This is a genomic window from Stagnihabitans lacustris (assembly GCF_025950525.1).
Taxonomy (GTDB): Bacteria; Pseudomonadota; Alphaproteobacteria; order Rhodobacterales; family Rhodobacteraceae; genus Stagnihabitans.
Genome location: NZ_JAPDGS010000002.1, coordinates 1 through 57,211, shown reverse-complemented (window position 1 = coordinate 57,211; position 57,211 = coordinate 1). Strand labels below are relative to the sequence as shown.

Below are 57,211 nucleotides of genomic sequence, written 5' to 3'. Positions count from 1 at the left end.
TTGTAGAAGACCTCGTTGTGGATATAGGCCTCGGCCTCGGCACGGTCTGCCACGTTCAGGATGAACAGGCTGCCATGGGCGGTCGCCGCATCATCGGACTGCAGGGGGCCCGAGAAAAAGATCTTGTCCGCGAACAGGTCCAGATAGGCGCGGTGTTCCACCAGATGCTGGGCGCGCAGGTCATGGGTGTTCTCGGCATCTTCGCAATAGATCGAATACAGCATCGGGGGTTCCTTACATGCGGTCCGAACGGCCGCCATCGACGTGAAGCGTGTGACCGGTGACATAGCTGGCATCGTCGCTGGCAAAGAAGAGGATCGTGCTGGCGAGTTCGTCCAGCGTGCCGATCCGGCCAAGGACGACGGTTTTCTTGCGGTAATCCAGATGCTCTTGCACCTGTTCCGGGGTGCGGGTCGAACTGCTGATCCCGGTCAGGAATGTCCCCGGCGCCACGCAATTCACCGTCACGCCATCGGGGCCCAATTCGCGGGCCAAAGTCTTGGTCAGCATCCCCACCCCCGCCTTGGCCGAGGCATAGGCCGCCGATCCCCCCGGGGACCCCGCCGTGCCATGCGGTGCCGCCCCGGTGCCCAAAGCCGAAGAGATATTGACGATCCGCCCGTATTTCTGTGCCCGCATCTGGGGCGCAACCGCCTGGGCGCAAAAGAACACGCCCTTCAGGTCGACATTCAACACGGCGTCCCAATCCTCACCGGTTGCCGTGGCAAAGGGGCGATAGCGTGAGATGCCTGCGTTGTTCACCAGAATGTCGATGCGGCCGAATTGCCGGACGACCTCGGCCGCCATGACCTGCGTTTGCGCCTGATCCGACACATCGCAGACCTGCCCCACGGCGCGGATGCCGCGACCGTGCAGATCGGCCAAAGCCGTCGCGATATTGGCCGGGCTCAGGTCGGCTATGACCAGAATCGCGCCCTCGGCCCCGAAGAGGTCCGCGGCCGCCTTGCCGATGCCCGAGGCGCCTCCGGTGATGATCGCAACCTTGTCCTTCAGTCTCATGTCCCGCTCCTATGCTTTGGGGCCGTGGCGCAGGGCCATCAAGGTGTCGTAAACCGCCTGATCGACCTCGATCATGCCCCGGGCCTGTGCCTTGGCCCGCTTGGCCAGACTGCCGCGCCCCGGGACGCGGACGGCTGCGCCACCCGGCATGGGGCGAGAGGCCTCGATATGGGCGACCAGCGCGCCGACCTGCGCGCGGAAGTCATCGGCAGCCCCCAGCAAGGCCGGGTCGATGACGAGGAAGAAAAAGCCGCTGTCCGTGACCTCTTCGGCCACCATCTTGCCGCCCGCCATGATGGCCAGAACCTGCACCACCAAGGCCAGCCCATAGCCGCGATGCCCGCCCCAGGGCATGAAGGCTCCGGTCAGGGCGGCGCCAGGGTCCAGCGTCGGGTTGCCCGTGGCATCCACCGCCATGCCAGGCTCCAAAGCCTCGCCCAGCTTTTGGCGGAGCAAAACATTGCCCCAGGTCGTCTGCGCGGTGCCAAAGTCGATGACGAGCGGTTCGGGGTCGCAGGGGAAGGCAAAGGCCACTGGATTGGTGCCAAAGACCCGGTCGATCCCGCCCGAGGGCGCCACCCGCGCCTGAGTGCTGGCGGTGTGCAGCGCCATGAAGCCCGCCCTTGCGGCGCGTTCGACGTAATAGGCCAGCCGCCCGCTGAACCAGGTGTCGCGGATGCCCACGACGCCGACCCCGGTCTTGCGGGCCAGGTCGATCGCCTTGTCGATCCCGATCAGCGAGGTGACATAGCCATTGTTCCCCGCCCCGTCGATCACCGCCGAACTGGCGGATTTGTCGGTCACGGTGATGGGCCTGCCCGGCGGATGATCGGCCATGTGGTTGACCAAAGCCATGACGCGCGGCAGGCCCGCAAAGGCATGGCCTGCCCCTGCCGCATCCACCAGATGATCGGCCACGATGCCGGCATGATCCTTGGGCATCCCATGAGAGGTCAGCACATCGACCGCCAGTTGGCGCGCCTGATCCAGCGATAGTTGCATGGGGTCTCCTTTGACTGTTCCCCTGTCCTGCCACACATCGCGGCCCGGCGGGTAGCGCCATGGTATGGCGGTTATCTTTGCATCAGCCGTTCAAATCGCGCCGACATCCACGGGCAAGGTAAAGACCGCAGCCTTGCGCTGTCCGGCCACCAGATCGGCCACCGGGCCGCAATAGACGGTCATATAAAGGGTATGGTCGGCAATCACACAGGACACCCCGCAGCCGTCAAAGGCCACGCGGTCGGTGATACCCTCCCGCGTCACGCGCAGGAATTCGCCGGTGTTGAAACAGCCGGTCCAGATCGCGCCCTGGGCATCGGCGCAGATGCCATCGGGCTGGCGATGCCCAAGGTCGGCAAAGACCCGACGGTTCGACAGCACGCCGTCCTCCAGGTCAAAGGCGGTCAAGCGGCTCTCCCAGGTCTCGGCCACGATCAGGGTCTTGCCCTGGTCGATGATGACCATCCCGTTGGGGAAATCGACCTCACTGGCCGCCACGGTTACGCTGCCATCAAGATCGACCCGGTGGATATGCGTCGTCCGCCGCGGATCGCCCGCGTCATAATCATAGCCGAAATTGCCAACATAGATCCGCCCCTGCGCATCCACGGCAAAGTCGTTCACATCGCCCGTCGCATGGCCCGTCAGGTCGGCATGTTCGACCAAGGCGCCCCCGATGATCCGGTAAATCCGGTGATCCTTGGACGAGGCCACAACTGGCGTCCCATCGGGCAGGAACCCCAAGCCCGAGGGCCGGTGCGGCACTTGGCACATCACCTCCCGGGAGCCATCAGGCGCGATGCGATAGACCTTGTGGTCGAACACATCCGACACCCAAAGCTTCCCGTCGTGCCACTTCGGACCCTCCAGGAAAATAAAGCCATCGGCCAGGCGGGTCGCTTGATGGTCACGCATTCACATGCCGCCGTCGATCTGGATGTTCTGCCCGGTGATCAGGTCGGATTGCGCCGTCGACAGGAACACCGCGAGGTTGGCGATATCCACCGTCTCGATCCGGCGCTTGACGCTTTGGTTGGACAGGACCCACTGGTGGTATTCTTCGCGCTTGTCGCCGCGGTCGCGGAACTCGGCCTCGGACACCACAGCCCCCGGAGAGATGCCGTTGACGTTGATCAGCCATTCGCCCAATTCCCGCGCCAGACCCTTGATCAGCCCATACATGGCCCCCTTGGAGGCGATATAGGGCACATAGCCCGCCCAGCGTCCGGTCAGCGTCAAGGAGGTGATGTTGACGATCTTGCCGTATTTCTTGGCCTTCATGTGCTTGGAACAGATCCGCGACAGAACAAAGACAGCGGTCGAGTTGACCCGCATCTGATCCTCGTATTCCTGAAGCGTGAATTCGTCGTGCTGCTTGAAGATCACCAGCGCCGCGTTGTTCACGAGGACGTCGACACCGCCGATCTCTTCGGTCAGGGCGGTGGCCGTGGCCTCAAGCTCGGCCAGGTTGCCAAGGTCACAGCCGACAAACCTTATCCCCGGCGCAATCGCGTCCAGCGTCTTTTGCGCATCGGCAATCGACGGCAGGTCCAGCGCGATTACGGTGGCGCCCTCGATGGCATAGCGGGCGACCAAGGCCCGGCCGATCGACCCCAAAGCCCCGGTGATCAGGACATTCTTTCCCACAAGCTGCGCCATCGTCTCTCCCTTTCCCTTTTTTCAAAGGGTGTTCTCCTCGCGCCAAGTCCGGCGCGCCCGGCCTGACTATAGGCGCAGGGCTGCCGGGCGGATATGCGCCAGAAAGGACAAAGACCTTCACTTTTGCTGCAAAGCGCGATGCGGCATAGAAGGCCATTCATGCGGGGGGACGATAGGTGCAAACGGGCGGCGAGGGGTAACGGCGGGCTTTCAGGGCTGCTATGGGACGCGCAAGGAGACCCCTATGTCGCAATCTTCCGCCTCCAATTTCTCTGGCACCCGTGCCATCGCCTTTTGCGCCGCCGTCCTGGTGGGGACCGAGTTCCTGCCGGTCAGCCTTCTGACCCCCATGGCACAGGATTTCGGCGTGACCGAGGGGCAGGCGGGCCAGGCCGTTGCGATCTCGGGCCTGTTTGCGGTGATCACCAGCCTGACGATCTCGAAGGCGACGGCGGGTTGGGATCGCAAACATGTCGTCGCGGGGCTGATGGCGGCCTTGGTTCTGTCCTGTCTGATGGTGGCGCTGGCGCCCAGCTTTGCGATGCTGATGGCGGGCCGCGCGGTCTTGGGCGTGGCGGTCGGGGGCTTCTGGTCGTTTTCGACCGCCGTCACCATGCGTCTGGTGGCCCCTGCCGATGTGCCGCGCAGCCTTGCGATGATCGGCGCCGCCGTGGCGGTATCGACCACGGTGGCGGCCCCGGTCGCCAGCACTTTGGGCGACTGGATCGGCTGGCGTGGCACCTTCCTTGTGGCCGCGCCCCTGGGCGGGCTGGCCCTGGGCTGGCTGTGGTGGACCCTGCCCGCCCTGCCCTCGGGTCCGCATCGCGGGACAGGGTCGCTGGGGCTTTTGGCCCGGCCTCAGGTGGCCTTGGCCAATCTGGCGGCGCTTTTGGCCTTTATGGGGCAGTTCGTGGTCTTTACCTATGTCCGCCCCTTGCTGGAGGGCGTTTCGGGGTTTTCCGTGCCTGCCCTGTCCGGCGTCCTTTTGGTGATGGGCCTGTCGGGCGTCGTGGGGTCTTGGTGGGTCGGAGGCGCCCTGAAGCGCAGCCTGTTCCGTCCGCTGGTCGTGCTGCCGGGGCTCATGGCCGTGGTCGCGCTGGGGTTGGTCTTTGCGGCCACGTCGCAGCCTGCCGTGGTCGGGCTTTTCCTGGCCTGGGGGTTTCTGGCGGCCTCGGCTCCCATTGGCTGGGGCCTGTGGCTCTCGCGCGCCTTGCCGCAGGAGACCGAGGCCGGTGGCGGGCTTCAGGTGGCCGCGATCCAGACCGCGATTGCGCTGGGGTCGCTGACCGGAGGCCTGGTGCTGGATGCGGCGGGCTGGCAGGCCTCGATTGCCATGGGGGCCGGGGTCCTGATGCTGGCGTCCGGGGCGGCGGCGGTTACGGCTTTGCAGTTCCGGCGGGCAAAGTGACACCGGAAATCCGGGCACAGAGGCCCAGAAGCTGATCTTGAAACCCGGGATGGCGCGTGGCGGGATCGGGCTCGCAAGCCTTGCCATGGTGGACATAGCCGCCCGTCATGGGCGCATCCAGCGCCAGATCGGCCTGTGTCGCAGCCCCCAGCGCCAGATCATCCGGAGCCTGCGCACCGCCCATCCGGGTCGGCACCCAGCCCGGATCAACGGCATTCGCCGCCACATCCGGCCAAAGCCGCGCCACACCGAAGGCCAAAGTGGTCAGCAGGAACTTGGACGCGCCGTAATCCAGCGGCAGCCGCCATTCATCCTGCACCCAGGCCTTGGCCAGATCTAGCCGCCCCGGGCCGAAATGCATCGAGGAACTGAGGTAGACCAGCCGGTCCGGCCGATGCATCAACGCGGTCAAAAGGTAAGGCGCCAGCACGTTGACGGCAAAGACCAAAGGCAGGCCATCGGTCGTCAGCCAGCCCGTGCCGCGATCCCCGACGCCCGCATTGTGGATCACCGCATCAAAGCGGCCCGTGGCATTGCAGGCCAAGGCGACATCCGCCGCGCCGTCCATGGTCTCCAGGTCTCCGGTCACGATTTGCGCCCCGGGCAGGGTCTGGCCCAAATCGGCCTCTCGCGTCGGGTTGCGGGCGTGAAAGACCACCTCATGCCCAAGGTCGCGCAAGCGCAGCCCGGCCAGATAGCCCAAGCCCTGCCCCGAACCCGTGACGAATATCCGTGCCATGGGTCAGACCTGACGCCGGGGCGTGGCATCTTCGCGGATCATGGCGCCGCCCTTGACCCCGATCATGATGGTGGGCGCATTGGTATTGCCCGAAGTCAGGTTCGGCATCACCGAGGCATCGACCACCCGCAGCCTTTCGACCCCGCGCACCCGAAGGCGTTCATCGACCACGGCCAAGGCATCGCGCCCCATCCGGCAGGTGCCGCCCTGATGATGAGCCGAATTGCCGGTTTCGACCATGAAACGCAAGATATCCTCGTCGGTCCGCACCCCCGGCCCCGGCACCTCTTCGGCCACCACACGGGCGGCGATGGGAGGGGCGCCCATGATCTGACGGATCTGCTTGATGCCGCTGATCATCGCGCCAATGTCGTAAGGATCGGTCAGGAAATGCGGCGCGCAGACGGCCTTGTCGGTGGCGCGGCCCGATCGCAGCGTCACCGTCCCCATGGTGCGCGGCCGCAGCTGATAGACCGAAACCCCCATCCCCGGCTGACGCTCCACCGCCACCGTGCCATCGGGGAAATAGGCGAAGGTCATCGGGCGAAAGCTGATCTGCAGATCGGCGCGCGGCGCGTCGGGGTGGCTTTTGACGAAGGCCGCAACTTGCGATGACCCCAAGGCCAGATAACCGCGCCGGGTCATCAGATAGCGAAAGCCCTCCCAGTATTTCCTTAGGCCAGCGAGGTTGGCGTTATAAGAGCTGTCTGCCGTCGCCCGCCAACCGGTGTGGATATAGAAGTGGTCCTGCAGATTTTGCCCCACGCCGGGGCTTTCGTGGATCAGGGCTATGCCGTGACGCTGCAATTCCGCCCCCGGGCCCACGCCCGACAGCATCAGGGTCTGCGCGCTGTTGATCGCCCCGCCCGAGAGGATCACTTCGCGCAGCGCGCCGATCTGGCGGCCGTCCACCAGTTCGACCCCCACCGCCTCGCGGCCCAGAAAGAGCACGCGTTGGACATGGGCTCCGGTCATCACCGTCAGGTTAGGGCGGTCCAGCACGGGTTTGACAAAGGCCACATAGGCCGATTGCCTGCGACCGCGCTTGATGTTGTGCTGCATGAAGCCCACGCCGTCATGGACCTGACCGTTCATGTCATGGGTTTCGGGATGGCCCAGGCTGACCGCCGCCCGGATGAAGTCGCGGCTGCTGTCGGATTTCACCACCGGGTCGCTGATCGTCAGGGGCCCTTGATCGCCGCGCCAGGCATCGCCGCCGCGTTCAAAGCGCTCCATCGCCTTGAAATGCGGCAAGACATCGTCATAGCCCCAGCCGGGATTGCCCAGGTCGCGCCAGTCGTCGAAATCGCCCCGATGGCCGCGGATGAAGACCATCCCATTGATCGCACTGGACCCGCCCAAGGTCTTGCCGCGCGGCCAATACATCTGACGGTTGTTCAGCTGCGGGCTGGCCTCGGTGTGGTAATTCCAGTTCAGCGTCTTGTGGAAGTAAAGCTTCGCCATGCCCGCAGGCGTATTCACCCAAAAGCGGTCGGCATGTGGCCCGGCCTCGATCAACAGCACGCGGTTCGCCGGGTCGGCGGACAACTCGCGCGCCACCGGGCAACCGGCAGAGCCCGCGCCGACGATGATATAGTCAAAATTCTGCATTTGGGGCTTTCGTTGATGATTTGCGGCATCGGGTGTCGCAAACCTAACAAGCCGCACCCCCAAGGGCAGCATCGAAGCCTGATCGTGCCGCGCAAAACAGCTTACCGTTTTCTGGGTGGCCGCCTTTATGCCCCTGAAATTCCACACAAACCGGGGTAGGGATGCGATTTGCCCCGCAGCTGCGCCGCCTGTAACCCAGGATCAACCCGAGGCCCCCCATGCGCGACACCCGCCATCTTGCACGCCAGTTGCTGCCCGTCCTTGTGGCGGTGGCGGTGGTCTTTGTGATCACCGGCGCCTCGCTGGCGACGCTGCCGCTGTATGTTCATGACACCCTGGGCCACGGCGCCGATGTCGTGGGCGTGGTGGCGGGGGTGCAGTTCGCGGCGGCCCTGGCCTCGCGCATCTGGGCAGGGCGGCAGACCGACCGGGCCGGACCCAAGGCCACGCTGGTGACCGGGCTGGTGATGGCGGGACTTGCGGGGGTGGCCTATCTGGGATCGGTTTTGGCCGGCGGCGCATGGGCCTTGGGGTTCCTGATCCTGGGCCGCGCGCTTTTGGGCGGCGCGGAAAGCTTCATCATCACCGCAGGCCAGTCCTGGGGGCTGGTGGTGGCAGGGCCTGCGCGCGCGGCTTTGGTCATCGGTTGGGCGGGCACGGCGCTGTATCTGGGGCTGGCCTTGGGTGGGCCTCTGGGCGGGCTGGCCTATGGGACCGCGGGCTTTGCGGCGGTGGCTTGGATGACGGTCGTTCTGCCTTTGGTGGCCGGGGTCGGGGTCATCCGGATGCAAGCGCCGGCCAAACCTCCTGCCGTGACGCGAACCGGGTCGGTCCTGCGCGCCGTCTTGCGCCCGGGGCTGGCCATGAGCCTGGCGGGCTTTGGCTATAGCGCCATGGCCTTTTTCGCCGTGCTTTTGGCCGTAGAGCGGGGGTGGCAGCCCTCCTGGGCGCCCTTTACCCTGTTTGCGCTGGCCTTGATCGGGATGCGGTTGGGCTTTGGCAGCCTGCCCGACCGGTTGGGAGGCGCGCGGACTGCGCTGATCTTCCTGTCCGTCCAGGGCGCTGGCCTGGCACTTTTGGCGCTGGACGGGCCTTTGTGGATCGGCCTTCTGGCCAGCCTGATCGCCGGGATGGGCTATGCCTTCATCTATCCCGCCCTGGGCCGCGAGGCCGTGCGCGCGGTCGATCCTGCCCGCAGCGGGGCTGCGGTGGCCTATTACTCGGCTTGTCTGGACCTGTCGCTGGCCCTGGCGGGGCCGCTTTTGGGGCTGATCGCGGACCGTATGGGGCTGGATGCGGTCTTTGCCGCCAGCGCCGTGGTCTCGGTGCTGGCCTTGGGACTGGTGACCTCGATCCGGCGCTAAGGCTGTCAACACCAAGGCCCGAGCGGCACCTTTGCGCAGCCTGCGCGGGGCGGGACGCGCGGTCTTGGGTATAACATGGAACTTCACCCCAAGGGCACTAGACCCAAGCAGGGTTTGACGCAAAGCCCCGCTTGGCCAAGACAGGGGCAACACGGCAAGGATAACGACATGCACTATGACGCCACCTGTTACATCGACGGCGAATGGATCGTCCCCGCGGCCCCCGGCCTGCGCGACCTGATCGACCCGACCACGGAAGAGCCCTTTGCCAAACTCGCCTCTGGCGGCGGTATCCCAGAGGTCGAAGCCGCCGTCGCTGCCGCCCGGCGCGCCTTCGCCAGCTTTTCCCACACCACCCCCGCCGCGCGCATGGCCCTGATCGACGCGATCATCGCCGCCTATGAGGCCCGGGCCGATGACTTCGCGCAGCTGATCGCGGCAGAGGTCGGCATCCCCACCAGCTTCAAGGCGCAGGTCGCGGGGCCGCTGGGTCACATGCGGGTGGCGCGGGATTTGCTGGGCACCTATGCCTTCGAAAGCCAGTTGGCCGATACGATCATCCGGCGTGAGGCCATCGGGGTCTGCGCCCTGATCTCGCCGTGGAACTGGCCGATCCAGACCTCGGTCATCAAGGTGATCTACGGGATCGCCGCGGGCTGCACGATGGTGCTGAAGCCCTCGGATGCCTCGCCGATCAGCGGGATCTTCCTGGCCGAGGTGATGCATGCCGCGGGCGTGCCTGCCGGCGTGTTCAACCTTGTGGTGGGACCGGGCCGCGTGGTGGGCGACGCGCTGTCGCGCCATCCGGAGGTGGACATGGTGTCCTTTACCGGATCGACCGGCGCGGGGATCAAGGTCGGCGAGGCCGCGGCCCAAACCGTCAAGCGCGTCTGCCTGGAACTGGGCGGCAAATCGGCCAATATCGTCCTGACCGATGCCGATCTGGAGCGTGCCGCGCGCTGGAACATCCAGCGTTGTTTCACCAACTCCGGGCAATCCTGCCACGCCCCCAGCCGCCTTTTGGTGCATCGCGATCAGATGGAGGCGCTGTTGCCCTTTCTGGTCGACGAGGTCAGCCGCTTTCGGTTGGGCGATCCGCGTGACCCTGCCACGACGCTGGGCCCCGTGGTCAATGCGGCCCAATTCGCCAGCATCCAGACCCATATCGCTTCGGGCATCGCCGAAGGCGCGCGCCTGGTCTGTGGCGGCCTTGGCCGGCCCGAGGGGATGAACCGTGGCCTATTCGTGCGCCCCACGGTTTTCGCCGATGTCACCCCCGACATGACCATCGCGCGCGAAGAGATCTTTGGCCCCGTCCTGGCCGTGATCCCCTATGACACCGAAGAGCAGGCGCTACAGATCGCCAATGACTCGATCTTTGGTCTGGGGGCCTATGTCTTTTCCCAAGACCGCAAGCGCGGCTATGACTTTGCCAGCCGGATGCGCGCCGGGCGGGTGTCCTTCAACGGCGCCAACACCAATTCCCACACGCCGATGGGCGGTTACAAACAATCGGGCATCGGGCGGTCAATGGGGGTCTTTGGCCTGGAGGAATATCTTGAGGTCAAGTCGGTCTATGGCTTTGAACCCGAGGCGGCAGCCCTGCCGCAAGCTTGACCCCCGTCACACCGGACCTTGAAGGCCCAAATGAAAACGCCCGGTGTCACCACCGGGCGTTTTGCATGTCACTGGGGGGCGGGACCCTACCAGTATCAGATCACCAAGGCGCGCAACCGTTGGTATTGCCCGGAACCACGGCAACCATCTCGGGCGAGATATACTGGCCCTTCTTGGCCGCAGCCGGGTCCATTGCGGCCTCATACAGCACGTCAAAGGTCAGTTGACCCAGCAGGAAGGGGGCGTTGCAAGCCGAGCCTTCGGATTCGCCCGCAGCCACCAGAGCCATGCCCAGCGACGAACCACCGCCCGAGTCCACGAGGAAGGCTTTCGATCCCGCCGCATCCAGCGCCTTGGCGCAACCCACCGACATCGGGTCGGCATGGCTGTGGATCAGGTCGATGTCCGGCGTCGCGGTCAGCATGTTCTGGCACAGCTGTTCGCCCGATTCCGCAGTCCAGTCCGAGGGTTGCGAGGCCACGATCTCATAGTCCAGACCTGCGGCCTTCAGGACCTCTTCGAAGCCATCCTGACGCTGCTTGACGACCGAAAAGCCCGGAGCGCCCTCGACGACGGCGATCTTGACCTTGCGGTCCTTGGGCAGCAAGTCCAGCGCCAGACGGCCCGCCACGCGGCCAGCCTCGACGTCGTTGGTCGTGACCAGCGCGTTCAGGCCCGGATAGACATAGTCCAGCGGATTGGCGGCCGGATCGCCGACCGAAACGGCGGTGGCGGCAATCGGAATACCGGCCTCGACCACCTTGTCCACCAGCGACATGACCGCAACCGAGTCATTCGGCATGAAGCCGATGGCGTTCACCTTTTGCGACAGAAGGTCGTCGATCTGGTTGGCCTGGGTCTCCATGCTCATCCGGCTGTCCAGCACCACGACCTTGACGCCTTTGGCGGTGGCCGCCTGGGTGAACCCGTCAACCAGGGCGACGTTATAGGGGAAAGCCATGTTGTTGGGGATATAGCCGAAGGTCATGTCCTGGGCAAAGCTGGCGCCCCCCATCAGCGAGATGGCCCCCGCCATCAGAAGTGTCGATTTGATCCGCATTGTGTTCCTCCCTTTTTTCCGTTGTGGCGGTCTGGCCGCGCGCACCCTTTTGAACAGGCAAAGCAGCCCGTCCCTCCCTTGGTGCGCGTTGACCCGCCGCCGCTCTGACCGAATGGTTCCGGCAGCGTTCCAAAAGCCTAGCACCGCGCCGGGGGGGCAGAAATTGCACGCGGCGCAAAGGTGTTTGGCGGGAACGGCAAGGTCTGGGGCATAACGCGGACTTGTGACCCCCAAGGCTGCGGGCCTAGCCTGACCCCGGGGGCAGCCCTAACTTGGGCGCTTTTCCGGAGGGATGGCATGACGCAGGATACAAGACCTTTGGGGCGCGAGGCTGCGCAGTTCGTCCAGGCCGCGATAGAGGCCGGGGGACCGCCGCTCTCTGCCATGTCGCCCGATCAAGCGCGGGCGGCCATTGCCGCGATGCTGGCGCTTGGGGGAGAGCGTCCGGAGATGTCAAGCGCCGATCACAGGCTCCCGGTTGAGGGCGGCACGATCCTGCTGCGCCTCTTGACCCCGCCCGATCCCAAGGCGGTCATCGTCTTTCTGCATGGTGGGGGCTTCGTCACCGGCACGGCCGATCAGCACGACACGGTGGGCCGCCAGATTGCGGCGGCGACCGGATGCATGGTGGTGATCCCGGATTACCGGCTGGCCCCCGAACACCGCTTTCCCACGGGCCTGAACGATTGCTTGGCGGCGGTGGATTGGGCGGGCAGCCTTGGCCTTCCGCTCGTGGTGATGGGCGACAGCGCGGGCGGCAACCTGGCCGCCGTCGTGGCGCAAAGCCGGCCCGTCGCAGCGCAGGTCCTGATCTATCCGGTGCTGGACCTTGGCATAGACACTGCAAGCTATCACGACCCCGCCAACCAGCTTTTGCTGACCCGCGAGGCCGGAGCCTGGTTCTGGGACCACTACCTTGCCCCTGAGACGCTTCGGGACGATCCCCGCATCTCGCCGCTGCGGGCCGCCGACCTTGCGGGACTGCCGCCCACGGTGATGGTCCTGGCCAGCCATGACATCCTGCGCGACGAGGGCCTGGCCTATGCCGCCCGGCTGACGGCTGCGGGGGTGCCCTGCGACCTTCACATGGCCGAGGGAGAGATCCACGGGTTCTTTGTCCTGGGTGCCGTGATGTCTGCCGCCAAACCGGCGCTGGCCTTTGTCGCCGACAGGCTGCGGACGATCCTGGCATAACGCGCCGTTATGGAGGGGCGCAGGGCGGCCCCCTGTGCCGCTATCTGCACCCAGGCGCCCATGCTAGCCCTTGGGACAGGAGACGTCCCGACAGCCTGTCCAAGGTCCGCTCCTCTGCCCAAAGGGTCAAGGCCCCCTCAGGCGAAACCCCGGTTTCGTCGCAGGTTTTGCCATGCCCCAAAGCCAAATGCGCATGTTCAGGGAGGAACCGCATGAAAAACCCGACCAAACAGAAACCCGCTTCCCCAGCCGCCCTTCTGACCTCGGCCTTTCTGGCCAGCCTGGTCTTTACCGGCGCGGGCTTTGCCCAGGAGCTGACCTTCGGCTATATCCCGGCCAGCCTGGAATATCCCTATAACGTCTCGACCGCGCAGGGTTTCGAAGAGGCCGCAGCCGCAGCGGGCGTCAAGACCGTGGTCCTGGACCCGCGCGGCAGCCTGGAAAAGCAAAGCAATGCCATCGACGATCTGCTGACGCAGGATGTCGACGCCATCGGCTTTTTGCCGCTGGATTCGGTCGCGGCCGAAGGCTTTGTCGACAAGATCAACGAGGCGGGCAAGCCCGTCGTCGCCATCGCCCTTCAGGTCGGCGACAGCGCCACGCGTGCGGTCAACGACCCCTATCCGGGCCTTTCGGCCCTGGTCGCCACCGACAATTATCAGGCGGGCTATGTCTCGGGCGAGATGGCGGCCGGGCTTCTGCCCAAGGACCGCAAGGCCAAGATCGCCATCGTCATGGGCGACCCGGCCTATACGATCGTGAAACTGGACACCGACGGCTTCAAGGCCGCTTTGGACAAGGCCGGTGCTGATTACGAGATCATCGCCGAACAGCCGACCAACTGGACCCCGGAACAGGGCGAGGCCGTGTGCCAGAACTTCCTGACCGCCAATGCCGACATCGATCTGATCTACAGCCATGCCGATGACATGGCCATCGGCTGCGCCCGGGCGATTGACGCGGCAGGCTCCAAGGCGGTGCTGATTGCCACAGGCGGCGGGTCCAAGCTGGGCCATGACGCGATTCTGGCGGGCGAGATGTATGGCTCGGTCTGCACGCGTCCGAAACTGCTGGGCGCGCTGATGTTCCAGGCGATGTATGAGGCAGTGACCAAGCCCGAAACGCCCAAGGGCCGCTTCGTGTCCTATGACATGCCGCAGATCACCAAGGCGACCATCGACGCCTGCCCCGAACAGTGGTGAGCCTGTAAGGTCACGACATAACAGGCCGGGCCGCAGGGCCCGGCCCCATCGCATCCAAGGGACCCGACCCATGACCCAAGCCCCCCGTTTCGACTTTTCCGGCAAAGTGGCCTTTGTCACCGGCGCCGGAAGCGGCATCGGACGCGCCACCGCCCTTGCCTTTGCCGAGGCTGGCGCCGCCGTGACCATCGCCGATATCGCCCTGCCCGGCCTGCACGAGACCGAGTCCCAGATCGCGGCGCTTGGCGCCCCGGTGCTGGCCCTGCGCTGCGACGTTACGCAATCGGCCGATATCAAGGCAGCGCTGGATGCGACCATCGCCCGATTTGGTCGCCTGGACGCCGCCTTCAACAACGCGGGCATCGAACAGCCCGGGGCCTCGATCGTCGACCTGACCGAAGAGATGCTGGACCGCGTCCTGTCGGTGAACCTGAAAAGCGTGTTCCTGTGCATGAAGCACCAGATTCCGCTGATGCTGCAATCGGGTGGCGGGGCCATCGTGAACACCTCTTCGGGGGCGGGCGTCATCGCGATCCGCAACCAGTCGGGCTATTGCGCATCGAAGTTCGGGGTCACTGTGGCCTCGAAGGTGGCGGCGCTGGAATATGCCGATCAGGGCATCCGGGTGAACGCGCTGTGCCCGGGGATCATAGATACGCCGATGATCGCCCGCTATACCGGCGGCACCGAAGCAGGCCGCGCCGCGATCATCAAGCAAGAGCCCGTGGGCCGCATGGGCCGGCCCGAGGAAATCGCGGCCACCGTGCTGTTCCTGTGTTCGGACATGGGCGGTTTCATCACCGGACATGCCCTGGTTGCGGATGGCGCACAAACCGCAGGGATCTGAGCTTTGGGGGGCCAGGCCTTGGCCCCCTGAAGATCCTGTCTCGTGGCCGCTTTTCAGGCCAGGGCACGCATGACCTCGGTCGCATCGGGCAAGGTCTCCAGCTTTCGGGCCAGACCAAGGACAAGCGCCACACGGTCGGGCGCCACCGGGGTCTGGGCCACGGCCACACATTCGCGGAACTTGGCGCCAAGGTCATCCCAGCCCATCGGCGCATCGGCATTGCCGGGGACGTTATGCCCCTCGGCCAGCCAGCTGCGACCGTCATGGGTGGTGATCTGCACGCGCCCGGGCGGCAAGGCGAGGGTCCAGTTCAGCGCCGCATCGGGATGCAGCGTGACCTTGGCGGCCAGGGCCAGGACCTGAGGGTCGCGCAGCCCCTGCGCCGTGAAGTCGCCCACCGCCATCCCCCGGCGCAAGGTCGCCACCGCCACAAGGAACGGCAGGCTGAACTTCGCGTCCGCCAAAGTGTCGGGCGCGATGCGGGCGGACAGGGGGCGGCACATCGTATCGTGATAGTCCCCGACATGAAGACAGATTTCCGCGATATCCCCGGGCGTCAGGTTCTGCGCCGTCACGATGTCGATGGCGGCCTTCATGTGGCTGTGCGCCGTCCCGACACAGGGCCAGCGCTTGTATAGCGTCCCCGCCCCCCGCAAGTCGTGCCCCAGGTCGGCCAGGATCGCCGCTCGGTCATAGCTCCCGCCGAAATGACAGGCAAAGACGCCGGAGGGGCCCTCGAACAGATGCTCGATCCCGGTGACGCCGCCCCCTGCCATCATCACCGCCAGAACGGCCCCCTTGGCCGAGAACCCGGCATAAAGCCCGCGCAGGTCGCTGCCCTGGCCTGCGACCATCTCCATGATGCCGCTGGATTGCATCGAGGCCACGCCCATCGCATGACCGATCTGATCCGCCGTCAGCCCGGCCACCCGCCCCCCGGCAGCCGTGGCGGCATAGACGGCCAGGATCGTCGACAGGTTCCAGTCCTTCTTCCAGCCCACATGACAGCGCAGGCGGGCAAAGATGTCCTGACCGACCGCCACCGCCGTGATCATCTCGCGCCCCGAAATCCCGCCGCGGCGTTCGGCCAAGGCCATCACCGCCGGCACGATCGAGCTGGCGCAATGCTGCCCCCAGGGCGTCTGGTCGTCATAATCCAGTCCATGCGCCAACGCCCCGTTCCCCAGCGCCGCCATCAGCGCCGGAGCGGTCCCGCCAAAGCCCAGAACCGTGCAGGGCCCCGGTCCGCCCTCGGCCACAATCCGGCCCACGGCCTGGGCTGCGGGCTCCATCCCGCTGGCGGCCATGATGACGCCCAAAGTGTCCAGGATGCTTTTGCGCGCCGCATCCCGCGCGGGTTCGGGCAGCGCGTCATAGGTCATGCCTGCCGCGTGATGGGCAAAGTGGTGGACGATATCGCGGGTGGGGGCTGGCATGGGCGGTCTCCTGCTGTCGTGCCGTCATACATCCTGCGGCCGTCTGGGGGGAGGCCACCCCGACGGTCGCCCCATAACCTTATGCTATGGCATGTCAGGCCGGTCGATTGTGACGCAAGGCCACCAAGTCTAGGCTGAACCCCTAACATCAAGAGGGTGCCATGTCTGCAATCCTAGCCTTTCCGCCCCTTGCGGGCATGGACTATCCGGAACTTGAATCGCTCTGGCACGTCATCCCCGATCCGCAGGCCATCCCCGCCCTTCCCCTGGACCAACGGCAACAGGTGCGAGTCCTGATGACCAGCGCGTCGCGGGGATGCACGGCGGCCATGATCGACCTCTTGCCGAACCTTGGGCTTGTGGTCTCGCAGGGGGTGGGTCTGGACAAGATCGACCAAGGCGCCCTGGCCGCCCGCGCCATCCGCCTGCGTCCGGTGGGCGAAACCCAGACCGAGGATGTCGCCGATCTGGCCATGGCGCTGACCCATGCGCTGGCGCGCAACCTGATGCAGGCGGACAGGTTTGCCCGCAGCGGTTGGGAGACGGGGCGCTTTGACCTGGGCGACAGTCTTTACGGCATGACCATGGGGATCGCGGGGCTCAGCGGTCGGATCGGGCAGGCTTTGGCCGCCCGGGCGCGGGCCTCGGGGATGGAGATCGCCGGGCTGGACCGGGCGTCGAATGTCGGGCTGGGCCGGCTTTGCCCGGATTGGCAGGCCCTGGCTGCGGCCAGCGATGTGCTGGTTCTGGCGGTGCCGGGAAGCCCTGATCTGCGCCATGTGATCGACGCCAGCGTCCTGACCGCGCTTGGCCCTTGGGGGCGGCTGATCAATGTCGGGCGCGGGTCGCTGGTGGACACCGAAGCCCTGACCCGCGCCCTGCAAAGCGGCACGATCAAGGGCGCGGCGCTGGATGTCATCGACAGCGAACCCCATGTGCCCGAAGCCCTTGCCGCCCTGCCCAATGTCATCCTGACCCCGCATATCGGCGCGCAGACCTGGGGCCAGCGCGCCCGCGCTTCGGCCATAGCCCAAACCGAGGTGCTGGCTTATCTGGCCGCCCTGCCGTAGCCTGATCTCATGTTCGACATAGACCCCCGCAAGCTGATGTATTTCGCCACGGTCATAGAACTGGGCAGCCTCAGCCGCGCGGCCAAGGTTCTGGGCCTGTCGCAACCCGCGCTTTCGACCTCGATGAACCGGCTGGAGGCCGAGATGGGGATGCGCCTTTTGGACCGCGGTCCCAAGGGCATCACACCCACCCAATACGGCGAGATCCTGTATTGCCATGCCCGCCTGATCCGCGAAGAGGTGCAATTGGCCAAGCGCGATCTGATGAACGCCCTGTCCGGCCAACCAGAGTCCATCCGCATGGGAAGCCTGCCATCCATGGCGGGCAGCATCATCCCCATGGCCTTGGGGCGCTGGCGGGCTTTGTATCCGCAGGGGGACCTTCAGGTGGTCGAGAACGCGCAATTCGACCTGCTGACTGGGCTTCTGCGCCGGGATTTCGACCTGGTTGTGGGCTTTACCGAGGTTTTCGACATGCTGGATGGCCTGCGCCAACAGGTGTTGTTCCGCGACCTTCTGTGCGTCATGGCGCGCCCGGGCCATCCGCTGACCCAAACCGATGCGCTGACCTGGGCCGATCTTGTGGGCTTTCCGTGGATTTCGCCCACCTCGCGCCGCAGCCATACGGTCTTGCAACATGTCATGAGCACGCTGAACGTCGGCCCGCCTTCGCAGGTCACGGTCTGTGGCTCGGTGTCGCTGTTGAAATCGCTGGTCGCGCAATCGGACCATCTGGCACTGTTGCCCGCCTATGCCGCAAGGACCGAGATCGACGACGGCCGCCTTTTGGCCCTGCCCTTCGAAGATCCCGTCCTGCATCGGTCCATCGCGGTGTTCTTCCGCGAAGGCTATGCCTTGGACCTGCCACGCCGCGACCTGGTGCAAAGCATCAAGGATTGCGGGCTGGAATTGGCCCGCAATCCCTGAGGGTTCAGAACTTCGGCAGGGTGACGGCAAAGAAGACCGACTCGGCGGTGGCCGTGACATCCACCGGCGCATCCGAGGGCAGAAGCTCGATCGCGGTCTTGTCGCCGTAGGACTGGCCCGCCACCGTGATGGCGCCGGTGCCCATGAACAGAACCTCGATCTGATCGCGGGCGCCGGTGTTCATCGTGGCGCCGGCCTCCAGTTTGATCATGCGGATGCGGATGTTGCGTTCGCTGAAGGTGCCCAAAGGCTTTTCGGATACGCCCGCGCTGACCGGCATCCAGTCATAGGCCGCGGGCTCCATCACCACCACATCGTCATAGCGCGCCGGGGCAAAGGTCAGCTTGGTGCCCATCGCCTCCTCGAAGCAGGCGGCAGAGCCGTCCATGTTGTGCTTTTGGCCCTTGTCGTCGATCCAGGTGAAAATGCCGTCCTTAAAGGTGCCCTTGGCGTTCAGCCTTTCGTTGGCGGCCTCGCGCATCGGCGTTGACAAGAAGCCCGAACCGCTGGCGCCACCGAACTGGATCACCATCATCTCCAGCCCCTCGGGGCGGTCTTGCGGCCCGTAATGCACGCTTTCGGGGAAATAGGCGACCGAGCCTTCGCCCATGATCTTGTGCGGCGAAACCGGGTATTTGCCCTTCAGCACATAGCGGATCTGGTCGAAGTTGTGCCGGTGGCGCGGCGTGCCCCAGCCGCCCGATCCGGTCAGACCCACGTTCAGCAGGTAGTTGTTGGGCGACCCGTCCTGGCCCAGAAGCAGAAACTTCTGCACCAGCTTGCCTTCGCGCATCGAGCCGACCTGACCCTGTTCCGATGTCTCTGCTTCCGAAATCCGCATATCGCTCTCCAGTGTGGTTTCGCCCCAGATAAGACCCTTGAGCAGGGCTTGAATATCCCCCCGCAAAACGCCCCATAGCCTTATATTATTGCCCGCGGGACGCGCGGCGCGGGATGCCTTGCGCCCTGGGGCGTGGCGCTTTCATGGTGGGGGCCAATGATGATGGAGCCCGCCTTGACCCCGCAGACCAACCGGATGAAGACCAAGATGGAGGCGGGCGGGCTGGCCTTGGGCATGATCGTCCGCCTGATGCGCAACGTCGAAATCGCAGCGATTGCCCATAGCGCGGGGTTTGACTGCCTGTATATCGACCTGGAACATTGCAGCTTTTCGCTGGAGACGGTCAGCCAGATTTGCATGACCGCCACCGCCCTTGGCGTCACGCCCGTGGTGCGGGTGCCGGGCCATGACGGGGCCACGATCAGCCGCGCGCTGGAATGTGGCGCGCAAGGCGTCATCGTGCCCCATCTGGAGACGGCTGATCAGGCCCGCGCCGTGGTGCAGGCCGCCTGTTTTCCGCCCATCGGCAACCGGTCGCTCTTGGGGCCGAACCCGCATACGCTGTTTCGCACCGGGCCCGCAGCCGAAGTGATGGAGGCGATGAACAAGGCCGTTCTGGTGGTGGCGATGATCGAATCCGTCACGGCGGTGGACAATGCCGATGAGATTGCCGCCGTGCCCGGGATGGACATGCTGCTGGTCGGCACCAATGACCTGTGCAACGCGCTTAGGGTGCCGGGGCAGCTGGATCATCCGCAGGTGTTGGACAGCTACAAGCGCGTCGCGGCCGCCTGTCACCGGCATGGCAAGCATCTTGGCGTGGGCGGGTTGAACTCCCGCCCCGATCTGGCCCGGCAGATGATCGACCTCGGCGGACGTTATGTCTCGACCGGCAGCGATACCGGATTTTTGATGGCGGCTGCGACGGCGACGGCGGCCCTTTACGGAAAGGACAAGGCATGAGCGATGTCGTCAAGGCAGCACAGGATTCCGGCGTTCCCGAATGGGCGCGGGATTTTTCGGTCACGGGCCGGGTGGTAGTGATCACCGGCGCAGGCCAGGGGATCGGGCGCGAGGTCGCGCGGCAATTCGCAGCCGCAGGCGCCGTGCCGGTCGTGGCCGACCTGAACCTGGACAATGCCATCAGCGTGGTTGGTGAAATCACCGCGCGGGGCGGCAAGGCGCTGGCCCTGCCGGTGGATGTGGGCGATCCGGGCTCGATCCAGACCATGGTGGATGCCGTTGTGGCGCAGTTGGGCCGGATCGACGTGCTGATCAACAACGCCGCGATCTTTGCCACCCTGGCCAAGCGAAAATTCGAGCTGATCCCGCAAGACGAATGGGACCGGGTGATGAAGGTCAACATCAACGGCCCCCTGGTCTGTGCGCGGGCGGTGGCTCCGGTGATGCGCGCGCAGGGCTGGGGGCGGATCATCAACATCGCCTCGGATGCCGTGCCCAAGGGCGTGATGAACTACATGCATTACGTGACGTCAAAATCCGCGATGATCGGGATGACCAATGCCATGGCGCGGGAATTGGGCGAGGACGGGATCAACGTCAACTGCATCCGCCCCGGGGCCGTGGCCACCGAGGTTGACCGCGCCGTGAACCCGACGCAAGACTTGCGCAAGACCCAGATCGCACAGCAATGCATCAAGCGCGGGATGGAGCCGCCGGATCTGGTGGGGTTGATGCTGTTCCTGTCCTCGCCCGCCTCAAGCTTCATCACCGGCCAGACCATCGCTTGCGACGGCGGCTATACGCACAGTTCGTGAAGGAAAAGGCCATGAAAGTCGGTGTCGTGGGGCTGGGGTCGATGGGCTTTGGCATGGCAGCCTCTTTGCTGCGGGCGGGGCATGAGGTCTGTGGGGCGGATGTGAACCCCGATGCGGTCGCGCGCCTGCGCGGTTTGGGGTCGGCAGAGTGGGGGCCGGTTCAGGCGCTGGTCGTCGTGGTGCTGAACGCGGCGCAGGTCGAGGCGGTTTTGTTCGGGCCGCAGGGGGTTGCGGGTCAGTTGGCCGCTGGGTCGGTGGTGATCTGCTGCGTGACGGTCGCGCCGGATTTCGCCCGGGCGATGGCCGCACGGTGTCAGGCCCTTGGGTTGCACTATCTGGATGCGCCGATCTCGGGCGGGTCGGTCAAGGCGGCGGATGGGCGGTTGTCGATCATGGCCTCGGGGACGGCGGAGGCCTTTGCGGCGGCAGCCCCCGTGCTGGCGGCCACGGCGGAGAAGGTCTTTGACCTCGGCGACAGCGCCGGGGCGGGTTCCGCGATGAAGGCGGTCAATCAGATGCTGGCGGGGGTGCATATCGCCGCCATGGCAGAGGCGATGACCTTTGGCATGACGCAGGGCGTGTCCCCGGCGCGGTTCATGGAGGTAATCCCCGATTGCGCCGGCACCAGCTGGATGCTGGAGAACCGCGGGCCGCATGTGGTCGATGGCGATTATGCGCCGCGCTCTGCGGTGGATATCTGGCCCAAGGACCTTGGCATCGTGCTGGAGGCCGCCCGCGCCGCGCGCTTTGCCGCCCCGATCACGGCGGCGGCCTTGCAGCAATTCCTTGCCGCCTCGGGTCAGGGGCTGGGGCGCGAAGATGATGCCGCCGTGGCCAAAGTCTATGCCCGCAACGCAGGCCTCACCCTGCCCGGCGATCCGGCATGACGTTTTTCGGAAGCATAGCCGACGATTTCACCGGGGCCACCGATCTGGCGGCCCTGCTTTCACGGTCGGGCGTGGCGGTCTCCTTGCGGATCGGCGTGCCCCAATCGCCGCCTGAGGCCACGGCAGGACTGGAGATCATCGCGCTGAAAATCCGCACCGCGCCGGTGGATGAGGCGGTGGCGCAGGCGCGTGAGGCTTTGGCCTGGCTGCGGGCCGCGGGGGCGCAGCGCTTCTTCTGGAAATACTGCTCGACCTTTGACTCGACGCCCCAGGGCAATATCGGTCCGGTGGCCGAGGCGCTGATGGCCGATCTGGGCACGGCGCAAACGATCTATTGCCCGGCCTTCCCCGAAAACGGCCGCAGCGTCTTTATGGGGCATCTGTTTGTCGGTGAGGCGCTGTTGTCGGACAGCCCGATGAAGGACCACCCCCTGACACCGATGCGCGACGCGAACCTTCTGCGTCTGTTGCAGCCTCAGGTGAGGGGCAAGGTCGGGCTCGCCCCGCGCTCTGTGGTGGCGCAGGGGGCAAAGGCCCTGGCCGCGCGGCTTGCGGGCCTGGATGCGGCCCATGTCGTCGTCGATGCGGTGAATGGGCAAGATCTGGCGGTAATCGCCGAGGCCTGCCAGGACATGGCCCTGATGACCGGCGGCAGCGCGGTGGCCATGGCGCTTCCGCGGCTGTGGCAGGCGCGGGGGCTTGTGGGCCAGGCGCGCACGGCGGTGGCCAAGGCGGCCGAAGGTCCGGCGCTGGTCTTGTCGGGCAGCTGTTCGGCCATGACCAATCTGCAGGTCGCGGACTACCTGGGGCGCGGTCATCCGGGCTATCGGCTTGACCCCTTGGCACTGATGGACGGCCCCGGGGCGGCGCTGGATTGGCTTGCCGCGCAAAGCGGTGCGCCCCTGATCTATGCCACCGCTGAACCCGAGGCCGTCAAATCCGCGCAATCCGCCCTTGGCACAGCCCGCGCCGGCGCGCTGGTCGAAGAGGCCCTTGCCGCCGTCGCCACATTTGCCCGCGACCGGGGCACAAGGCGCTTTGTCGTGGCGGGGGGCGAGACCTCGGGCGCGGTGGCCAGCGCCCTTGGCATCGACCGGCTGGACATCGGCCCCGAAATCGCCCCGGGCGTGCCGTGGTGTTTCGCCACCAGCGGCGGGCATCCCATCGCCATCACATTGAAATCCGGCAACTTCGGCGGGCCGGCGTTCTTTACCCAAAGCCTGGAGCTGTTGGACCGATGACCCCAGACAATGCGCTGCGCGAAGAAATCTGCCTTCTGGCCAAGTCGATGTTTGACCGGGGACTGACGGCGGGATCGACCGGCAATATCTCGGCCCGGACGGCGGAGGGTGGGCTTTTGGTGACGCCCACCGGCACCAGCTTTGGCCGGTTGGACCCGGCCCGGCTGGCGCATTTCGACGCCAATGGGGTGCAGATCGGGGGCGACAAGCCGACCAAGGAAATGCCCCTGCACGCGGCCTTTTACGACACGCGGCGCTGTGGCGCGGTCGTCCACCTGCATTGCTGCCACGCGGTCGCGCTGTCTATGCTGCCCGAGGTCGACGCCGAAGATTTCCTGCCGCCCCTGACCCCCTATCCGATCATGCTCTTGGGGCGGGTGAAATTGCTCCCCTATTTCCGCCCGGGCGATCCGGGGATGGGTGAGGCGGTGCGCGGGCTGACGGGCAAACGCTCGGCGGTGATGCTGGCCAATCACGGCCCCGTCGTGGCGGGCCGCGACATCCAGGCCGCCTGCAATGCGATTGAAGAGCTGGAGGCCAGCGCCCGGCTTGCCCTGCTGACCCGGGGCCTGTCTCCGCGGGGACTGAGCCCGGAACAGGTGGCCGATCTGGTCACGACCTTTGACGTGGAGTGGGAGGCATGAAGTTCTCGGCCAACCTTGGGTTCCTTTGGGCTGACCGCCCGCTGCCCGATGCGATCCGCGCCGCCCATGCGGCAGGCTTTGACGCGGTGGAATGTCACTGGCCCTATGACACGCCCGCCGCCGCGACCCTAAAAGCCCTGCAGGAGACCGGCTTGTCGATGTTGGGGCTGAACACGCTGCGGGGCAATCCCGGTGAAAACGGCCTTGCCGCCCTGCCCGGCCGCGAAGCAGAGGCCCGCGCCGCCATCGACCAGGCGCTGGCCTATGCCCGCGCCACCGGCACAGGTGCCGTGCATGTCATGGCGGGCAATTCCAGCGGCCCGCGCGCAAGGGCGGCCTTTGTGGCGAACCTGACTTATGCGTGCAACGCGGCGCCGGACCTGACCCTTCTGATCGAGCCGCTGAACCCCCATAACGCGCCGGGCTATTATCTGAACAGCACCGGCCTTGCCGCCGACATCATCCGCGAGGTCGGCCTTGCGAACCTGCGGCTGATGTTTGATTGCTATCACATCCAGATCATCGAGGGCGACGTGACGCGGCGGCTGGAAAGCCTGCTGCCCTTGATCGGCCATATCCAGATCGCTTCGGTCCCGGACCGCGGCGCGCCCGATCACGGAGAGCTGGATTACGACTTCGTGCTGGCCCGCATCGCGGAGCTGGGCTGGCAGGCGCCCATCGGCGCGGAATATCTTCCGGGCGACGCCCCCGACTTCGGGTGGCTGGCCAAACATCATGCAAAAGGACATCGGACATGACGGACAAACCTGTGGTGGGCTTCATCGGCCTTGGCTTCATGGGCCACGGCATGGCCAAGAACCTCGCAACGGCGGGCTATCCGCTTTGGGTGCGGGGGCGCGCCAACCGGGCTCCGGTGGAAAGCCTTCTGGCGCTGGGGGCGTCCGAGGCCGCAAGCCCGCGCGACATGGCCGAACGCTGTGACATCCTCCACATCTGCCTGTCGAACTCGCCGCAGATCGAGGCGGTGTTTCGCGGCCCCGAGGGCATCCTCGCCGGCGCCCGCAAGGGGTTGATCGTGATCGAGACCTCGACCGCCGATCCGGGGTCGACTTCGGTTCTGGCGGCAGAACTGGCGGCTGTTGGGGGGCATTTCGTCGATGCGCCCCTGGGCGGCACGCCGGTGCAGGCCGAGGCGGGGCAGCTTTCGGCCATGGTGGGCTGTGACGAGGCGGTCTTTGACCAAGTCCGCCCGGTGATCGCTGCCTGGGCCGCCAAGATCACCCGCGTGGGCCCGGTGGGCAGCGGCCACAAGATGAAGCTCTTGATGAATTTCATGGGCCTGTCCTATGCCGCGCTGTATTCCGAGGCCCTGGCCTTGGGCGCCAAGACCGGGATTTCCCCCCAGACTTTCCGCGAAGTCATAGGCCCCAGCCGCATGGGCAACGGGTTTTTCGAGACCTTCATGGCCTATGCCGTAGATCGCAACCGCGACGCCCACAAGTTCTCGATCGCCAATGCCGCCAAGGACATGCGTTACCTGAACGCGATGGCTGCCGAAGCGCGGGTGATGAACATCATGTCTGGCGCCGCACTCCACTATTACGCCCATGCCGAGGCCTTGGGCCATGCCGAAGATTATGTCCCCATGCTGTCCGACCATGTGGCCGCGTTGAACGGGGTCAACCTGGCAGAGGTGGTCGCCAAGGGCGAGTAGGACCTTCGGGCGGTATCGGGGATGCTGTCCCGTGGAATGGTGTGGCTGGCGCTGATCGTCACCGTGAGGCTCGGCGGGGGCCGGCTTGATCAGGATGCCGCGGCGGGCAAGCTGATGACGGCATCTTCGCCCATCTGCGCGATGGTTTCCAGCGTCACCAGTTTGCGTCGCAAGACGGCAGGCGCTGCCTCTGATTAAACCGTCATGCAGCAGGCCCAGAAAATATGGGAAGGAGGCCCTTGCGGTATCTTTCGACCCTCTCATTCATCCAACCGATGATCTGACCACAGTCTTCGTTTGCCTCATGACCTTTTGGGATAGACTACAAAAGAAAGTAATCCCCGCGACCGGAGGGACCGAGGCTGGCCCCCAGTTCTGCCTCAAGGACGGCGCGATGCGGCTCCAGGAGGGCTGCAATCTCCTCTGGGTCCTCGCTTCGTCCGGCGCGCAGATAAATGCCGCTTTCGTTTCGCGCCAGGTAGATCGCGATATCAGCCCGCGATATCAGCCCACGGTGATGTAATTGTTCGAATAACGCCAAGGTCTGCAATGCCAGGCTAAAGTTCGAGAAGTGCCCGCCAAAAGGCCTGCTTCACGTCGCAATAGGCAGACCCCTCGTTGGTCGCGGTTTGCTTGACCTGCCGCTCCCAAGTGTTCGGCCTCTCCACGACCTCGAAGATCGGCGCAAGAGGACTGGAGCCGATCTGCACGACCCGAAGACGGACGGCGAAGAACGAGAAGCCTTCGGCGGTGTTCAGGTTCAGCCACCGGATCGCGGAAAGGTGCTGGTCCCGAAAGGCAGGGGCAATCCAGATGATCACCTTGGCCTGAAGCCCGGCCAGATAGGTCATGACTTGACCGAGATGGCCGTGGTCGCTGACCTCCAGCTGGTTTTCGATCAGAACCGTCGCCCCGTCGATGGCGCTGCGCGCTTCGTTGACCCAGGCGGAACGCAAGGGGATGTCACGCAGGCGGCCAAATTCCACTTCGGTCATCACAGGTTTGCCCTTCAAGGAGGGAGGTAGGCCGTGATGAACTTCGTGCAAATGTCGCGTTCGGAAAGGGCCTTCTTGTCCGTGCCTTGGCGTCCTCAATGACAGCCCACCGCGCGAAATTCCGGCAGCCTTAACGGCAAGCTACGGAAGAGTAACCGCATATCGACTAGATCGGCAACTGAGAACCATTCCGGTCAAGCCCACTTTAAAGTCAGAAGACCTCTGAAAACCTCCAGCAGAACACAAGCATGTGGCTGAACTATAGGTCCTTGGGCTTTCTGCGGCGCTAAACCCGCGCGAATGTCGATCTTGTCGCTGGGGATCTCTTGCAAGGTGGCGTTCTGTCGGATGTCGCCTTGAGTGTCCGTCCCGCCAAGCAGCGCAAGGATCGGGTCGTCAAAGGCTTCGATCAGGGCCCGCGGGTCTTGGCGGACTTCGGCAAGGGCCATCGGGCGACCAGCTGGGCCATGCGCCTGTTGGCCAGCCTTCCTGCCTCCGGCGCGGAGAACCGACTTTGTCCGCGCTGGCGGATTGCCGCTTCAAGATCAGGCGACCGCTTTTTCACAAGAACGTCCCGCTGCGGCACCCGTTCTTGGGCCACAAATCAGAGGGTCGGCGAAAAAGACCCGCATCGAGAAAGCGAGACCTTTGGCAAGGCAAGGGCCCCCGGATCGGGCCAGACCGCACCGGGGGCCCTTTGGGTTCACTGCAGGGCGCCGATCGTCCAGAACAGCGTCTCGCCCGAGGAGTTGTCGACACCGTCATTGTCGGTGACGACATAACCATTCCCGGCCGCGTCGATGGTAAACCCTTCGACCTTGTCCAGGGTATAGCCATGGGTCATGGCAAGGTCGGGGATCAGGTCGCGCAGGATTTCCTTTTTCACCACGGGCAAGGTCCCGCCAAGTTCGGCCGGCTTCAGATCGGCCAGGGCCACGCGGGTCAGGATCTTGGTCTTTGCCGAGGGTCCCACCTGATTGTCACGCTCGATCAGATAGGCAAAGTCGCCCTGGATCGTGATTTCCGAGAGACCCACCCAGGCGCCCTCGCCTGCCGCTTCCAGCGGGTAATGCACCGCGCCCCAGGTCTCGGTGTCAAGGTCATAGGACACCAGCTTGACCATGTCCTTGGGGTCATCGGTCCAGGGCCGCTGCACGGCCATCCACAGGACATTGCCCACTTTGGCGATCCCCTCAAAGCCAAAGCGGATCTCATGGGCCAAAAGCTCTGGCGGCAGGCCGATTTCCTGGGTGATGGCGCCCTCGGCATCGACATGGACCAGCCCATGCGGGATCATGCGGTCCGAGCGGCCTTCGGTCGCCAGCCAGAAGCCGCCCTCGCCGTCACCGGTCAGGCCTTCGATGTCCATCAGCTGCGCCGGATTGCCGCCGCGCGTGACGGTCAGGGCCGCGGTGATCTTGGCAGGCATCGCCGTCGCATCGACCGTATAGATCGAAGGCGCGCCAGACAGGATGCTGTCGGAAGCCGCAAAGAGCATGCCGGGGGCATCGCCCGCAGTCAGGGCCGATAGGGCGGCAAAGCCGATGTCGCCCTCGGCCTGGATGGTCGGATAGGCAGCCATGCCCTCGGCCCATTCATAGACCATGACAGAGGCCGCCGGACCGCCATCCGCGCGCGCGTCATATTCGTTGGCCGTGGCCAAGAGGTTGCGTCCCGGGATCGTCACCAGGCCTTCGGGGCTGATGCCCGAGGGGAGGATTTGCAAAAGCTTGGGCGCGGTCAGATCGGCCAGGTCATAGACGCCGACCAGCGAGGCGCGCTCGGCCGCCACGAACAGAAGCGTGCGGTCGCCATATTTGCCCACAGCCACCGATTCCAGCTCGACGCCCTTCTTGTTGCGCTTGTCGTTGTAATGCCCCAGCGCCGCCATGGCGCGTTCCAGGCTGGCGCCGGATTCGTAGACGACGGTGCCATCCTTCTTCCAGATGGTGAAGCTGCGCGAGCCGCCCTTCCAGTCGCCCTCGTTGGCGGTCACGAAATGGTCGCCGTCGATCCATTTGATACCATCGGGCTCACGCGCGACGTCTTCCATCTTGCCCGAGAAATCCAGGCGGCCGTCCTTTTTGGTGTCGATGCCCTCCAGCGTCACCTTGCCGGCCGAAAAGCCGCTGACGCTGTTGTCCGCCGCCACCACGACGATGTGGTTGTTCTCTTGCATCGTCATGGCGATTTCGCCCGCCTCGTTGATCGAGACGAATTCGGGCTCGGGGTCTTCGCCCGCCACTTCCGCAAGCCCGGTCACGTCGATCTTGACCATGGCGGCGCAATCGGCCGCGCCATCCTTGACCGGCAGCTTGACCAAATAGCCCGCGGGCATCTGCGGCAGGTCGCCGTCATTGACCTCTTCGTCGCGCTCGTTTTCGATCGCCACGGCGAGGAAGCTGCCATCGGGCGCCTTGGCGACCGAATCCGGCTGGCCGCCCAGGTCGCATTCCGCGACGATCTTCTTGCCCGCGATGTCCAGCGTGACCAGCTTGCCCGAGGGATTGGCCTTGGACTCGGACGTATTGACCCCCGCGAAAGCCATGGTGCCGATGACGACGGCCGTGGTGGGCTCGCCCCCCATGTCGACATTGCCAAGCGCCTTCGGAGCCTTGGGATCGGTGATGTCGACCAGGCCAAGCGCGCCCAGCGGGCTGTCCGAATAGATCAGCGTATTGCCATCCTCCGAGGCCGTGATGATCTCGGCCGAAGTGGCGCGTGCGCGGTCCTCGCCCTCGGCCATGTTGTCGGGCGTGGCAAAGGTCGAGATGCGGTTGAGCACCATCTCGGCCTGGGCTGGGACAGTGGTCAGGACAAGCGCCGTGGTCAGGCAAAGGCTGCGGATCGACATGAGAGTTCCTTTCGGCTGCGAACCGGGGGAGCCTTGCCATAACCCGTGACAGGGGCTTGTCGCGCGGGTGACAGTTTTGCAAACCCGTCTCGCCTCAGCGGTCCCGAACATCGCAGGCCGCACCAATGGAAGGCCCGTGTCAAACAGGCCCTCGCACCCGGTTCGCGATGCGGCAGAAAGGCCCATGCGCCCTTCAGCAAGGTCGCAGGGCGGAAAATGGTGCCCTGAGGGCCCGGGTGCAGTTGTCGCCATGACGTTTCAACGGGTACATTTTGTATTCTTCACGGTCGGGTCAGACAGGGGGGCGCCATCGGCAGATATGGGGATTGCCCCCTGTCACATTGCAACGGAGGCAAAGCCATCAGCAGAAGATGGCATAGCCCATTACTGCAGTTGCCTGGATTCCCCTTTGATCCGTCACGCGAAACCTCAACAGCTTGCGACAGACCTGGCGATTTTTGACACCTATTTTGCCAGACCCATCCGCTCCAGCACCTCTGCGGCCAGCGCGCGATAGGCCTTGGAGGCCACACCCTTGGGCGCTGTCGCCAAGAGCGGAGCCCGGTGGACGCCCATGCGTTCGATGTCCGAGGCAAAGGGGATCCAGGCCCGCAGGAAGCGCTTCTTATGCGCCGAAGTCAGGCTTTTCATCGTATCGCCATGCAGCGACTTCGAGGTCTGCACCATGCTGAAGACGCCCAGCAGTTTCGACTTGGGCAGGTCATGGGTGTCAAAGAAGTCAACCAGGTGTTCGAATGTGCGTTCTGACAGGGTCGTGGGGATCACCGGCACGACGATGGCATCGGCGGCCCGGAAGACATTCTCGGACAGGGTCGAGATATTCGGCGGGCAATCCAGCAGGATCAGGTCGTAATCCCCCTGAACCGCCGTCAGGGCCTTTTTCAACCGCGAGCGTTTGTCCCGCATCCGCGACAGAAAGACGTCGAAGTCGCGGAACCCCATGTTGGCGGGCAAAATGTCCAGGCCCTCGTAATCGCTGGCGCGGATGGCGTCGGTCAGCCGCGCGACATCCTCGAAGAACCGCGCCTCGGTGAGTTTTTTGGACGGTTTGACGCGGAAGTAAAAGCCCGAGGCACCTTGCGGATCGAGGTCGCACAGAAGCACCCGCAGGCCCATGGTGGCAAAGGCATGGGCCAGGTTGACCGAGGTCGCGGTTTTGCCGACGCCGCCCTTGTTGGAATAGCAGGCCAGGATCTTCATGGCAGGTCTCCTTGGCCTGGCAGCATGGAATGGAAGATCGTGCAGAGATCGGGTCCGGTGAAGGCCTGAAGCGCGGCAATGGCTGCGGCGCGGTCAGTTCCGTGGCAGCCATGCAGCACAGCCATCAAGGCGCCGACGCTTTGCGCCATGGCCACGGGCGGGGCCGCTTGCCGCAACAGGACCTCTTGCAGGCTGACCTGCTGGACCACTCCATCGTTGAACTGGCCCAAAAGGTCCTGCAAGCCTTTGATCGTCTTTCGCACCACCTTGTAGGGCACGGGCGCGAACAGCGGGGCGAAGAACTCGATCAGGTAGCGCAGCTTCTTCAGGTGCAGGCGGATCAGGTGCAGGTCTTCATCCGGTGTCTCGGGGGTGATCCGGGCGGCGGCCTGGCAGATCTTCTGGTGGCGGGCCAGGATCAGCCGAAGCGCCAAATCTGTGGCCAGGACATCAGCCAGCTTTCCCGGGCCCAGGTGGCGGGGCTTGTCGAACAGGCGCGTCAGGGTCTTGATTTCGGCAGCGTAGTCCCGGCCTTGCAGGTGGGCGGCCATCTGGCGCAGGGCCTCTTGCCGCTCGGTCGCAAGTGCTGCGAACAGCGCCTCCAGCCCGGGATGCAGCGAAGGTGGCAGCATCGCATGGGCGTGGTCGCGGTCCAGGATCGCCACGTCCAGGTCGCGCAGCGGCCCGGTGGCGCGCATCAGCTTTGCAAAGCGGTCGCGCAGGTCTTGGGTGCGGTCAGCGCGGTAGACGCCCTCGAAAAGCCCCAGGATCAGCCGGATTTTGCGCAGGCCGATGCGATACTGGTGCAGGAATTCCGTATCATGGTCGGCGAGGATCCCGGGCTCGTTGGCACGCACCACGGGCAGATAAGTGGCGATGATCCGCGTGGCTGCATCGAAGGCACTGTCTGCGGCTTCGATCCGGACCTCGGGTTTGGACGTATAGGGCGTGTCCCCCACAAGCCGGGCGCAAAGGGTCCGCGGCGCCTCCCCCCCCAGCGTCAGGACCTGCGCCCGCAAGGCCTCTAGTGCCTTGTCATATCCGCGCAGGCCCTGCAGGGTGATCAAAAGCGCGCGGGTTTCGGTGTTGAAAAGCCGCAGCTCGGCGCGAACGCAGGTCTTGTGCAGGTCGTCGGTCAGGGCAAGCCGCGTCTCGGTGATCTCGCCCCGCGTCATGGGCAAAAGACAACGCAGCGCCGAGAGATCGGCCAAGGCCGCCTTGACGGGACCCGGCGCCAGATCGGCCGCAAAGTTGCCCTTGCGGTCGGCGGCTTGGGCCAGGATCGCCCCGTCGGGCAAGAGCAGGGTGAACCGGCCAGAGTCCTCCCACAGCGCCCGGCCCGAGCGGCGCAGGGCCTGGTCGAATGTGTCCCAAACCGTGACCGGGGTCGGATGGCCCGGACTCGCAACCAGGCTCAGCTTGCCGCAGGGCCCTTGGGCAAGACTGGCAAGCGCCTTGGCGGGCAAAAGGTAACTGAGCAGGGGAAGCATCGGCGTCTCGGGCTGGGATCGGGCAACAGGGCTTCGCGCTGCGCCCAGAGGCGCTGCGGAGAGGGATCAAGGCGAAGGCGCCGGGGTCAGGCGGCGGGCTTCTTCTGGCGCTTGGGAGCGGCAGGGGCTTCGGGCGGCAGTTCTGGCAGCGCATCGGAGGGTGCTGCAGCAGCAGTCTTCTTGCGTCGCTTGGCTGCGGGAGCAGGTGCCACGGCCTCAGTCTCCGGGACGGGCGCCGCCTCGGGCTCCGGAGCTTCGGTCGCCGGAGCTTCAGAGATCGGGGCCTCTGGTGCCTCGGCATGGGTGGCCACCATCTCGCGCATAAAGCGGCGGATTTCGCGGGCTGCCGTCGTGTCCAGTCGCTCGCACAGCGCCACGAAGGCGTCACGTTCTGACTTTTCAATGCGCAGCACCAATTGGGCGGCCTTCTTCTTATCCTTGCCGTGGGGTTTCGACTTGCTCATCAGCGCACCTCGGAGAAAATGTATATACAGTGTATATGCAAATTCTTCGCTGATCAAGTCACTTGCGCATCCCGCCCGCAACAAGGTCCAGCCAGAGCCCGATGGCCGCCAGCGCCTCGGGTTCGTCCAGAAAGGGGATATGGCCGCGGTTGGGGATCTCTGCGGCGATCAGGTCAGGGCGACGGCGGCGCATCTCGGCCACGGTTTGCACCGAAAGCACATCCGAGGCCGCGCCATGGATCACCGCCAGCGGCAGGCCCGCGCAGGCGTCGAACAGCGGCCAAAGTTCGGGAAGGGGCGCGGCCATCGCGGCATCGAAGGCTTGGCGCAACGCGGGGTCATAGGTCAGGCCGACGTGATCGGCCTGTTGGGTATAGTGGCGCACGGCCTCTTCCTGCCAGCGCATCGGCGGCACATGGGCAAAGCCGGGTTGGGAGGCGGCGATGCGGTCGGCCACCTCCTCCAGCGTCGCCACCGAAGGCTCCACGCCGACATAGGCGCCGATCCGCAACAGCCCGTCGCGTTCGAGCACCGGGCCCACGTCGTTCAGGCAGAGGCCCAAAAGCCTGTCGCGCGCGGTGGCCGCAATCACCAGCCCCAAAAGCCCGCCACGGGACGACCCGATCACCGCCGCACGGGCCAGCCCAAGGTGGTCCAGCAGCGCCAGCGCATCGCGCGCCTCTTGCGCCACGGTATAGGTGTCAGGCCCGGTCCAATCCGAGCCTCCGCGTCCCCGGCTGTCCAGGCGGATCAGCCGGACATGAGGCAGATGGCGGGCCAGGTAGTCGAAATCCCGCCCATCCCGCGTCAGCCCGGCCAAAGCCAGCAGGGGCAGGCCATCACCCTCGTCACGGTAGGCCAGGCTTGCGCCCTCATGGGTAAAATGCGGCACGTCAGCGATACTCCGAGAAACCCTTGCCGGTCTTGCGCCCAAGGTAGCCGGCCGCGACCATCTGTTTCAACAGCGGCGAGGGGCGGTATTTCGGATCGTCAAAGCCCTGATACAGCGTCTCCATGATGTTCAAGACCACGTCCAGCCCGATCAGGTCGGCCAAGGCCAAGGGCCCCATCGGGTGATTGGCGCCCAGTTTCATCATCGTGTCGATGTCAGCGACCGTCGCCAGGCCCTCGTGGACGCAGTTGATCGCCTCGTTGATCTGGGGGGCCATCAGGCGGTTAACGATGAACCCATAGCTGTCCTTGGACACGCGGGGGGTCTTGCCCATCGCCTCGGTCAGGGCAGTCACCTTGGCCGCCACCGCGTCGGTGGTCTGCAGGGCGCGGATGATCTCGACCAGTTGCATCACGGGCACGGGGTTGAAGAAATGCATCCCGATGACGCGCCCCGGATGGGCCGAGGCCGCCGCCAGTTCGGTCAGCGAAATCGACGAGGTGTTGGAGGCAAAGATCGCATCCGCCCGGCAGATCGCATCCAGGCGGCGGATCAGCCCTGCCTTGGCCTCAAGCTTTTCCACGATGGCCTCGATCACCAGGTCGCGGTCGTCCAGCAGGTCAAAAACCGTGGTGGTCGAGATCAGCGCCTGGGCCTCATCGGCCTTGGAGGCCTCGATCGCGCCCTTCTTGACCATCCGGGCCAGGCTGTCGCCGATGGTCCGCGTTGCCCGCTCGAGTGCGGGTTCCGACAGGTCCTGCACCAAGACGTTGAAGCCCGCAAGGGCCGCCACCTGGGCGATGCCGCTGCCCATCGTGCCTGCACCGATCACGCCGATTTTCATCATGGTCTCCTATTGCGCGGTCCAGCCGCCGTCGATGGGCAGCGCGGTTCCGGTGATCTGGGCGGCGGCGGGGGAGCACAGGAAGGCGGCGAGCGCGCCCACTTGCCCGGGCTGCACGAAGCTGCGGGTGGGTTGGGCGGCCAGAAGGACATCGCGGATCACCTGATCCTCGGTCAGGCCACGCGCCTTGGCGGTCTCGGGGATCTGGCGTTCGACCAGGGGGGTCAGCACATAGCCCGGGCAGATCGCATTGGCCGTGATGCCATGTTCGGCACCCTCCAGCGCCAGGGTCTTGGTCAGGCCGACCAGCCCGTGCTTGGCCATGACATAGGCCGACTTGAACGGAGAGGCCACCAACCCATGCGCCGAGGCCACGTTGATCACCCGCCCCCAGCCCCGCGCCTTCATGCCGCCAAAGGTCGCGCGGGCCAGATGCCAGGCGGCATGAAGGTTGATCTGCATGATCAGGTCAAAGCGGTCGACCGGGAAATCCTCGATTGGCGCCACGGTCTGGATGCCCGCGTTGTTCACCACGATATCGACGCGGCCAAAGGCGGTTTCGGTGGCTTGCACCAGGTCCGCGATCTGCGCGGGGTCCGACATGTCGGCGCCGTGAAAGGCCACGGGGGCGCCGGTCTCGGTTTGCAGAGTCTCGCGCAGGGTGGTGATTTCCGCCGGGTCGCCCAGGCCATTCAGCATGACGGCATGGCCCGCCTCGGCCAGGGCCCGGGCGATGGCCAGCCCGATGCCCGAGGTCGATCCGGTGACAACGGCCACACGAAACGCGGAAGTGTCGGTAAAGTCGCGCATTTACAGCCTCATTTCCGGGATGTCTTCGGGCAGGATCAGGGGGGCTTCGGTGGCGGCAAGGATTTCCGCCACCGAGATGCCGGGGGCGCGTTCGCGCAGGGTCAGGCCCGCGTCACTGGGTTCGATCACGGCCAAGTCGGTGACGATCAGATCGACACGCCGGGTCGAGGTCAGGGGCAGCGTGCAGGCCATCACGATCTTGGACTGGCCCTTGGCCGCATGCTGCATGGCCACGATGACGCGGGCGGCCCCGGTGACAAGGTCCATCGCGCCGCCCATGCCCGGCACCATCTTGCCCGGCACTTTCCAATTGGCGAGCCGCCCCAGGGCGTCGACCTGCAAGCCGCCCAGCACCGTCATGTCCAGATGCCCGCCGCGGATCAGGCCAAAGCTCATGGCGCTGTCGATGCTGGCAGCACCTGGAACGGCGGTGACGAAGCCACCGCCCGCATCGGTCAGGTGGCGGTCCTGCATCCCTTCGGGCGGGCGGGCGCCAAGGCCGATGACCCCGTTTTCGGCCTGGAAAAACACGCCCAGGCTTTCGGGCACAAAGCCCGCAACCAAAGAGGGCAGCCCGATGCCAAGGTTCACCAGCATGCCGTGCTTGATTTCCTGCGCCACGCGGGCGGCGATCAGGTCTTTTGCGTCGCTCATGCGAAAGCTCCTGTCAGAAGGTGGTCGACCAGCACGCCGGGCGTCTTGACCGCATCGGGGGGGATCATCCCCACCGGCACGATCGCATCCGGCTCGGCAATCACCCGCGCTCCGGCCAAGGCCATGATCGGATTGAAGTTATGCGCGGTCAGCAGGTAGTTCAGGTTGCCGACGTAATCCGCCTGCCAGGCCGCGATCAGGGCGAAATCGGCCTTCAGGGGCGTTTCGACCAGGAAGGGGCGGCCTTCGACCGTCACCACCTGCTTGCCGTCCTGAACCTCGGTGCCAAGCCCCGTGGGGGTCAGCACGCCGCCAAGCCCCATGCCGCCCGCGCGGATGCGTTCGACCAGGGTGCCTTGCGGAACCAACTCGCAGGTGATGTCACCGGCGATCACCCGGGCCTGGGTTTCCGGGTTCAGCCCGATATGGCTGACGATCAAGTGGCGCACCAGACCCGCCGAGACCAGTTTGCCGATGCCGCGCCCCGGCATGGCCGTGTCATTGGCGATGACGGTCAGGTCACCCACGCCCCGCGTCACCAGCGCGTCGATCATCCGTTCCGGCGTGCCCACGCCCATGAACCCGCCGATCATCAGGCTGGCCCCCGGCGCGATCAGCGCCGCCGCCTCGTGTGGTTTCAACGCGCCCTTCATGCGACACCTCTTGCGGCTTTGGCGATCACAAGTTCCTCGTTCGTCGGCACGACAAGGACACGCACGCCTCCGGCCCCGATCTCGGGCCCATGCGCAAGGTTTCGCGCCTCGTCCAGCGTGATGCCCATCCAGCCCAGGCCCGCGCAGATTTGCCGCCGGACGCGGGCCGAGTTCTCGCCGATGCCGCCACAGAAGACCAAGCCATCTATGCCCCCCATCGCCGCCGCCAGCCCCGCCACTTCTCGCGCGCAGCGCAGGGTGAAATAGCCGATGGCCTGGGCCGCTTCCTTGGCGTCAGAGGCCTCCAGCACCCGCATGTCGTTGGAAATCCCCGACAGGCCCAGAAGCCCGGATTGCTTGTAAAGCAGGTCGCTGATCTCGGCCGGGCTCATGGCCTGCTGTTCCATCAGATACAAAAGGACGCCCGGGTCCAACTGCCCCGACCTTGTGCCCATCGGCAGCCCATCCAGCGCGGAAAACCCCATGGTCGAGGCGATGGACCGCCCGTCGCGGATCGCGCACATCGAGGCGCCGTTGCCCAGATGCGCCACGACCACGCGGGTCAGATCCGCGGGCAGAACCGAGGATACATAGTCATAGCTCAGCCCGTGAAAGCCATAACGCCGGACACCCTGGTCATAGAACCGCCGCGGCAGGGCGAAGGTATCGGCCTCCCAGGGGTGCGTGCGGTGAAAGGCCGTGTCGAAACAGGCCACCTGCGGCACGCCCGGAAAGGCCTGCATCGCGGCCTGGATGCCCGCCAGGTTATGCGGCTGATGCAGGGGGGCGAAGGGCGAAAGCGCCTCCAGCTCGGTCAGCAGGTCCGGGGTGATGGGCGCATGGGTCTCGCGCAAGCCACCATGGACGACGCGGTGGCCCACGGCCACAAGGTCAAGGTCCGGCCAGCGCAGGGTCAGGGCGTCGATCACCGCCTCGATTGCCACGCCATGAGAGGTGATCCGCGGTGTCTCGTGCAGGTCGGGCAGCTTTAGCCGCAGATGCCCGTCCGGGCCGATGCGGTCGGCCAGGCCCGTGGCCAGCGGCATATCCCCCGCCTCGGGGTAAAGCGCCACTTTCAGCGAGGACGACCCGGCGTTCAAAGTCAGGACAGCGCGGGTCATTTGGCGGCTCCGTAAAGGGCTGCCACCGCGCAAGAGGCCAGGCGCGACATCGGGCTGTCCGAGCGTGAGTTCAAGATGACGGGCACGCGGGCGCCCAGGACCAGCCCTGCGCCCTCGGCATGCGACATGAAGGCCAGCTGCTTGGCCAGCATGTTCCCGGCGTCCAATCCCGGCACGACCAGGATATTGGCACGCCCCGCGACAGAGCCTTTCAGCCCCTTGGTGCGCGCGGCCCCCATATCGACGGCATTGTCCATCGCAAGCGGTCCTTCGACCTGGCCGCCGGTGATCTGGCCTCGGTCGGCCATCTTGGACAGCAAAGCCGCGTCGATCGAGGATTGGATGGCGGGGTTCACGGTTTCCACCGCCGAGAGCACGCCCACGCGCGGGTCCATGCCCAGGGCACGCGCCAGGTCGATGGCGTTTTGGCAAATGTCGACCTTGGTGGCGAGGTCCGGGGCAATGTTGATCGCGGCATCCGATACAAGGATCGGTTCGGCCTGACCCGGCACATCCATGACGAAGACATGGGTGAAACGTCGCCCGATGCGCAGGCCCTGGGCCTTGTCCAGCATGGGTTTCAACAGGTCATCGGTGTGCAGATGGCCCTTCATCACGGCCCTTGCCCGGCCCTCGTGGACCAGCGCGCAGGCATGGGCTGCGGCCTGTTGATCGGTGGCCGTGTCGATGATCTCGATCCCGGTCAGGTCGGTGCCGATCTCGGTGGCCGTCTGGGCGATGCGGGCGGCGTTGCCGATCAGGATGGGGGCGATGATGCCTTCGCGCGCCGCCAAAAGCGCCCCGCCCAGCGAATTGGCCTCGTCGGGACAGACCACCGCAGTGGGCAAGGGGGCAAGGGCCTTGGCGCGGGCCACCAGCGCCTCGAAATGGCGGTGGCGCTGGACGATCAGGCCGGGAAGTTCCATGTCCTGATCGAACTTGGTGGTGGGGGCCATGACCAGCGCTTCGCCCGAGATCACCAGCGCGCCGTCTTGCCGGCGCACGGTGGTGGACAGGCGCACCGTGCCATCGGCGCGCTTCTCCAGCACCTCGACGCGGGCGGTCAGCTCGTCGCCCGCATGGGCCAGACCCTGAAAGTCCATCTCTTGCCGGCGGTAAAAGGTCCCCGGTCCCGGCAGGTCGGTGCCCAAAAGCGCCGAGATCAGCGAGGCCACGAACATCCCCGGCGCAATGCGCGCATGGCTGTCCGAGATGTCCATCGGGTTCAGGTTCCCCGAAGAGGCCGCAAAGACGTAAAGGTCGTCGGGCGTGACAAGGCGGCGAAGCTCTGCCGCGTCACCGGGCGCAAGCTCGTCGAAGGTGCGGTTGGTCAGGCGCATATCAGATCTCGCCAAGGGGGGGAACGCGACGGCGGGGACGCGCGGGTTGCGATGTTGGCTCTGGGTTGGCCTCGGGTTTGGCCTCGGATTCGGGGGGCGTTTCCCGCGCAGCGGAGGCTTCGGGATGCGCCAGCGGGTCGGCGATCACATCCTCGGTCAAGGGGGCCAGGCCCAGGACCTCATGGAAGCGTTGCAGCATGGCCAGCGTGCGCGGCGACATTTCCGAAATCGCGCCGGGGATGAATTGCACGACCTTCAGCGCCAATTCGCGCTCTTCGGGTTTCAGCAGCAGCGGCAGAGTGTCGACGGCGCTTTCGGGCTCGAAGGTCGCGATCAGGGTTTGCTGGTGGATCATCATCGCCCGACGTTCGGCCCCCAAGGACCGGAAGGGCTCGTCCTGGGTCAAGACAGCCGAAGACCGCTCCAGCCGGTCGCGGCGCACCTGGCCACGATTCTCGGCCAAAAGCACCAGCATGCGGATGACGGCCTCGGCGAAGCCACCCTGCTCGATCGTCATCAGGGCTGCCGCGACCTCGGGCAGGCCGCGGAGTTCCCCGTGGCTTTTCAGCGTCCGGCGGGTTTCATGGCTGCGGCCAAAGGCGCGGGCCCAGGGCGTGGACCACATGGTGAAAAAGCTGAGTTCATGGTTCATGTCGCGCATGTCGCGCATCAGGTCTATGGCCTGTTCGGTCGCATTGACCCACAGGGATTCCATCGCCAGGAAAGGGTTGGCGGCATCGGCCTTTTGCCGCTGGTCGCGGACTTGGGTAGCCCATGCCTCCATCCCCTGCATCATCGGGTTCTGCGAGGACATCAGCGCCCGCGACAGCCGCTGCGGATGCAGCGCGCGGGTCATCTCGGCCGTGGTCTCGGTGACCAGCGACTTGACCATGGGACGGATCAGGCTGTCGTAAAGCTGGGCCTGAACCTCGGCCGAACGGGCCACGGCGGCAAAGGGGCGTTCATCCTGCGCCCCGTCATCCAACAGGCGCAGATCGTCCAGCGTGCGGTCGGCAAAGCCCACGGTGAAATGCTTCTGGCCGTCCTTTTCGATGACATCCTCGATGCGCATCTCATACAGACCCGGGGCCAGCGCCTCGATGGTCTTCAGGGTCGAGGCGACTTCGGAATGTTCCTTCTTGGCGATCTGGGAGGAGACGAAGATCCCCAGATGGCCGACCTGATCATGCAGCATATAGACGATGCGTTGGCCGCGGATGCGGATTTCATCGACATCCGCATAGGTCTCGGCGATCCAGTTCAGCGCCTGTTGCGGCGGGGTGATGTTGTCACCATGCGAGGCGAAAACGATGATCGGCGCGCGGATGGCTTTCAGGTCGATGGGGCGGCCGGGCTCGATCCGGGCTTCGTTTTTCACCAGACGGTTGCCGACGAACAGCTGTTCGACGATCCAGCGGATCTCGGCCTCGGTCAAAAGGAAGAACCCGCCCCACCACTTTTCGAACTCCAGAAAGCTGGCGTCGCCCTTGTCGATGTCACGAAACAGGTCGGTATACTTGCGAAAGAGGGTCCGGCCGGGGTTCATCAGTTCAAAGTTTCCGACCAGATGCGCTCCGTCAAAGATGCCGCCGCCGATGTCCGACAGCATCATGGGAATCCAGGTGCCGCCCAGAACGCCGGCATTATAGCGCATCGGGTTTTCGCCCACGCGCCCGGCCCAAGGCGCCACCGGGGCGCCGTTGATCACGATGGGGCCGGTCAGGTCGGGATTGGTGGCCGCCAGCAAAAGCGTGGCCCAGCCGCCCTGGCAATTGCCGGTGATGACGGGACGCGAGGCCTTGGGGTGACGCCGCATCACCTCGCGGACAAAGGCCGCCTCGGAACGGGTGACATAGGACAGGAACTGCCCGGGCTCGGGTTCGCGGCGGAAGGCCACGAAATAGACCGGGTGGCCGGCAGCCAAGGCGACGCCCACCTGGCTGTCGGTCTTGAAGCCGCCGATCCCCGGACCATGGCCCGCGCGGGGGTCGATGATGACATAGGGGCGGCGCGTGTCGTCGATCGTGACGCCCTCGGGCGGAAGGATGCGCAACAGCATGTAGTTGGACGGATAGGGCTGATCGGCGCCATCCATCACCACCTCGTGGTCATAGATCAGCACCGGGGGGCAGCCCGCCGCCTCGTGGTCAAGGAAGATGTCGCCGCGCTTGCGCAGGGTATCCACGGTCAGGACCATGCGTTCCATCGCGTCGCGCATCCAGGCCATGGCATCGCCCGCAAGCTGGCCTTGGGCCTGGGCGTCACGGAGGCTTTCCATCACCTCGCGGCTTTGGGTCAGGATCGCTTCGGCCCGGGCGGAATGGCCTTCAGTCATGCGGGCGGAATGGATGTTGGCGGCCTTGGTCAAAAGCTCCACGGTCGCAGAGCCCGCCGCGATCTCGTCGCTGACCTCGGTCAGGCGGGTTTGCAACAGGGCCAGCGCGTCGGATTCCGGGCGCGGAATGTCCGGCTGATGGGCGGGGTTCAGAAGATCGAAGACATTCATGGGGTTACCTTACGCCGTGATCGAGAAACCGCCGTCGATGTCATGCACACCGCCGGTCAGATTGCGCGCCGCGTTCGAGGCAAGGAACGCGGCCATCGCCCCCACATCCTCGATTGTGGCCAGTTGATGGGTCGGCGCCCGTTCGGAGGCCGCCTGAAGAAGTTCGTCGAAATGGTCGATGCCAGAGGCCGCCCTTGTCGCCAGCGGCCCGGGCGACAGGGCATGGACGCGGATGCCCTTCTCCCCCAGCTCGGCCGCCGCATAGCGCACGGCGCTTTCCAGCGCTGCCTTGACCGGCCCCATCATGTTGTAATGCCGCACCACGCGGGAGGCGCCAAAGAAGCTGACCGAAAGGCAGGTGCCGCCCTGCGGCATCAGCGGCTCGGCCAGGCGGATCATCCGCAAAAAGGAATGGACCGAGATATCCATGGCAAGGCCAAAGCCCTCGGGCGAACAGTCGATCACCCGGCCATGCAGATCGGTCTTTGGCGCGAAGGCGATGGAATGGACCAGCGTATCAAGCCCGCCCCAAGTCTGGGCGATCTGGGAAAAGATCGCCTCCAACTGGCCCGGAACCGAGACATCCAGCGGCCCCATGATCGCGGCGCCGATCGCTTCGGCCAGAGGGCGGACATGGGGTTCGGCCTTGGCGTTCAACCAGGTGACGGCAAGATCGGCGCCCTGGGCCTTCAGGGCCTTGGCACAGCCCCAGGCGATGGATTGCTCATTGGCGATACCGATGACCAGGGCCTTCTGGCCAGACAGCGAAAACATGGAAGCACTCCGGTTGCTGGACTGCTCTCAGCCTGCGCGCCAGATGATTCAGCCCCATGTCGGTTGCATGTCATTTTCGTTTCTGCGCTGCGGCGAGGGAATGCCTCTTGTGCTTGGAAGGGGTTGCCCTCCGCCGGACAGGCGGCTGAGAATAACTGTGCGGGGCCCGCAAGGAGGCGCACATCCAGATTACTGCCCGCCGGATAGGCGGTTAAGGCCCGCGCTGAGATGCGCGGGCCTTTCTCAATTCCTCGGAGGACAAGGCTTTGATGGAGATCCGCCGACGCCCCGAAGAGACGGGCCTCGCCAAGTCCAAGAAACAGCCGTCACCCAAGAGGATCTCAACCCCTTGACAGTTTGCCCATACCCCCCCGAAAACCTTGGACAGATGGCCTCATGAAATTCTGGATTTTCTGGCTCGGTTCCATCAAGACGCGGCGGTGACGGGCTGTTTTGCACCACTCATGTCAAGCCCGGCCCAGGTCAGGCACACGCAATCCAGAGAAATCATGGGGAAAAGTGACCCCTACGAGCAAGTTCTTCACATGTATCTTGACGGGCCCGGCTTCCCAGGCCTCTGACCAGCAATGATAATCCAGTCATCGCATCCAAGATGATGGGCCCCCCCTATAGGGACAGGACGACTGGACGATGGATGATTTCCACGACGATGAAGCACATCATGAAAACCAAGATCAGGACAACGATAGCCACCAGAAGGACCCTGGCCAGTGCAGTCAGGTGGCCTTTCCGGCTGGCCCGGAACATGTCCCTTCCAACACATTTCGCATGGACGAGGCACCTGGGGCTGACGCGATTGACTGGCATTCCAAGATGATCGCCGACATGCCGGAAGGGTTCGGCTTCAATGCCGCAACGGACCGGATCGTTGATCTGGAGACCGGAAAGAGCCTCTGCGGCCCTCTCCGCGTCGCCTTTCGTCTCTGCGACATTTCGGGGCAGAACTGGCATTGCGGCTTGGAGTTCATCAATCACGGTGGTCAGCGGCAGGAAGTGATCATCGACGCCGGGCAGATCGAGAAATCGATGAGGGAGGTAGCCTGCTTGCTGGCATGCCTTGGCTTTGCGCTTTTGGGCACCGCCAGTTCCTTGGGCCGTTTCATCAGACATGCCGTACCCAAGATACTCGGCCTCATTCTTTTGCAACCAGGCCATGCGCGCTTGCCCGATGGCATCCCCATTTATGCCACTCGACATGGCGAAATCCTTCGAACGCAAGGATCACACGGTCTCCTGATCCGGACAAAGGAGTGCAAAGCACTGCAATCCGTGGCCGGGACTTTGCAGACGTGGCAGATTGAGGTTGCATCACTTGCAATGGGTAACCCTGCCTTGATCCTGGCTCTGGCCACAGCACTATCAGGCCCTTTGCTCGCCTATACCAACGCGGCTTCGATCGGCCTGAACCTCTACAGCTTGAACAGCTCCGGAAAAAGCACCGCGCTCAAGATGATGGGCTCAGCCTATGAAGACTCAAGTGTCTTGAACAATTGGCGGGCTACGCCAACGGCCGTAGAACTTATGGCCGCAGAAGCTAACGACGGCCTCCTGATACTCGACGAGTTCCCAAGTGAACCCGAACGCTGGCATGTCGAGACTGTCATGATGATCGGCAACGGCACCGGCAAGTCACGCAGCAATGTGACCCTGGCCCTGAATCGAGCGAAACGGTCGCGGGTCGTGATCGCGTCGACGGCAGAAGAATCGATGCGCCATTACATGACGGCGGCAGGCCTCAACCCGCCAGATGGGTTGTCCGTGCGTATGATCGACATCCCAGTGCGACGCTGGACGCATGGGGTTTTCGAAGATCTTCACGGCTATTCGGGCGGCGGGTCCTTCTCGAAAGCGATCTGCGATGCCGTGGCGCGCAACCACGGAACGGCGGGCCCCGCATTCATCCGCTGGATCCTGAAACATGACACGGAGCTTCGCGCCGAGATCGGCGCCTTGATTGCGTGCGCCTTCGACGAAATCGCGCAAGGCCTGGGTCTGGCCGTCGTGCCAGACGACGTCGGCCGCGTGCTCACTGCATTCTCGCTGATCAGCGTCGCAGGTGAACTTGCCATCCGCGCCGGCATCCTTCCCTGGAAAGCAGGCACCTCGCGCGCGGCCGTGGTGGATGTTGCCAAGATATGGCTTGCAGGCCGCAATGGCGAGGTTTCGCAGCGCTGCCGCAGAATCGCAGAAGGCATCCACGCTAAGCGTGACGCCTTCGTCGATCTGGCCGCGCCCGGCACATCTGCGCAGACCGAAACGGGCTGGAAGACAAAAGACTGGTTCTACGTCCTGCCTGCCGCCTTCGACGCCTTCGCGGGCGAGCATCCGCAAAACGCGGCGCGCGACCTCGAGGGTGACGGTCTGTTGCAGCGCGGCACGGAGGCGAACTGCCTTCTCTCCCGCATCAGCATTCCCGGGTTGAAAGAGCGCAAACGCGTCTATTCCCTGAAGGCCTCTGCAATCCTGGCGGCCCTTGGCCCTTCCGAGGATTGAGATGCGCCAAGACATCGACAACCTCCCGGCGCCGAGGGCGTCCGGAGGCGGCCAAGGCCTTTCGGATCTGGCATGGGCAGGGATGACACGTGGGCCGCTGCGGTTTTGGGGCGGACCTCGACAGCAGGCATGGAGCCCTCTAGGCCCTGGCACGCCTGGCCCGACGACGACACCGGAGGCCTTCCCCTCTTTCCGGAACACGGGTTTCAAGGGCATGGGGAAGGGCGGCATGCCCTTTGATAGCAGGCGGCTTTGGGCAGGTCGCCCGACGGCATATGGCCGATCATTGGGCCATGACGGCCTTTCCTCCTCTGCGGCCGCCGGGCTTGGCAGAGGGTCGTCCAGTGCAGAGGCGCCACCGTTGCGCCCGATCACGGAAGGGCGTCGATCTTCCGCAATGTCAGCAACTTCCGGAACAGCCGCCAGGGCACGGATGTCCTCGAAAAGCGCCCCTTCCTCACCGTCAATCCGCACCGAGGTCTCGTGGTCCAAGACATCGGAAAACCGAATTGACAGCGCAATGTCGTCAAAAAGTGAGGCTGTGTCGCTCGTGTCCATGCCGGTCTCCTGTCTGAACACAGGATCCCCGAGGATACAGAAAGTCCAAAGCCCTGAATCCGGCTGGAAATATCCGGAAGTTCTTTCGAGATCGCCCGCCAGGGTCGGCCAGTTTCGAACCATCTCGGGGACGGTCATCGCCCCCTGCCCTTGCAAGATACTTAATGAGTCTTTCCCTGCAAAAACTTGCGATCCGGCCGAGGAATCTTTCAAAACCTGTGCGAGGATTTTCTTCGCGCCCTCGCATCCTGATGTGACGAACACGATCACCAGGTGCCTCATGACCGCCCACACGCACATCACCGACCCAAATCCGTCAACCCAGAGCAGCCATCCAGCCGTCCTGACATTCAAGAAACTGCACCCCAAGGCTCTCGGGAAATTCCGGATGCATGATGAACGTCGCGGCGGAGATCTGGCGCATGTCGATGTTGGCGCCTCCGCCATGAACGAGGTTTTGCACGGTGGGCCCCGTTGGATCGATCAGGTCCGCGATGAAGTGCGTGAGGCGCGCATGAACATTCACCTAGAACACGTTGCGGCCTTGAGACGCAAATCGCGCCACAGGGACGCTGACGCCTTGGCTGCCTCGGGACCCTCTGATCCCTGGCGTCGGGTCAGCGAGGGTCCGTTGCGAGAGGGCATCCTGACCGTCAACAAGGCGTGGTTCGGCGGAAGCTGGCAAGCCCAATGGGACCCTGAAAAAGTTCTCGCCTTCAAACAGGCAGCAATGGCCTTCCTGCGGGACCACTTTCCAGATGACCAATTGCGTTATGTCAGCGCGCATCATGACGAAGAGGCCTTTCACATCCACTTCGTCGTCTTGGTCTGGAACCTCCGCATCAGCGAAAATCGCAGTCGCCAGCGCCTGATCGAGTCTGCCGCCAATCCGCTTCTGGCCAACTATGAACATGCACAGGATCTGATTGGCATGGCGCTTCAGCCCCTGGGTATCTGCAGAGGGATCCGCCGCGCCGAAGAACGCCGCCATGCAAAATGGGCGGGCCTGCCGGCAGATCCTCCCCGTCGCCATGTTCCACCGTCGATGTATCGTCAGACCGAGATTTCAGAGGGTCGGGCCGAGGCGGCACGCATCATCGCGGCGGCAAGGGAGGAGGCGAATGCCATGATGGCCGCAGCACAGAAATCGACGCAGGAGATGGCGCGGGCAGCCGATGAGGCGCGAGGCACAGACGGCACAAAAGACGGTGCAGCGGTTGGAGGCCGAAGTCGCTGCGAAGAGCGCTGAAATGCAACAGCTGAGCCTGACCACGATCAAGGCCGGAGAGATCCTCCAAGCTGCGCACGTTTCAACGAAGAAAGAGCAGGACAAAGCCGCTTCGGTCATCGCCACGCTGAACCTGGGGCTGAAGCTCTATGCCGAGGGTATGTTTGCCCTGACCGATGACGAGGCGGACATTGGACCTGTGATTGAATGGACGGCACAGGCCCGATATCTGCCCCAAGACGAAATCCATGCACAGCTGATGCCAGCTCTTCCCCTGTTGATGCGCTTCACCGGATCGTCGCCGGTGGCCAATAACTGTCGATCAACTCCTTTTGGTGTCGCAGAAAATCATCGGTCGCAGCCATTCTTGACCAACGAGGCTTACCCGCGGCGGCCTGAGGCATTGGGCCGACCCAAGCCTCGATCGGGGCTCTCTCCCTGCCCGGCTTGCGATGCGCCCCCCTTCGCCATAAGGTCAGCCAATTCCATGCACTTGCTCCGGACCCGATGGCCCTTTTCAAATTCTTCCGCCCTCGGCCCGAGGAGAAGCCGCTCTTGCAGCGCTGCCTGTCGGTGGATCTGGAGGTCGACCCGAAGACAGCAGTGATCTTCGACCTGGCGGCGGTGCGTCACGAGGGGCCTGCGGTGGTGGCCCCAAAAGGCGGCCTGTCGCGGTCGCTGGACCGGCTGGAAGAGGCTCTGGAGGGGGTCCATATCCTGGGCCACAACATCCTTCACCATGACATCGAGCATCTGGTGGCCGCCCGACCCCGCCTGCGCGAGAGAATGCAGGCCCCGATCGACACGCTTTGGCTGAACCCGCTGGCCTTCCCGCGGAACCCCTATCACCACCTGGTGAAGCACTATCACGACGGGCGGCTGCAGGCGGGGCATGTGAACGACCCCGAGCTTGACGCAAGGCTGGTCTTTCAGGTGCTGGAGAACCAGCTTCAGGCCTTCAGGGCGCAAAACCCGGATGCCCTGGTGGCCTGGCATTACCTCTCGACCCGGATGGACCGGGGCGCAGGGTTCGATGCGGTCTTTGCCGAGGTCCGCCGGGCGCCGGTGCCGGACCGATCCACCGCCTTGAAGGCGATCCGCACGCTTTTGGAAGGTCAGGCCTGCGCCGCCCAGGTCTCCCCCACGCTGGAGACCCTCCAAGACCCCCGCCGCGCCTGGCCCCTGGCCTATGCTTTGGCCTGGATCTCGGTCTCGGGCGGGGAATCCGTCATGCCGCCCTGGGTCCGCGCCGCCTTTCCGCAAGCCGCCGAGATCGTGCGGGACCTGCGCGACACCAACTGTGGCAAGGCCTCCTGCCCCTGGTGCGCGGTGATGAACGATCCCAAAGGCGCTTTGCAGAAGTGGTTCGGCTTCCCCGCCTTCCGCCCTGAACCGAAGGACGCCGAGGGCCGCCCCCTGCAAGAGGTCATCGTCGAACGGTCGATGGCCGGAGACAACGTCCTTGGCATCCTGCCCACCGGCACGGGGAAGTCGGTCTGCTACCAGGTGCCGGCGCTTTCCCTTTACGACAAGACCGGGGCGTTGACCGTGGTGATCTCGCCCCTGGTCGCGCTGATGGCCGACCAGGTCCAGGGGATGGAAAGGGTCGGGATCTCCTCCTCGGTCACGATCAACGGCATGCTCTCCATGCCCGAGCGGCAAGAGGCGCTGGACCGCGTCCGCCTCGGTCAGGCCGCCATTCTCCTCATCTCGCCCGAGCAACTGCGGTCGGTCTCGGTGCGCGGCGTGTTGAAGCAGCGCGAGGTCGGGCTTTGGGTGCTGGACGAGGCGCATTGCGTCAGCAAATGGGGCCACGACTTCCGCCCCGATTACCGCTACATCGGCCGCTTTGTCCGCGAGTTCTCGGGCGACCGGCCCCCGGCCCCGGTCCTGTGCCTGACGGCCACCGCCAAGCCCGAGGTCGTGGGTGACATCACCGCCCATTTCCGCGAGAGGCTGGGGGTGGAGCTGGCGCTTTTTGACGGCGGGTCGACGCGGACGAACCTGTCCTTTCAGGTGATAGCGACAGCCAAGACCACCAAGCCCGGCGATATCCTGCGGGTGCTGGAGACCCACATGCCCGACCTGCGCGCGCCGTGGGGCAAGTCCGGCGCGGTGATCTATTGCGCCTCGCGCAAGGGAACCGAAGAGGTCGCCGCAGCCCTGAAGGTCCAGGGCCTAAAGGCCGCCCATTTCCACGCGAAACTGTCGGCCGAGGAAAAGCGCACGGTGCAAGAGGCCTTTCGGGTGGGCGATCTGCGTGTCATCGCCGCGACCAACGCCTTCGGCATGGGGATCGACAAGCCCGACATCCGCCTGGTGCTGCATGCCGATATCCCGGGCTCTTTGGAGAACTACCTGCAAGAGGCCGGGCGCGCGGGCCGTGACCGCAGGCCTGCCACCTGCGTGCTGCTCTACCACTCCGACGACATCGAGCGGCAATTCACCCTCTCGGCCCGCTCACGGCTGGAGCGGCACGAGATCGGCGCCATCCTCAAGGCGCTGCGGCGCATCGACGAACAGGGCCGCAACGGCGGCAAGGTTGTCGCTACGAGCGGAGAGATCCTGCGGGAGGAGAAGGACCACGACTTCCTGCGCGACAGCACGACCGAGGACACCCGCGTCAAGACCGCCGTCGCCTGGCTGGAAGAAGCCACCCTCGTCTCACGCGAGGAGAACAGGGTGCAGGTCTTTCCCTCGTCCCTGCTGGTGCCCAGCCTGGACGCGGCCGCGCAAGTCCTGGAAAGGGCGGCGATCACCGGCGCGCGGCGCAAGCAGTTCCTGGACATCCTGCGCCACATGATGAACGCGGACCCCGACCGGGGGATCTCGACCGATGAGCTGACCGGGATCGCGGGCCTGACCCATCGCGGGCTGGCCAAGGCCATGGCCGACCTCGAGGCCCTTGGGCTGGCGCGCAACGACATCGCCATCACGGTGCAGGTCCATGTCGGCATCGCAAACGCTTCTCGCGTCAGGTTCTCTGCCGCAATGGGGCTGGAGAAGACCCTGGTCGCCACGATGCGCGAGATGGCACCGGAGGCGGGGCCCTTGGACCTGACGCTGGCCAGCCACAGAATGAAGGAGCTGGGTCACGAGGGCGCGGGGCCGCATATCCTGGAGCGGCTCTTGCGGTCGGTCGAGCGGGATGGGCGCGACGAGGAAGGCGGTCAGGGGAACATAAGGCTGAAAAAGCTCTCCTCCCGGACGCTGGACGTCACCCTTCAACGCACATGGCGGGTGGTGGAGCAGACCGCGGCACTCCGCTGGGCCGCAGCCGAACGACTGATGGAGTTCCTGATCGCCAAGGTGCCGGCTGGCACGCAAGGCAAGGATATCCAGGTGGAAACCACGCTGGGCGCGCTTCTGGCGGTGCTGATGGCCGATGCGGTCATCGCCGGAGCGGTCCGCGACATGACCAAGCTGATGGAGCGCGCGCTTCTTTGGCTGCATGAGCAGCAGGTGCTGACCCTGGGCAAGGGGCTGACCGTCTTTCGGTCTGCCATGACTGTCCACCTCAACCCCTCACGCGCGGGGTTTGTGGCCAAGGACTACCAGCCGCTTCTGGACCATTACCGCGAGCAGACGATCCAGACCCATGTCATGGATGAGTTTGCCAAGAAGGGGCTGGATCACATCGACGAGGCCCTTCGCCTGTCGGGCGATTACTTCGCCTTGCCGCAGGACCAGTTCCTGCGCCGCTGGATGCCGGGGCGGTCGGTGGAGCTGCGGCGTCAGACCACCGGCCGCGCCTGGCGCCAGATCGTCGACGACCTCGGCAATCCGACCCAGCAGGACATCGTGGCCGATGACCGCGAGGAGACCAATGTCCTGGTCCTGGCCGGTCCCGGCTCGGGCAAAACCCGGGTTCTGGTCCACCGCATCGCCTATCTGCTGCGGGTGCGGCGCGAAGATCCAAGCCGCATCCTCGTCCTGACCTACAACCGCCATGCCGCGGCCGAGATCCGCGCCCGGCTCCGCCACCTGGTGGGCGAGGACGCCGCCTTCGTCACGGTCTCCACCTGTCATGCGCTGGCGATGCGGCTGGTGGGGGCTTCCTTCACCGGCACCGAGGAGCAGGACTTCGACGGCATCCTGCGCGAGGCCGTCCGCCTCATTAATGGCGAGGGCCTGTCCCGCGCCGAGGCCGAGGCACAGCGCGAAGCACTCATCCAGGGCTATCGCTGGATCCTGGTGGACGAATACCAGGACATCGGCCCCGAGGAATATTCCCTGATCGCCGCCGTCGCGGGCCGGTCGCTGGAGGACCCCGACCAACGGCTGAGCCTCTTTGCCGTGGGGGATGACGACCAGAACATCTATGCCTTCACCGGCGCCTCGGTCTCCTTCATCCGGCGGTTCGAAGAGGATTACCGGGCGAAACCGAAGTTCCTGACCGAGAATTACCGCTCGACGCGGCACATCATCGACGCCGCCAACCAGGTGATCGAGCCCGCCCGCGACCGGATGAAATCGGGCCATCCGATCACCGTGGACCATGTCCGCGGGCTGGACCCCGGCGGCGGGGTGATGGCGGTGCATGACCCGGTGGCACGGGGCCGCGTCCAGTTCCTGGATGTTGCCGCCGATGAGACGGCGCAGGCCATGGCGGCGGTGGACGAGTTGGTGCGCCTCTCGCATCTTGACCCCGACTTCGCCTGGAGCCGGACCGCGATCATCTCGCGCGATTGGCGGCGTCTGGGGCCGGTGCGGGCCTATCTGGAAAAGCTGGGCCATCCCGTGCAGATGGCGAACGAAGAGCTGCCCTCGGTTTGGCGCCTGCGCGAGATGCGGGCGCTGGTGGCGGGCTTGCGGGCGACGCCTGCCGCGATGCTGAAGGTCCAGGACATCCTGGACGTCCTGAACCGTCAGACCCCCAACCGCTGGGTCGATCTGATCGCCGAGGGCATCGCCGACCTTGCCCGCGAGTTGGGGCCCAAGACCATCCCGGTGCCCGATGCGGTGGAATGGCTGGCCGAATGGGCGCGGGACGTGCGTGAGGGTCAGCGCGGTTGCCTGCTCCTGACCGCGCATCGCTCCAAGGGGCTGGAGTTCGACCATGTGGTGATCTTGAACGGCGGCTGGGCGGGGCTGTCGCAGGGCGAGGACAGCGAGGCGCCGCGCCGCCTGTTCTATGTCGCCATGACGCGGGCGAAGCGGACCCTGGCCGTGGTGACCTCGGGCGCCCATGTCTTCGTCACGGCCGACAGCGAGGCCGAGCTTCTGCGCAAGATCCCCCCGCCCCGGGCCTCGGACCTGCCCGAGCCGGATCAATACCTGCTGCCCGACATGAAGACGGTCGATCTCTCCTTCGCGGGGCGCTTGGCCGATGTCAGCCCCTCCCTTCAGGCCATGGCCGAGACGCAGGTCGGCGACCGCGTCACCCTGGACCTTCGGGACGGCAAATGGCTGATCTTGGACACAAAGGGCCGGGTGCTAAGCCGCATGGCGGGCAAGTGGCAACCGCCCCCGGGGAGGCTGGTCCGGGGCCAGGTCGGAGCCGTCGTCCTATGGCGCAAGGCCGACAACGAAGAGGCCTGGCAGGGCATGCTGAAGCGCGATCAATGGGAAACCGTGCTGCCGGACCTCGTCTTCCGACAGGAGAGCATGTGAGCCACCGGCGCGTCGTGGCTTTGACCAGCCGAAAAGGGCCGATCACAGCTGGTACGCGCCACCTGACCCTGGGACGTTGATGCGGCCCGACCTCTGCCCCCGCAAGTCACCAACCTCGACCTGCTTGCCGATCAGAACGATCCGCGCGACTTTGGGAATGTCGCTGCAAAGGGGGACAAGATCATGCTGACCAATGCAGATATCGTCGAACTGACGGAGTTCCGTCACCGCCTGCATCGCCATCCGGAAGTCTCAGGGCAAGAAGAATGGACGGCAGCGCAAGTCGCGCAGGCGCTGGAACCGCTTTGCCCGGGTCGCATCCTGACGGGGTTGGGCGGTCATGGCGTCGCGGCGGTGTGGAGCGCGCCCATAGCGGGGCCGACGGTGATGTTCCGCTGCGAACTTGACGCGCTGCCGATCGAGGACCTGTCCCAGTCCACGCATCGCTCGACCCATGCGGGCAAGGGACATCTTTGCGGGCATGACGGACACATGTCCATCCTGATGGGGCTGGCCCGCCTGATCTCCCGCCACCCGCCTGCGAAGGGGCGCGTGGTGCTCTTGTTCCAGCCTGCAGAAGAGGATGGATCGGGGGCCGCCGCTGTCTTGGCCGATCCGGGATTTGCCGAGATCCGGCCTGACTGGGCCTTCGCGGTGCACAATATGCCGGGCATGCCGCTGGGCCATGCCGTGATCGCAGCAGGCCCGGCGAATTGCGCCTCTGAAGGGCTCCGGGTCGTGTTTGGCGGGCGCACCGCCCATGCCTCGATGCCGGAAACCGGTCTGTCGCCTGCATTGGCCCTGGCAGCCTTGATGCCTGCAGCGCTTGCGGCAGGTCCGGGGGGCGCAGTCGTGCCGGGATTTCGGCTGGTTTCGATCTGTCACGCGCGGATGGGAGAGCCAGCCTTCGGCATCACCCCCGGCGAGGGGGAACTTTGGTTGACCCTGCGCACCTTGCTGGATGACGACATGGCGGCACTACGCGGCGAGGTCATTACCTTGGCCCAGGATCTGGCCGCACAGCACGGCCTGACGGTCGCCTTCACCCATCATGATCGCTTTGCCGCCTGCACCAACCAGGCCGAGGCCTCTGCGGCCATCATTCGCGGCCTTGAGGCCCTGGGGATCGGCCATGACACGCATGGCCTTCCCATGCGCGCCTCCGAGGATTTCGGGCTTTTCGGCACAGTGGCCAGATCCGCCATGTTCCTGCTGGGCGCAGGCGAGAACCGACCCGCGTTGCACAATCCCGACTACGATTTCCCCGATGATCTGATCGCGCAAGGTGTGGAGATCTTCGACCGCATTCGCCAAGACATGCTTGGCTGACACCTGCTGTTCAAACACGATGCATCGCCACGAAGGTCCGAAAAAGCACTTCATCCGTGCTGATCTTCGGATTTCAGCCGGGGATGTCGTTGCATACACTCAGGACCGAACACGTCGATTACGCGTGGACCGTCGCAAGGGGCGGAAAGCGGACTTTCACTGTCGCGGGCCTAGTTGTGCTTGAGAACGTTCAGGGAAACGCCAAGCAATACCCAGTTCCTGAATCTCTAGATCGCGGCGAACGACTTCGCGGCGCGCGGTTGGTCCGAAGTACTCTGATGGATCCGCCCCGGAAAGGATCCCGGAGCCGATTCCGGGCAGCTGGCTCAGGATTTCCAGTCGCGCCATCGGCGCCAGCGCCCTCAGTCCAATCCGGCCGGGATAGAAACTTTCGGTGAGCGCGCCATTGGCAATATTCACCTCGTGCTGCGCGAAAAGGAGATGGTGGTAGCGAACCTGGCGCCTTCCCTGCGCCACCCGAACCCCACGCATCGCCGCCTGAGCCAAATGAATGGCCCGCACCAGCACCTCATGCCCCTTCAGCGTGACAAGCATGCGATGCTGCTGCGAAACCCACAGGTCCGATGTTGCCCCCAATGTGCCGGCCTTGATCCGCACGGGCCGCATCTTGGCCGCATCCTTCAACTCTTGCGGTGTCATCACTTTGGAGCCAACCCATTTCAAGGGTTGGGCGCCATGGTCCAGGGTTTCCACCAGATCGCCTGGTCGCAGGTCTTCAACCAAGGCGTCGCCCTCCGGGACCTTGATCCGGGTTCCTGTCACAAAACAGGGGATACCCATGGAGTGCAGCGCCGCATAGGAATTGACGGATGCCGGAGAAATGCCGTCCAAGACGACGGATTCGCCATTCGGGAAGGTCAATCTGGCATTGCCGAAACCGTCATCGGTAACGACCACATCATTCACCCGGACGGGGTTTCCGTTCAGATCAAGCAGATCAGCCACATTCAACTGGTCGGTGGTTTTGCCCGAGACCAGAGTCATGTTGAAATCCGTGACCGTGTCCTGGCCGTCACCGTTCACCAAATCCAGAATGTCGCTTCCGGTTCCCAGCGTCAGGCTGTCATTGCCCGCACCGCCAAGAATGTGGTCATCGCCGGTCCCGCCGGAGATTGTGTCATTGCCTGCGCCGCCGAAAAGAAGGTCCGCATTGTCCCCCCCCATCAAGCAGATCCTGCCCCAAGCCGCCTTGCACCGTGTCATTGCCTGACCCGCCAAAGAGCTGGTCGTTGCCCGTGCCACCGTCGATTGAATCGGCGCCAGCGCCACCTGTGATGGCGTTCGCATTGGAATCGCCTGTCAAAGTGTCATTATAGCTTGAACCGGTCAGGTTCTCGATTCCGGTCAGCGTGTCGTCGGCAGCATATCCACCCGAGCTGACGGCCGTCGCAAGGTTGACGTTGACGGCCGCGGTTGAACTGGCATAGCTCGCAAGGTCGGTTCCATCGCCGCCATCCAGGATGTCGTTGCCCGCGCCGCCCATCAAAGTGTCATTGCCCGCCTCGCCATAAAGCGAGTCATTGCCGGCACCGCCGTCAAGGGAATCGTTGCCGTTGCCGCCATAGATTTTGTCGTGGCCCGCACCGGCCGATACGGTGTCATTGCCGTCGCCGGCCCTTACAAAATCATCGTTTCCCGATGATCCAGACAGAATGGCGTCATTGTTGTCGATCTTGTCGCCCGTGGCATCCGTAAAGGCGCTGCCAATGGAATCATCGCCTGTCGTGCCGTCAACATAGCCATCCGGGATTGGGCCACTGGAAAGCGGCGCAAAGGTGGAATAGCTGGTCTGCCCCGCGCCTGACCAGGTGTTGTAAGTCAGCGTGTCGCCAGCCGAAACCGGGATGGAGAACGCAACGCCGTTTGCAAGGGGATAGCCACCGGTTGTGTAAAAATTGATCTGGTATGCGACACCGGATTGTCCAGTGGTCTGGTTGTAGATGGTTGTTGCATATTCCGATGTCACCGCCGAACCGACGGGAACGGTCACACCATCCACAACCATCGCCGTTGTCGTCAACTGCGAGTAGGTGCCGTTGCTGTCAACCACCCCGCCCATGGCGGTTTAAACTTCGTTCAGAACCGTGTCGTTGTCGTTGACGCTAACGGCAATTGGCTGCGCGCCTGGCGAAACGGTTGTGACGCCGCCGCCACTGCTGGCCTCGGGGTTGGCACCATAGCCGAATATCTGGAATGTATAGATCGTCATAGGCCTGCGCCCGCAATCGGTGCGCTGGTTGCAACCGCACCCTCAAAGGACTGGAAGGATTTGACCATCAACTCTTGAACCTTGCCACCACCACCTGCGGCTGACATCATGCGCGATGAACGAACCACACTGGACTGTGCGCCGTTGCAACGCCCGAAATGCCACGCGTCTTCGACTGTAAGTGGAAAACCTCATCCACTTCCTAAAGCGGCCGAGGGGGCGTTGTCGGACTTCATTCAAGTTCATTCCAGTTTGGCGAAATCGACTTCTTCCCGACCGAGGGCGGCGGAACTGTAAAACAGCATTTCCAATACCGTGTTCTCAGGGCATTTGCCGAGAGGAATGCCTTCGGGCGCCTATCATGGCGCGTTGCGACCCTGCTATCAATCCTTCAGTCGCCCGAACGTGATCTCGATCCTGTTGTGACGTTAGTAGTGGCGCTTGTCATCTCTCTCGGGCACGGCACGCGACGTCCTGCCGGGGATGCACGCCGACGAATTGCGCATGGAAGCTGCCATTCAAAGGAGTTGGGTTGAGCGTCCGCTTTGGGCCGAACATGTCGATCACGCGCGGATGGTTGCAAAGGGCAAGAAGCGTACCCTTGGAGTCACGCTGGAGCCTATGGCCATGCGAGCTGGACGCAAGTCATCCACGGAACCCGATCCGTCGACCTGTGCCACCTGACCCGGGACAGCAAATGCCAGCACGACTACCGGATCCGGGGCGAGACCTGAGGTGCCGGCTCAGACTCAATTTGCTTGGATCATGAATCGATCATCAGGTAACCCGGCCGCAAGCGCAAAGATCATGGCTTGGGCTGGGTCGACCTCGATTTCGACCAACAGGCAATTCGCCAGAAAGGCGTCAGGCTCTGGCATGAAAGTGCTGGTGGCGATCGTTGGGTTGCAATTCTGGCAAGGCGTAAGGGCCATGGTGGGAAGAGAAGACATCAGTCGTTGTCGAGCGAGACGCCTATGAGGCCATCTCGATCCGGGAAATGAAAGCGGATGCCCTTGTCCACATAGACTTTTGCAAGGGCCTCGACGTTGCTGGAATTGGCCCGCCCCGGCCCTGAACTCTCGCTCTCTAGTCTTTTCAACGTGGGCAGAGATATGCCAGCCAATGCCGCTATTTCTGCCTGGCTTGCATCCAGCATGGCCCGCGCGGCACGGAAGTGAGCTGCCCGAAAGAACATGGGTGATCCTTTTATATCTTTTTTTTGGTTTCTACTTGATTACTCGATTTCCTTGATCTATTTGTATCACACGAGAACAGAAAAGCGCAACCGAATCGTATTCGACTGCCTCAATTGACGGAGTTTAGCCATGACCAACCTTCAGATGACCTTCGCCGCACCGGAACAGATTTGCTCGACCCTTCCGGTGTTGAACGCCTTCAACGCCTTTGTCGCCAGCCTCTTCGATCTGGCGGAAATCGAAGCCTTTGGAGTTGACGATGTATGGGATCCGGCGCTCGACGGATGGATCAAGACCGCCGAGGCCATGCGGTCAGAGGTGGTCAATCGGGCAGAGGTGGTGATGCTCATCGCCGGTTGCGAGACCTGGGCCGCGCGGTTGAAGAAGGTCTGCGCCGAATTCGTCAGGCTAATGAAGTCCTCTGAAGTCCGCGAATATTGCGAACTGGCGCAGGACCTGCGCAAGCGGCAATGGCGCCGACACTCTCGGACCCTGCCCAGGGCCCAAATGATCGCACTCGATGCATTCTCAGAAGCTTTCGAGAACCTGCTTCAATGCCCTGACCATTGTGTTGATCCTGCAGCGCCCGAGCCTGCCCAAGTTTTCGATCGGGCTGCCTGACCCCCGGTAACCCCCCATTCTTAACGGGGTGCATCCGTAGAACTCACGCGGCCGTCTTCAGTTTCTGGGCGGGTGTGATGCC

50 protein-coding genes (1 of these 50 cut by a window edge) are annotated in these 57,211 nt (G+C 64.6%); 21 read left to right on the top strand and 29 right to left on the bottom strand.

The features are described from left to right. The 5 genes from NX862_RS04960 to NX862_RS04940 all read right to left on the bottom strand — a co-directional run. A protein-coding gene (locus tag NX862_RS04960; protein WP_264492781.1) for a YciI family protein crosses the window boundary here: on the bottom strand, positions 1-224 show its 5' portion. Its footprint begins 79 nt before the window's first position; 224 of the gene's 303 nt are visible here — the first part of the coding sequence; the start codon lies at positions 222-224; the stop codon falls past the left edge of the window. 10 nt (positions 225-234) lie between these two features. Further along, positions 235-1,020, bottom strand: a complete 786-nt coding sequence (locus NX862_RS04955; RefSeq protein WP_264492780.1) for an SDR family NAD(P)-dependent oxidoreductase — start codon at positions 1,018-1,020, stop codon at positions 235-237. A 9-nt stretch (positions 1,021-1,029) separates the two neighbouring features. Continuing rightward, on the bottom strand, positions 1,030-2,022 hold the full coding sequence (locus NX862_RS04950) for an Ldh family oxidoreductase (RefSeq protein ID WP_264492779.1): 993 nt from the start codon (positions 2,020-2,022) through the stop codon (positions 1,030-1,032). Between the two features lie 90 nt (positions 2,023-2,112). Beyond that, entirely contained in the window at positions 2,113-2,937 is an 825-nt protein-coding gene (locus tag NX862_RS04945; RefSeq protein WP_264492778.1) for an SMP-30/gluconolactonase/LRE family protein, read from the bottom strand. Further along, positions 2,938-3,681 (bottom strand): SDR family oxidoreductase, encoded by a 744-nt coding sequence (locus NX862_RS04940; protein WP_264492777.1) that lies wholly within the window; start codon positions 3,679-3,681, stop codon positions 2,938-2,940. Positions 3,682-3,925: 244 nt separating this feature from the next. Between NX862_RS04940 and NX862_RS04935 the strand changes: the two genes are divergently transcribed. Continuing rightward, on the top strand, positions 3,926-5,089 hold the full coding sequence (locus tag NX862_RS04935) for an MFS transporter (RefSeq protein WP_264492776.1): 1,164 nt from the start codon (positions 3,926-3,928) through the stop codon (positions 5,087-5,089). Here NX862_RS04935 and NX862_RS04930 read toward each other — a convergent pair. Next, positions 5,058-5,828, bottom strand: coding sequence for an SDR family NAD(P)-dependent oxidoreductase (locus NX862_RS04930; RefSeq protein ID WP_264492775.1), 771 nt, complete (start codon positions 5,826-5,828; stop codon positions 5,058-5,060). The two genes, NX862_RS04935 and NX862_RS04930, sit on opposite strands and share 32 nt — an antisense overlap. 3 nt (positions 5,829-5,831) lie before the next feature. Then, positions 5,832-7,439 carry a GMC family oxidoreductase gene (locus NX862_RS04925; RefSeq protein WP_264492774.1) on the bottom strand — a complete coding sequence of 536 codons (1,608 nt, stop codon included), beginning with the start codon at positions 7,437-7,439 and terminating at the stop codon, positions 5,832-5,834. 218 nt (positions 7,440-7,657) lie between these two features. On the opposite strand from NX862_RS04925, the gene NX862_RS04920 reads away from it, so the two are divergent. Both NX862_RS04920 and NX862_RS04915 read left to right on the top strand, forming a co-directional pair. Beyond that, on the top strand, positions 7,658-8,803 hold the full coding sequence (locus NX862_RS04920) for an MFS transporter (RefSeq protein WP_264492773.1): 1,146 nt from the start codon (positions 7,658-7,660) through the stop codon (positions 8,801-8,803). A 168-nt stretch (positions 8,804-8,971) separates the two neighbouring features. Next, positions 8,972-10,420 carry an aldehyde dehydrogenase family protein gene (locus NX862_RS04915; protein WP_264492772.1) on the top strand — a complete coding sequence of 483 codons (1,449 nt, stop codon included), beginning with the start codon at positions 8,972-8,974 and terminating at the stop codon, positions 10,418-10,420. Between the two features lie 100 nt (positions 10,421-10,520). On the opposite strand, the gene NX862_RS04910 is transcribed toward NX862_RS04915, so the two are convergent. Further along, positions 10,521-11,480, bottom strand: coding sequence for a sugar ABC transporter substrate-binding protein (locus tag NX862_RS04910; protein ID WP_264492771.1), 960 nt, complete (start codon positions 11,478-11,480; stop codon positions 10,521-10,523). A gap of 297 nt (positions 11,481-11,777) precedes the next feature. Between NX862_RS04910 and NX862_RS04905 the strand changes: the two genes are divergently transcribed. The 3 genes from NX862_RS04905 to NX862_RS04895 all read left to right on the top strand — a co-directional run bounded on the left by NX862_RS04905 (position 11,778) and on the right by NX862_RS04895 (position 14,723). Further along, positions 11,778-12,674, top strand: a complete 897-nt coding sequence (locus NX862_RS04905; protein WP_264492770.1) for an alpha/beta hydrolase — start codon at positions 11,778-11,780, stop codon at positions 12,672-12,674. Between the two features lie 212 nt (positions 12,675-12,886). Continuing rightward, a complete protein-coding gene (locus NX862_RS04900; protein WP_264492769.1) occupies positions 12,887-13,876 on the top strand; it encodes a sugar ABC transporter substrate-binding protein in 990 nt (329 codons plus the stop codon). 70 nt (positions 13,877-13,946) lie between these two features. Beyond that, on the top strand, positions 13,947-14,723 hold the full coding sequence (locus NX862_RS04895) for a glucose 1-dehydrogenase (protein ID WP_264492768.1): 777 nt from the start codon (positions 13,947-13,949) through the stop codon (positions 14,721-14,723). A gap of 53 nt (positions 14,724-14,776) precedes the next feature. Here the strand turns inward: NX862_RS04895 and NX862_RS04890 are convergent, their stop codons facing one another. Further along, positions 14,777-16,159, bottom strand: coding sequence for an MmgE/PrpD family protein (locus NX862_RS04890; protein WP_264492767.1), 1,383 nt, complete (start codon positions 16,157-16,159; stop codon positions 14,777-14,779). A gap of 161 nt (positions 16,160-16,320) precedes the next feature. Between NX862_RS04890 and NX862_RS04885 the strand changes: the two genes are divergently transcribed. Beyond that, on the top strand, positions 16,321-17,229 hold the full coding sequence (locus NX862_RS04885; RefSeq protein WP_264492766.1) for an NAD(P)-dependent oxidoreductase: 909 nt from the start codon (positions 16,321-16,323) through the stop codon (positions 17,227-17,229). 9 nt (positions 17,230-17,238) lie between these two features. After that, the gene (locus tag NX862_RS04880; RefSeq protein ID WP_264492765.1) at positions 17,239-18,156 is read left to right on the top strand and encodes a LysR family transcriptional regulator; all 918 of its coding nucleotides are present in this window, start codon (positions 17,239-17,241) and stop codon (positions 18,154-18,156) included. Positions 18,157-18,160: 4 nt separating this feature from the next. Here NX862_RS04880 and NX862_RS04875 read toward each other — a convergent pair whose 3' ends face one another. After that, positions 18,161-18,997: a cupin domain-containing protein gene (locus NX862_RS04875; RefSeq protein ID WP_264492764.1), complete on the bottom strand. Its 837-nt coding sequence runs from the start codon at positions 18,995-18,997 to the stop codon at positions 18,161-18,163. 159 nt (positions 18,998-19,156) lie between these two features. Between NX862_RS04875 and NX862_RS04870 the strand changes: the two genes are divergently transcribed. From NX862_RS04870 to NX862_RS04835, 8 genes are read left to right on the top strand one after another with little or no spacing between them, the layout of a single operon-like run. Further along, positions 19,157-19,960, top strand: coding sequence for an HpcH/HpaI aldolase family protein (locus tag NX862_RS04870; RefSeq protein ID WP_264492763.1), 804 nt, complete (start codon positions 19,157-19,159; stop codon positions 19,958-19,960). Continuing rightward, positions 19,957-20,775 carry an SDR family NAD(P)-dependent oxidoreductase gene (locus NX862_RS04865; RefSeq protein WP_264492762.1) on the top strand — a complete coding sequence of 273 codons (819 nt, stop codon included), beginning with the start codon at positions 19,957-19,959 and terminating at the stop codon, positions 20,773-20,775. Before NX862_RS04870 ends, NX862_RS04865 begins: the two co-directional genes overlap by 4 nt. Before the next feature lie 11 nt (positions 20,776-20,786). Continuing rightward, positions 20,787-21,662 (top strand): L-threonate dehydrogenase, encoded by an 876-nt coding sequence (gene ltnD / locus NX862_RS04860; RefSeq protein WP_264492761.1) that lies wholly within the window; start codon positions 20,787-20,789, stop codon positions 21,660-21,662. Then, positions 21,659-22,903 carry a 3-oxo-tetronate kinase gene (gene otnK, locus NX862_RS04855; RefSeq protein ID WP_264492760.1) on the top strand — a complete coding sequence of 415 codons (1,245 nt, stop codon included), beginning with the start codon at positions 21,659-21,661 and terminating at the stop codon, positions 22,901-22,903. The genes ltnD and otnK overlap by 4 nt, the downstream gene beginning before the upstream one ends. After that, positions 22,900-23,547 (top strand): 3-oxo-tetronate 4-phosphate decarboxylase, encoded by a 648-nt coding sequence (gene otnC / locus NX862_RS04850; RefSeq protein ID WP_264492759.1) that lies wholly within the window; start codon positions 22,900-22,902, stop codon positions 23,545-23,547. The genes otnK and otnC overlap by 4 nt, the downstream gene beginning before the upstream one ends. Next, on the top strand, positions 23,544-24,305 hold the full coding sequence (locus NX862_RS04845) for a hydroxypyruvate isomerase family protein (protein WP_264492758.1): 762 nt from the start codon (positions 23,544-23,546) through the stop codon (positions 24,303-24,305). The genes otnC and NX862_RS04845 overlap by 4 nt, the downstream gene beginning before the upstream one ends. Next, a complete protein-coding gene (locus tag NX862_RS04840; protein WP_264492757.1) occupies positions 24,302-25,222 on the top strand; it encodes an NAD(P)-dependent oxidoreductase in 921 nt (306 codons plus the stop codon). The genes NX862_RS04845 and NX862_RS04840 overlap by 4 nt, the downstream gene beginning before the upstream one ends. A gap of 36 nt (positions 25,223-25,258) precedes the next feature. Then, on the top strand, positions 25,259-25,420 hold the full coding sequence (locus tag NX862_RS04835; protein ID WP_264492756.1) for a hypothetical protein: 162 nt from the start codon (positions 25,259-25,261) through the stop codon (positions 25,418-25,420). Between the two features lie 359 nt (positions 25,421-25,779). On the opposite strand, the gene NX862_RS04830 is transcribed toward NX862_RS04835, so the two are convergent. The 15 genes from NX862_RS04830 to fabI form a co-directional block, all read right to left on the bottom strand. Beyond that, positions 25,780-26,217, bottom strand: coding sequence for a hypothetical protein (locus NX862_RS04830; RefSeq protein ID WP_264492755.1), 438 nt, complete (start codon positions 26,215-26,217; stop codon positions 25,780-25,782). A gap of 194 nt (positions 26,218-26,411) precedes the next feature. Then, positions 26,412-26,666 (bottom strand): hypothetical protein, encoded by a 255-nt coding sequence (locus tag NX862_RS04825; protein ID WP_264492754.1) that lies wholly within the window; start codon positions 26,664-26,666, stop codon positions 26,412-26,414. Between the two features lie 254 nt (positions 26,667-26,920). Then, a complete protein-coding gene (locus NX862_RS04820; protein WP_264492753.1) occupies positions 26,921-29,071 on the bottom strand; it encodes an esterase-like activity of phytase family protein in 2,151 nt (716 codons plus the stop codon). A gap of 465 nt (positions 29,072-29,536) precedes the next feature. Continuing rightward, the gene (locus NX862_RS04815; protein WP_264492752.1) at positions 29,537-30,292 is read right to left on the bottom strand and encodes a ParA family protein; all 756 of its coding nucleotides are present in this window, start codon (positions 30,290-30,292) and stop codon (positions 29,537-29,539) included. Further along, complete coding sequence (locus tag NX862_RS04810) at positions 30,289-31,782, bottom strand: CHAD domain-containing protein (RefSeq protein WP_264492751.1); 1,494 nt, start codon at positions 31,780-31,782, stop codon at positions 30,289-30,291. Before NX862_RS04810 ends, NX862_RS04815 begins: the two co-directional genes overlap by 4 nt. A gap of 86 nt (positions 31,783-31,868) precedes the next feature. After that, positions 31,869-32,246 carry a hypothetical protein gene (locus NX862_RS04805; RefSeq protein ID WP_264492750.1) on the bottom strand — a complete coding sequence of 126 codons (378 nt, stop codon included), beginning with the start codon at positions 32,244-32,246 and terminating at the stop codon, positions 31,869-31,871. Between the two features lie 58 nt (positions 32,247-32,304). Beyond that, complete coding sequence (locus tag NX862_RS04800; protein WP_264492749.1) at positions 32,305-33,138, bottom strand: alpha/beta fold hydrolase; 834 nt, start codon at positions 33,136-33,138, stop codon at positions 32,305-32,307. A gap of 1 nt (position 33,139) precedes the next feature. Further along, complete coding sequence (locus tag NX862_RS04795; RefSeq protein WP_264492748.1) at positions 33,140-33,982, bottom strand: 3-hydroxyacyl-CoA dehydrogenase family protein; 843 nt, start codon at positions 33,980-33,982, stop codon at positions 33,140-33,142. A gap of 9 nt (positions 33,983-33,991) precedes the next feature. After that, positions 33,992-34,792 carry a 3-hydroxybutyrate dehydrogenase gene (locus NX862_RS04790; protein ID WP_264492747.1) on the bottom strand — a complete coding sequence of 267 codons (801 nt, stop codon included), beginning with the start codon at positions 34,790-34,792 and terminating at the stop codon, positions 33,992-33,994. Next, complete coding sequence (locus NX862_RS04785; RefSeq protein WP_264492746.1) at positions 34,793-35,446, bottom strand: 3-oxoacid CoA-transferase subunit B; 654 nt, start codon at positions 35,444-35,446, stop codon at positions 34,793-34,795. Next, on the bottom strand, positions 35,443-36,099 hold the full coding sequence (locus NX862_RS04780; RefSeq protein WP_264492745.1) for a CoA transferase subunit A: 657 nt from the start codon (positions 36,097-36,099) through the stop codon (positions 35,443-35,445). Before NX862_RS04780 ends, NX862_RS04785 begins: the two co-directional genes overlap by 4 nt. Beyond that, on the bottom strand, positions 36,096-37,220 hold the full coding sequence (locus NX862_RS04775) for an acetate/propionate family kinase (RefSeq protein ID WP_264492744.1): 1,125 nt from the start codon (positions 37,218-37,220) through the stop codon (positions 36,096-36,098). Before NX862_RS04775 ends, NX862_RS04780 begins: the two co-directional genes overlap by 4 nt. Further along, positions 37,217-38,560, bottom strand: coding sequence for a bifunctional enoyl-CoA hydratase/phosphate acetyltransferase (locus NX862_RS04770; RefSeq protein ID WP_264492743.1), 1,344 nt, complete (start codon positions 38,558-38,560; stop codon positions 37,217-37,219). Before NX862_RS04770 ends, NX862_RS04775 begins: the two co-directional genes overlap by 4 nt. A 1-nt stretch (position 38,561) precedes the next feature. Then, entirely contained in the window at positions 38,562-41,066 is a 2,505-nt protein-coding gene (locus NX862_RS04765; RefSeq protein WP_264492742.1) for a DUF3141 domain-containing protein, read from the bottom strand. Positions 41,067-41,075: 9 nt separating this feature from the next. Then, positions 41,076-41,840 (bottom strand): enoyl-ACP reductase FabI, encoded by a 765-nt coding sequence (gene fabI / locus NX862_RS04760; RefSeq protein ID WP_264492741.1) that lies wholly within the window; start codon positions 41,838-41,840, stop codon positions 41,076-41,078. A gap of 651 nt (positions 41,841-42,491) precedes the next feature. Between fabI and NX862_RS04755 the strand changes: the two genes are divergently transcribed. The 4 genes from NX862_RS04755 to NX862_RS04740 all read left to right on the top strand — a co-directional run bounded on the left by NX862_RS04755 (position 42,492) and on the right by NX862_RS04740 (position 53,082). Next, on the top strand, positions 42,492-44,354 hold the full coding sequence (locus NX862_RS04755; protein WP_264492740.1) for a DUF927 domain-containing protein: 1,863 nt from the start codon (positions 42,492-42,494) through the stop codon (positions 44,352-44,354). Positions 44,355-44,787: 433 nt separating this feature from the next. Beyond that, positions 44,788-46,161, top strand: coding sequence for a plasmid recombination protein (locus NX862_RS04750; RefSeq protein WP_264492739.1), 1,374 nt, complete (start codon positions 44,788-44,790; stop codon positions 46,159-46,161). A 486-nt stretch (positions 46,162-46,647) separates the two neighbouring features. Next, entirely contained in the window at positions 46,648-51,753 is a 5,106-nt protein-coding gene (locus tag NX862_RS04745) for a RecQ family ATP-dependent DNA helicase (protein ID WP_264492738.1), read from the top strand. Between the two features lie 183 nt (positions 51,754-51,936). Next, positions 51,937-53,082: an amidohydrolase gene (locus NX862_RS04740; RefSeq protein ID WP_264492737.1), complete on the top strand. Its 1,146-nt coding sequence runs from the start codon at positions 51,937-51,939 to the stop codon at positions 53,080-53,082. A 156-nt stretch (positions 53,083-53,238) separates the two neighbouring features. Here NX862_RS04740 and NX862_RS04735 read toward each other — a convergent pair whose 3' ends face one another. The 4 genes from NX862_RS04735 to NX862_RS04720 all read right to left on the bottom strand — a co-directional run bounded on the left by NX862_RS04735 (position 53,239) and on the right by NX862_RS04720 (position 56,507). Further along, positions 53,239-54,267: a Hint domain-containing protein gene (locus NX862_RS04735; protein ID WP_264492736.1), complete on the bottom strand. Its 1,029-nt coding sequence runs from the start codon at positions 54,265-54,267 to the stop codon at positions 53,239-53,241. Then, complete coding sequence (locus NX862_RS04730) at positions 54,221-55,162, bottom strand: calcium-binding protein (protein WP_264492735.1); 942 nt, start codon at positions 55,160-55,162, stop codon at positions 54,221-54,223. Before NX862_RS04730 ends, NX862_RS04735 begins: the two co-directional genes overlap by 47 nt. A 6-nt stretch (positions 55,163-55,168) precedes the next feature. Continuing rightward, entirely contained in the window at positions 55,169-55,312 is a 144-nt protein-coding gene (locus NX862_RS04725; protein ID WP_264492734.1) for a hypothetical protein, read from the bottom strand. 949 nt (positions 55,313-56,261) lie between these two features. Then, entirely contained in the window at positions 56,262-56,507 is a 246-nt protein-coding gene (locus tag NX862_RS04720; RefSeq protein WP_264492733.1) for a helix-turn-helix domain-containing protein, read from the bottom strand. A 130-nt stretch (positions 56,508-56,637) separates the two neighbouring features. Between NX862_RS04720 and NX862_RS04715 the strand changes: the two genes are divergently transcribed. Further along, positions 56,638-57,129: a hypothetical protein gene (locus NX862_RS04715; protein WP_264492732.1), complete on the top strand. Its 492-nt coding sequence runs from the start codon at positions 56,638-56,640 to the stop codon at positions 57,127-57,129. Positions 57,130-57,211: the final 82 nt, after the last annotated feature.

Coding starts and splice junctions, on each gene's coding strand:
- NX862_RS04780 (WP_264492745.1), bottom strand. CDS start 36,099: ATGAAGGGCGCGTTGAAACCACACGAGGCGGCGGCGCTGATCGCGCCG.
- NX862_RS04930 (WP_264492775.1), bottom strand. CDS start 5,828: ATGGCACGGATATTCGTCACGGGTTCGGGGCAGGGCTTGGGCTATCTG.
- NX862_RS04715 (WP_264492732.1), top strand. CDS start 56,638: ATGACCAACCTTCAGATGACCTTCGCCGCACCGGAACAGATTTGCTCG.
- NX862_RS04890 (WP_264492767.1), bottom strand. CDS start 16,159: ATGCCAGCCCCCACCCGCGATATCGTCCACCACTTTGCCCATCACGCG.
- NX862_RS04830 (WP_264492755.1), bottom strand. CDS start 26,217: ATGACCGAAGTGGAATTTGGCCGCCTGCGTGACATCCCCTTGCGTTCC.
- NX862_RS04725 (WP_264492734.1), bottom strand. CDS start 55,312: ATGACGATCTATACATTCCAGATATTCGGCTATGGTGCCAACCCCGAG.
- NX862_RS04785 (WP_264492746.1), bottom strand. CDS start 35,446: ATGAGCGACGCAAAAGACCTGATCGCCGCCCGCGTGGCGCAGGAAATC.
- NX862_RS04885 (WP_264492766.1), top strand. CDS start 16,321: ATGTCTGCAATCCTAGCCTTTCCGCCCCTTGCGGGCATGGACTATCCG.
- NX862_RS04915 (WP_264492772.1), top strand. CDS start 8,972: ATGCACTATGACGCCACCTGTTACATCGACGGCGAATGGATCGTCCCC.
- NX862_RS04940 (WP_264492777.1), bottom strand. CDS start 3,681: ATGGCGCAGCTTGTGGGAAAGAATGTCCTGATCACCGGGGCTTTGGGG.
- otnC (WP_264492759.1), top strand. CDS start 22,900: ATGACCCCAGACAATGCGCTGCGCGAAGAAATCTGCCTTCTGGCCAAG.
- NX862_RS04810 (WP_264492751.1), bottom strand. CDS start 31,782: ATGCTTCCCCTGCTCAGTTACCTTTTGCCCGCCAAGGCGCTTGCCAGT.
- NX862_RS04935 (WP_264492776.1), top strand. CDS start 3,926: ATGTCGCAATCTTCCGCCTCCAATTTCTCTGGCACCCGTGCCATCGCC.
- NX862_RS04900 (WP_264492769.1), top strand. CDS start 12,887: ATGAAAAACCCGACCAAACAGAAACCCGCTTCCCCAGCCGCCCTTCTG.
- NX862_RS04730 (WP_264492735.1), bottom strand. CDS start 55,162: ATGGGCGGGGTGGTTGACAGCAACGGCACCTACTCGCAGTTGACGACA.
- NX862_RS04895 (WP_264492768.1), top strand. CDS start 13,947: ATGACCCAAGCCCCCCGTTTCGACTTTTCCGGCAAAGTGGCCTTTGTC.
- NX862_RS04735 (WP_264492736.1), bottom strand. CDS start 54,267: ATGGGGGGGGACAATGCGGACCTTCTTTTCGGCGGCGCAGGCAATGAC.
- NX862_RS04815 (WP_264492752.1), bottom strand. CDS start 30,292: ATGAAGATCCTGGCCTGCTATTCCAACAAGGGCGGCGTCGGCAAAACC.
- NX862_RS04880 (WP_264492765.1), top strand. CDS start 17,239: ATGTTCGACATAGACCCCCGCAAGCTGATGTATTTCGCCACGGTCATA.
- NX862_RS04805 (WP_264492750.1), bottom strand. CDS start 32,246: ATGAGCAAGTCGAAACCCCACGGCAAGGATAAGAAGAAGGCCGCCCAA.
- NX862_RS04765 (WP_264492742.1), bottom strand. CDS start 41,066: ATGAATGTCTTCGATCTTCTGAACCCCGCCCATCAGCCGGACATTCCG.
- NX862_RS04820 (WP_264492753.1), bottom strand. CDS start 29,071: ATGTCGATCCGCAGCCTTTGCCTGACCACGGCGCTTGTCCTGACCACT.
- NX862_RS04840 (WP_264492757.1), top strand. CDS start 24,302: ATGACGGACAAACCTGTGGTGGGCTTCATCGGCCTTGGCTTCATGGGC.
- NX862_RS04825 (WP_264492754.1), bottom strand. CDS start 26,666: ATGGCCCTTGCCGAAGTCCGCCAAGACCCGCGGGCCCTGATCGAAGCC.
- NX862_RS04845 (WP_264492758.1), top strand. CDS start 23,544: ATGAAGTTCTCGGCCAACCTTGGGTTCCTTTGGGCTGACCGCCCGCTG.
- NX862_RS04910 (WP_264492771.1), bottom strand. CDS start 11,480: ATGCGGATCAAATCGACACTTCTGATGGCGGGGGCCATCTCGCTGATG.
- NX862_RS04770 (WP_264492743.1), bottom strand. CDS start 38,560: ATGCGCCTGACCAACCGCACCTTCGACGAGCTTGCGCCCGGTGACGCG.
- NX862_RS04740 (WP_264492737.1), top strand. CDS start 51,937: ATGCTGACCAATGCAGATATCGTCGAACTGACGGAGTTCCGTCACCGC.
- NX862_RS04905 (WP_264492770.1), top strand. CDS start 11,778: ATGACGCAGGATACAAGACCTTTGGGGCGCGAGGCTGCGCAGTTCGTC.
- NX862_RS04795 (WP_264492748.1), bottom strand. CDS start 33,982: ATGAAAATCGGCGTGATCGGTGCAGGCACGATGGGCAGCGGCATCGCC.
- NX862_RS04945 (WP_264492778.1), bottom strand. CDS start 2,937: ATGCGTGACCATCAAGCGACCCGCCTGGCCGATGGCTTTATTTTCCTG.
- NX862_RS04925 (WP_264492774.1), bottom strand. CDS start 7,439: ATGCAGAATTTTGACTATATCATCGTCGGCGCGGGCTCTGCCGGTTGC.
- NX862_RS04955 (WP_264492780.1), bottom strand. CDS start 1,020: ATGAGACTGAAGGACAAGGTTGCGATCATCACCGGAGGCGCCTCGGGC.
- NX862_RS04950 (WP_264492779.1), bottom strand. CDS start 2,022: ATGCAACTATCGCTGGATCAGGCGCGCCAACTGGCGGTCGATGTGCTG.
- otnK (WP_264492760.1), top strand. CDS start 21,659: ATGACGTTTTTCGGAAGCATAGCCGACGATTTCACCGGGGCCACCGAT.
- NX862_RS04745 (WP_264492738.1), top strand. CDS start 46,648: ATGGCCCTTTTCAAATTCTTCCGCCCTCGGCCCGAGGAGAAGCCGCTC.
- NX862_RS04775 (WP_264492744.1), bottom strand. CDS start 37,220: ATGACCCGCGCTGTCCTGACTTTGAACGCCGGGTCGTCCTCGCTGAAA.
- NX862_RS04750 (WP_264492739.1), top strand. CDS start 44,788: ATGTCCTCGAAAAGCGCCCCTTCCTCACCGTCAATCCGCACCGAGGTC.
- NX862_RS04835 (WP_264492756.1), top strand. CDS start 25,259: ATGGTGTGGCTGGCGCTGATCGTCACCGTGAGGCTCGGCGGGGGCCGG.
- fabI (WP_264492741.1), bottom strand. CDS start 41,840: ATGTTTTCGCTGTCTGGCCAGAAGGCCCTGGTCATCGGTATCGCCAAT.
- NX862_RS04920 (WP_264492773.1), top strand. CDS start 7,658: ATGCGCGACACCCGCCATCTTGCACGCCAGTTGCTGCCCGTCCTTGTG.
- NX862_RS04875 (WP_264492764.1), bottom strand. CDS start 18,997: ATGCGGATTTCGGAAGCAGAGACATCGGAACAGGGTCAGGTCGGCTCG.
- NX862_RS04755 (WP_264492740.1), top strand. CDS start 42,492: ATGGATGATTTCCACGACGATGAAGCACATCATGAAAACCAAGATCAG.
- NX862_RS04865 (WP_264492762.1), top strand. CDS start 19,957: ATGAGCGATGTCGTCAAGGCAGCACAGGATTCCGGCGTTCCCGAATGG.
- NX862_RS04790 (WP_264492747.1), bottom strand. CDS start 34,792: ATGCGCGACTTTACCGACACTTCCGCGTTTCGTGTGGCCGTTGTCACC.
- NX862_RS04870 (WP_264492763.1), top strand. CDS start 19,157: ATGATGGAGCCCGCCTTGACCCCGCAGACCAACCGGATGAAGACCAAG.
- ltnD (WP_264492761.1), top strand. CDS start 20,787: ATGAAAGTCGGTGTCGTGGGGCTGGGGTCGATGGGCTTTGGCATGGCA.
- NX862_RS04720 (WP_264492733.1), bottom strand. CDS start 56,507: ATGTTCTTTCGGGCAGCTCACTTCCGTGCCGCGCGGGCCATGCTGGAT.